Origin of the sequence: Sulfitobacter sp. R18_1, assembly GCF_017743915.1 — a bacterium.
In the GTDB taxonomy this organism is placed as follows: Bacteria; Pseudomonadota; Alphaproteobacteria; order Rhodobacterales; family Rhodobacteraceae; genus Sulfitobacter; species Sulfitobacter faviae.
The window spans coordinates 1-57,408 of record NZ_JAGHRG010000014.1 but is presented as its reverse complement, the minus strand read 5'-3'; the positions used below and the strand labels follow the sequence as shown (position 1 = coordinate 57,408).

General features: G+C 57.8%; 51 protein-coding genes (1 of these 51 only partly in view). 23 read left to right on the top strand and 28 right to left on the bottom strand.

The features are described 5' to 3' along the window. Nucleotides 1-29, bottom strand: the 5' end (the start) of a protein-coding gene (locus tag J7392_RS21910; protein WP_209219430.1) for a DctP family TRAP transporter solute-binding subunit. Its footprint begins 976 nt before the window's first position; only the first 29 of its 1,005 coding nucleotides appear in the window; its start codon is at nt 27-29; its stop codon lies off the left edge, out of view. Nucleotides 30-164: 135 nt separating this feature from the next. Between J7392_RS21910 and J7392_RS21905 the strand changes: the two genes are divergently transcribed. The 4 genes from J7392_RS21905 (at nt 165) to J7392_RS21890 (ending at nt 4,525) form a co-directional block, all read left to right on the top strand. Further along, the gene (locus J7392_RS21905) at nt 165-983 is read left to right on the top strand and encodes an IclR family transcriptional regulator (RefSeq protein ID WP_168613277.1); all 819 of its coding nucleotides are present in this window, start codon (nt 165-167) and stop codon (nt 981-983) included. Beyond that, nucleotides 983-2,152 (top strand): acetyl-CoA acetyltransferase, encoded by a 1,170-nt coding sequence (locus J7392_RS21900; protein WP_168613280.1) that lies wholly within the window; start codon nt 983-985, stop codon nt 2,150-2,152. The genes J7392_RS21905 and J7392_RS21900 overlap by 1 nt, the downstream gene beginning before the upstream one ends. 23 nt (nt 2,153-2,175) lie before the next feature. Continuing rightward, nucleotides 2,176-3,717 carry an acyl-CoA synthetase gene (locus tag J7392_RS21895; protein ID WP_247744717.1) on the top strand — a complete coding sequence of 514 codons (1,542 nt, stop codon included), beginning with the start codon at nt 2,176-2,178 and terminating at the stop codon, nt 3,715-3,717. A 106-nt stretch (nt 3,718-3,823) separates the two neighbouring features. Continuing rightward, entirely contained in the window at nt 3,824-4,525 is a 702-nt protein-coding gene (locus tag J7392_RS21890) for a hypothetical protein (protein ID WP_168613279.1), read from the top strand. A 144-nt stretch (nt 4,526-4,669) separates the two neighbouring features. Here the strand turns inward: J7392_RS21890 and J7392_RS21885 are convergent, their stop codons facing one another. The 3 genes from J7392_RS21885 to J7392_RS21875 all read right to left on the bottom strand — a co-directional run bounded on the left by J7392_RS21885 (nt 4,670) and on the right by J7392_RS21875 (nt 6,917). Continuing rightward, nucleotides 4,670-5,287 carry a hypothetical protein gene (locus J7392_RS21885; RefSeq protein WP_209219429.1) on the bottom strand — a complete coding sequence of 206 codons (618 nt, stop codon included), beginning with the start codon at nt 5,285-5,287 and terminating at the stop codon, nt 4,670-4,672. Nucleotides 5,288-5,435: 148 nt separating this feature from the next. After that, a complete protein-coding gene (locus tag J7392_RS21880) occupies nt 5,436-5,759 on the bottom strand; it encodes a hypothetical protein (RefSeq protein ID WP_209219428.1) in 324 nt (107 codons plus the stop codon). A 471-nt stretch (nt 5,760-6,230) separates the two neighbouring features. Next, nucleotides 6,231-6,917, bottom strand: a complete 687-nt coding sequence (locus J7392_RS21875) for a winged helix-turn-helix transcriptional regulator (RefSeq protein WP_209219471.1) — start codon at nt 6,915-6,917, stop codon at nt 6,231-6,233. A gap of 155 nt (nt 6,918-7,072) precedes the next feature. On the opposite strand from J7392_RS21875, the gene J7392_RS21870 reads away from it, so the two are divergent. Continuing rightward, nucleotides 7,073-7,426 carry a DUF1428 domain-containing protein gene (locus tag J7392_RS21870; RefSeq protein ID WP_209219427.1) on the top strand — a complete coding sequence of 118 codons (354 nt, stop codon included), beginning with the start codon at nt 7,073-7,075 and terminating at the stop codon, nt 7,424-7,426. 366 nt (nt 7,427-7,792) lie between these two features. Here the strand turns inward: J7392_RS21870 and J7392_RS21865 are convergent, their stop codons facing one another. Then, entirely contained in the window at nt 7,793-8,191 is a 399-nt protein-coding gene (locus J7392_RS21865) for an H-NS family nucleoid-associated regulatory protein (RefSeq protein WP_247744711.1), read from the bottom strand. A 248-nt stretch (nt 8,192-8,439) separates the two neighbouring features. Then, entirely contained in the window at nt 8,440-9,168 is a 729-nt protein-coding gene (locus J7392_RS21860; protein ID WP_209219426.1) for a sulfotransferase family 2 domain-containing protein, read from the bottom strand. A gap of 290 nt (nt 9,169-9,458) precedes the next feature. Between J7392_RS21860 and J7392_RS21855 the strand changes: the two genes are divergently transcribed. From J7392_RS21855 to J7392_RS21825, 7 genes are all read left to right on the top strand, one after another. Next, nucleotides 9,459-9,935: a hypothetical protein gene (locus J7392_RS21855; protein ID WP_209219425.1), complete on the top strand. Its 477-nt coding sequence runs from the start codon at nt 9,459-9,461 to the stop codon at nt 9,933-9,935. 882 nt (nt 9,936-10,817) lie between these two features. Beyond that, entirely contained in the window at nt 10,818-13,280 is a 2,463-nt protein-coding gene (locus J7392_RS21850) for a hypothetical protein (RefSeq protein ID WP_209219424.1), read from the top strand. Between the two features lie 334 nt (nt 13,281-13,614). Next, complete coding sequence (locus J7392_RS21845) at nt 13,615-14,331, top strand: hypothetical protein (protein WP_209219423.1); 717 nt, start codon at nt 13,615-13,617, stop codon at nt 14,329-14,331. Then, nucleotides 14,328-15,608 (top strand): TolC family protein, encoded by a 1,281-nt coding sequence (locus J7392_RS21840; RefSeq protein WP_209219422.1) that lies wholly within the window; start codon nt 14,328-14,330, stop codon nt 15,606-15,608. Before J7392_RS21845 ends, J7392_RS21840 begins: the two co-directional genes overlap by 4 nt. 73 nt (nt 15,609-15,681) lie before the next feature. Next, nucleotides 15,682-17,787, top strand: a complete 2,106-nt coding sequence (locus tag J7392_RS21835; RefSeq protein WP_247744710.1) for a type I secretion system permease/ATPase — start codon at nt 15,682-15,684, stop codon at nt 17,785-17,787. After that, on the top strand, nt 17,784-18,956 hold the full coding sequence (locus J7392_RS21830) for an HlyD family efflux transporter periplasmic adaptor subunit (protein WP_168613087.1): 1,173 nt from the start codon (nt 17,784-17,786) through the stop codon (nt 18,954-18,956). The genes J7392_RS21835 and J7392_RS21830 overlap by 4 nt, the downstream gene beginning before the upstream one ends. A 144-nt stretch (nt 18,957-19,100) precedes the next feature. After that, nucleotides 19,101-20,366, top strand: coding sequence for a BamA/TamA family outer membrane protein (locus J7392_RS21825; protein WP_209219421.1), 1,266 nt, complete (start codon nt 19,101-19,103; stop codon nt 20,364-20,366). Between the two features lie 304 nt (nt 20,367-20,670). Here the strand turns inward: J7392_RS21825 and J7392_RS21820 are convergent, their stop codons facing one another. From J7392_RS21820 to J7392_RS21770, 11 genes are all read right to left on the bottom strand, one after another. After that, nucleotides 20,671-22,212: an acetolactate synthase large subunit gene (locus tag J7392_RS21820; protein WP_209219420.1), complete on the bottom strand. Its 1,542-nt coding sequence runs from the start codon at nt 22,210-22,212 to the stop codon at nt 20,671-20,673. Next, complete coding sequence (locus J7392_RS21815) at nt 22,213-23,304, bottom strand: dipeptide ABC transporter ATP-binding protein (protein ID WP_209219419.1); 1,092 nt, start codon at nt 23,302-23,304, stop codon at nt 22,213-22,215. Continuing rightward, nucleotides 23,301-24,290, bottom strand: coding sequence for an ABC transporter ATP-binding protein (locus J7392_RS21810; protein ID WP_209219418.1), 990 nt, complete (start codon nt 24,288-24,290; stop codon nt 23,301-23,303). Before J7392_RS21810 ends, J7392_RS21815 begins: the two co-directional genes overlap by 4 nt. Further along, on the bottom strand, nt 24,287-25,732 hold the full coding sequence (locus J7392_RS21805) for an amidohydrolase family protein (protein ID WP_209219417.1): 1,446 nt from the start codon (nt 25,730-25,732) through the stop codon (nt 24,287-24,289). The genes J7392_RS21810 and J7392_RS21805 overlap by 4 nt, the downstream gene beginning before the upstream one ends. 88 nt (nt 25,733-25,820) lie before the next feature. Beyond that, a complete protein-coding gene (locus J7392_RS21800; protein WP_209219416.1) occupies nt 25,821-27,398 on the bottom strand; it encodes an ABC transporter substrate-binding protein in 1,578 nt (525 codons plus the stop codon). Between the two features lie 51 nt (nt 27,399-27,449). Further along, complete coding sequence (locus J7392_RS21795) at nt 27,450-28,337, bottom strand: ABC transporter permease (protein ID WP_209219415.1); 888 nt, start codon at nt 28,335-28,337, stop codon at nt 27,450-27,452. Then, nucleotides 28,334-29,275 (bottom strand): ABC transporter permease, encoded by a 942-nt coding sequence (locus J7392_RS21790; RefSeq protein ID WP_209219414.1) that lies wholly within the window; start codon nt 29,273-29,275, stop codon nt 28,334-28,336. Before J7392_RS21790 ends, J7392_RS21795 begins: the two co-directional genes overlap by 4 nt. A gap of 3 nt (nt 29,276-29,278) precedes the next feature. After that, nucleotides 29,279-30,910, bottom strand: coding sequence for an amidohydrolase (locus tag J7392_RS21785; RefSeq protein WP_209219413.1), 1,632 nt, complete (start codon nt 30,908-30,910; stop codon nt 29,279-29,281). Nucleotides 30,911-31,095: 185 nt separating this feature from the next. After that, complete coding sequence (locus J7392_RS21780; RefSeq protein WP_209219412.1) at nt 31,096-32,013, bottom strand: LysR family transcriptional regulator; 918 nt, start codon at nt 32,011-32,013, stop codon at nt 31,096-31,098. 495 nt (nt 32,014-32,508) lie between these two features. Beyond that, entirely contained in the window at nt 32,509-33,150 is a 642-nt protein-coding gene (locus J7392_RS21775; RefSeq protein WP_280634621.1) for a response regulator transcription factor, read from the bottom strand. A gap of 152 nt (nt 33,151-33,302) precedes the next feature. Next, on the bottom strand, nt 33,303-35,291 hold the full coding sequence (locus J7392_RS21770) for a response regulator (RefSeq protein ID WP_209219410.1): 1,989 nt from the start codon (nt 35,289-35,291) through the stop codon (nt 33,303-33,305). Between the two features lie 284 nt (nt 35,292-35,575). Here J7392_RS21770 and J7392_RS21765 point away from each other — a divergent pair, with 284 nt between their 5' ends. Both J7392_RS21765 and J7392_RS21760 read left to right on the top strand, forming a co-directional pair. Beyond that, nucleotides 35,576-36,916, top strand: a complete 1,341-nt coding sequence (locus J7392_RS21765) for a BapA prefix-like domain-containing protein (protein ID WP_209219409.1) — start codon at nt 35,576-35,578, stop codon at nt 36,914-36,916. A gap of 237 nt (nt 36,917-37,153) precedes the next feature. Then, a complete protein-coding gene (locus J7392_RS21760) occupies nt 37,154-38,392 on the top strand; it encodes a BapA prefix-like domain-containing protein (RefSeq protein ID WP_209219408.1) in 1,239 nt (412 codons plus the stop codon). 564 nt (nt 38,393-38,956) lie between these two features. Here J7392_RS21760 and J7392_RS21755 read toward each other — a convergent pair. Further along, nucleotides 38,957-39,934, bottom strand: coding sequence for a response regulator (locus J7392_RS21755; protein ID WP_209219407.1), 978 nt, complete (start codon nt 39,932-39,934; stop codon nt 38,957-38,959). 726 nt (nt 39,935-40,660) lie between these two features. Here J7392_RS21755 and J7392_RS21750 point away from each other — a divergent pair. From J7392_RS21750 to J7392_RS21740, 3 genes are all read left to right on the top strand, one after another. After that, a complete protein-coding gene (locus J7392_RS21750; RefSeq protein ID WP_209219406.1) occupies nt 40,661-42,109 on the top strand; it encodes an ATP-binding protein in 1,449 nt (482 codons plus the stop codon). A 585-nt stretch (nt 42,110-42,694) separates the two neighbouring features. Continuing rightward, nucleotides 42,695-43,510: a sugar phosphate isomerase/epimerase family protein gene (locus J7392_RS21745; protein ID WP_209219405.1), complete on the top strand. Its 816-nt coding sequence runs from the start codon at nt 42,695-42,697 to the stop codon at nt 43,508-43,510. Next, nucleotides 43,507-44,292: a phosphodiesterase gene (locus J7392_RS21740; protein ID WP_209219404.1), complete on the top strand. Its 786-nt coding sequence runs from the start codon at nt 43,507-43,509 to the stop codon at nt 44,290-44,292. The genes J7392_RS21745 and J7392_RS21740 overlap by 4 nt, the downstream gene beginning before the upstream one ends. A 73-nt stretch (nt 44,293-44,365) precedes the next feature. Here J7392_RS21740 and J7392_RS21735 read toward each other — a convergent pair whose 3' ends face one another. From J7392_RS21735 to J7392_RS21715, 5 genes are all read right to left on the bottom strand, one after another. Further along, entirely contained in the window at nt 44,366-45,220 is an 855-nt protein-coding gene (locus J7392_RS21735; RefSeq protein WP_209219403.1) for an ABC transporter permease, read from the bottom strand. Between the two features lie 9 nt (nt 45,221-45,229). Beyond that, nucleotides 45,230-46,159: an ABC transporter permease gene (locus J7392_RS21730; protein WP_209219402.1), complete on the bottom strand. Its 930-nt coding sequence runs from the start codon at nt 46,157-46,159 to the stop codon at nt 45,230-45,232. 13 nt (nt 46,160-46,172) lie between these two features. Further along, a complete protein-coding gene (locus J7392_RS21725) occupies nt 46,173-47,156 on the bottom strand; it encodes an oligopeptide/dipeptide ABC transporter ATP-binding protein (protein WP_209219401.1) in 984 nt (327 codons plus the stop codon). Next, a complete protein-coding gene (locus J7392_RS21720; protein WP_209219400.1) occupies nt 47,153-48,142 on the bottom strand; it encodes an ABC transporter ATP-binding protein in 990 nt (329 codons plus the stop codon). The genes J7392_RS21725 and J7392_RS21720 overlap by 4 nt, the downstream gene beginning before the upstream one ends. 64 nt (nt 48,143-48,206) lie before the next feature. Continuing rightward, nucleotides 48,207-49,844, bottom strand: a complete 1,638-nt coding sequence (locus tag J7392_RS21715) for an ABC transporter substrate-binding protein (protein ID WP_209219399.1) — start codon at nt 49,842-49,844, stop codon at nt 48,207-48,209. Between the two features lie 888 nt (nt 49,845-50,732). Between J7392_RS21715 and J7392_RS21710 the strand changes: the two genes are divergently transcribed. The 4 genes from J7392_RS21710 (at nt 50,733) to J7392_RS21695 (ending at nt 52,903) form a co-directional block, all read left to right on the top strand. Beyond that, nucleotides 50,733-51,080 (top strand): metalloregulator ArsR/SmtB family transcription factor, encoded by a 348-nt coding sequence (locus J7392_RS21710; protein WP_209219398.1) that lies wholly within the window; start codon nt 50,733-50,735, stop codon nt 51,078-51,080. Further along, entirely contained in the window at nt 51,070-51,537 is a 468-nt protein-coding gene (locus J7392_RS21705; protein ID WP_209219397.1) for an SRPBCC family protein, read from the top strand. Before J7392_RS21710 ends, J7392_RS21705 begins: the two co-directional genes overlap by 11 nt. 278 nt (nt 51,538-51,815) lie before the next feature. Further along, on the top strand, nt 51,816-52,205 hold the full coding sequence (locus J7392_RS21700; protein ID WP_209219469.1) for an antitoxin Xre-like helix-turn-helix domain-containing protein: 390 nt from the start codon (nt 51,816-51,818) through the stop codon (nt 52,203-52,205). Continuing rightward, a complete protein-coding gene (locus J7392_RS21695) occupies nt 52,202-52,903 on the top strand; it encodes an RES family NAD+ phosphorylase (RefSeq protein ID WP_209219396.1) in 702 nt (233 codons plus the stop codon). Before J7392_RS21700 ends, J7392_RS21695 begins: the two co-directional genes overlap by 4 nt. A gap of 276 nt (nt 52,904-53,179) precedes the next feature. Here the strand turns inward: J7392_RS21695 and J7392_RS21690 are convergent, their stop codons facing one another. The 5 genes from J7392_RS21690 to J7392_RS21670 form a co-directional block, all read right to left on the bottom strand. Next, nucleotides 53,180-53,845, bottom strand: coding sequence for a 5-formyltetrahydrofolate cyclo-ligase (locus J7392_RS21690; protein ID WP_209219395.1), 666 nt, complete (start codon nt 53,843-53,845; stop codon nt 53,180-53,182). A gap of 102 nt (nt 53,846-53,947) precedes the next feature. Beyond that, on the bottom strand, nt 53,948-54,940 hold the full coding sequence (locus J7392_RS21685; RefSeq protein ID WP_209219394.1) for a LysR family transcriptional regulator: 993 nt from the start codon (nt 54,938-54,940) through the stop codon (nt 53,948-53,950). 150 nt (nt 54,941-55,090) lie between these two features. After that, nucleotides 55,091-55,510, bottom strand: a complete 420-nt coding sequence (locus J7392_RS21680) for a hypothetical protein (protein WP_209219393.1) — start codon at nt 55,508-55,510, stop codon at nt 55,091-55,093. Then, complete coding sequence (locus J7392_RS21675) at nt 55,507-55,974, bottom strand: cupin domain-containing protein (RefSeq protein ID WP_209219392.1); 468 nt, start codon at nt 55,972-55,974, stop codon at nt 55,507-55,509. Before J7392_RS21675 ends, J7392_RS21680 begins: the two co-directional genes overlap by 4 nt. 45 nt (nt 55,975-56,019) lie before the next feature. Beyond that, nucleotides 56,020-56,331, bottom strand: coding sequence for a hypothetical protein (locus J7392_RS21670; protein WP_209219391.1), 312 nt, complete (start codon nt 56,329-56,331; stop codon nt 56,020-56,022). 90 nt (nt 56,332-56,421) lie between these two features. Between J7392_RS21670 and J7392_RS21665 the strand changes: the two genes are divergently transcribed. Both J7392_RS21665 and J7392_RS21660 read left to right on the top strand, forming a co-directional pair. Then, the gene (locus J7392_RS21665; RefSeq protein ID WP_209219390.1) at nt 56,422-56,868 is read left to right on the top strand and encodes a helix-turn-helix domain-containing protein; all 447 of its coding nucleotides are present in this window, start codon (nt 56,422-56,424) and stop codon (nt 56,866-56,868) included. Nucleotides 56,869-56,871: 3 nt separating this feature from the next. Continuing rightward, nucleotides 56,872-57,408, top strand: a 537-nt coding sequence (locus J7392_RS21660) for a PIN domain-containing protein (RefSeq protein ID WP_209219389.1), incomplete at its 3' end; no start/stop codon positions are given.

The window sequence follows — 57,408 nt, the reverse complement described above, 5'->3', positions numbered from 1 at the left end:
GCCAAACCCGCCTTTGAGATCATCTTCATAATAGTTCCTCCCTCATTGAGCCATAATGTGGAACAGAGTTCGTCGGCTCGGGCAAGATATTTCTTGCATTCAATGAGAGAATGCGCAGTTCTTTGTGTCTAAACCCCGGAATCCCGACGCAAGAGGTCCATATTATGAACGGCGGAGATCAGGCGACCCCCGCCAGCGGCAGTCAAGCGGTGGACCGTGCGCTGGCGCTTTTGCAGATTACCGGGCGCGGGGCCGGGCGAGGTGTGTCTTTGTCGGAGTTGATCGAGGCGTCCGGTCTGGGCAAACCCACGGTGCGGCGACTGATGCTTGCGCTCATTCGGCGCGGTCTTGTGGAACAGGACAGCGCCACGCGGCTCTATTTTTTGGGGGAGGAAAGCTATGTCCTTGGCACGCTCGCGACCCCGCGCCATGGGCTGTTGGAGATTGCAGCGGACGCGGCTGTGCGGCTTGCTCAGGTAAGTGGCGACACAGCCTTCGTCAACATGCGGCGCGGCTCGGCCGCGGTTTGCTTGCATCGCGAAGATGGGGCTTTCCCGATCCGGACCCATGCGCTTGAGACCGGCGCGCAGCACCCTTTGGGCATCGGGGCAGGGTCCCTCGCGATGCTGAGCGCGCTGCCGGATGCGGAGGTCGAATTAGTGCTCAGAGATAATGCTGAGCGGATGGCCAGCGACTACCCGGATTATGACGCCGACCTTTTGCGCAGTGATGTGGCGCGGACACGGGAGCGAGGTTTTGCCTTGAACCCCGGGCGGATCGTGCCCGGCAGTTGGGGCATTGGCGTGGCCCTTTCTCGCCCCGACGGGTCCGTGGCGGGCGCCATGTCGATTGCCGCGATCGAAAGTCGAATGCTGCCGCCGCGCGATGGTGAATTGGCCGAATTGTTGAAGCGCGAAGCGCGAGAAATTGAAATCCGGTTGGCGCGCAGGATGCCGCAGCCGGTACTGGAGGAGGATAAATGATGACGGACCCCTATATCGTGGGCTGGGCCCATAGCGCCTTTGGAAAAAGCGAGGCACCCGATACCGAGGCACTGATGGCCGAAGTGACAGGCCCGGCTTTGGCCCATGCGGGCGTCGAGGCCGAAGACGTAGATGGCATCTTTGTCGGTGTCTTCAATAACGGTTTCTCGGATCAGGATTTTCAGGGCGCGCTCGTTGGCATGGGGAATGAGGCCTTGGCCCGCGTTCCAGCCACACGTTACGAGAATGCCTGCGCGACCGGCTCCGCCGCCTTGCACGGGGCGATGGATTTCATCGCCAGCGGCCGGGGCAAGATCGCCTTGGTCGTCGGGGCTGAGAAGATGACCGCCACACCCGGCGCGGAGGTGGGGGATATCCTGCTCGGCGCGTCTTACCGGGTTGAGGAAGCGGGTGTTGGCGGTGGTTTTGCCGGGCTTTTTGGGCAGATCGCGGGCAGCTATTTCCAGCGCTATGGGGATCAGTCTGAGGCGCTGGCGATGATCGCCGCGAAGAACCATCACAACGGAATGCAAAACCCCCTTGCCCATATGCAGCGAGATTTCGATGTGGCCTTTTGCAATACCGTGTCCGAGAAGAACCCGCTCGTGGCTGGCCCCCTGCGGCGCACGGATTGCTCGCTGGTCTCTGACGGGGCGGCGGCGATGGTCGTGGCAGCACCCGAGATGGCGGCCCAGTTGCGGCGCGCCATTCGTTTCCGCGCCCGCAGCCATACCAATGAACCGCTGGCGCTATCGCGGCGGGACATCACCCGTTTTGACGGCGCGCGGCGGGCGTGGGTGCAGGCCTTCGCGGCAAGCGGGCTGACGCTGGACGACCTGAGCCTCGTGGAAACCCACGACTGTTTCACCGTGGCGGAGCTGCTGGAATACGAGGCGATGGGTTTGACCGAGCCGGGCCAAGGCAGCCGCGCCATTCGCGAGGGTTGGACCGCCAAGGACGGGCGGCTGCCGGTGAACCCCTCGGGCGGGTTGAAGTCGAAGGGTCATCCGATTGGGGCCACGGGCGTGTCGATGCATGTCATGGCGGCAATGCAGTTGATGGGCGAGGCGGGCGGCATGCAGATCCCCGGTGCCGAGCTTGCCGGGGTGTTTAACATGGGCGGGGCGGCGGTGGCCTCCTATGCCTCGATCCTTGAGCGGGTGGCGTGATGCAGCCCGTCTCTACTCGCGTCATGAATCTCTCGCAGTTTTTGACTGAATCAGCTCGGCGTCATCCTGAGGAGATTGGGCTGGTCTGGGGCGAAGACATTTGGGCTTGGTCCGAGTTGGAAGCTCGCGCCACGGCCTTCGCCGCTGCCCTGCGTGACCGCTATGGCATGCGCAAAGGTGACCGCTTGCTGGTGCAATCTGCCAATTGCAATCAGATGTTCGAAGCGGCTTTTGCCTGTTGGAAGCTCGGTTGCGTTTGGGTGCCCGCCAATTTCCGCCAAACGCCTGAGGAGGTCGCATGGCTTGCCATGTCTTCGGGGGCCAAAGGGCTGTTGGCGGGGGCCGAGTTCGACGGTCATATCGCGGCTTGCAGGGATGTTGACTTCACCGTCACGATCGGTGGTGAGGGGGAGGGTGATTACGACGCGCTTGTGGCCGAGTTCGCTGCGGTGCCGGTCACCGTGGCCGAGGTGGATCGCGACGATCCGGCCTGGTTCTTCTTTACCTCCGGCACGACAGGCAAGCCGAAGGCGGCGGTGTTGACCCATGGCCAATTGGCGTTTGTGATCACCAACCATTTGTGCGACCTGATGCCGGGCACCGGGCCGGACGATGCCTCTATCGTGGTCGCTCCCCTGTCTCACGGGGCGGGTATCCACCAGTTGACGCAGGTGGCCCATGGGGTGAAAACCATTCTCCCTAGTGGGAAGAAGTTCGACCCCGATGAGGTTTGGCGCTTGGTCGCCAAGTGGCGTGTGACGAATGCCTTTACCGTGCCGACGATCGTTAAGATGCTGGTCGAGCATCCTTCGGTTCATGAGCATGACCATTCCAGCCTGCGCTATATGATCTATGCCGGGGCGCCAATGTACCGGGCCGACCAAATCCGCGCGATCGAGGTTTTGGGTCCCGTTCTGGTCCAGTATTTCGGCTTGGGCGAGGTCACCGGCAATATCACCGTCTTGCCCCCGGCACAGCACTCCGCCGATGATGCCATGATGCGGATCGGCACCTGCGGCTTTGCGCGCACGGGGATGCAGGTTCAGGTGCAGGATGCTGCGGGCAAAGAGGTCGCTCCAGGCGAGACTGGTGAAGTGGCCGTGATCGGACCGGCGGTTTTTGCAGGCTACTACAACAACCCCGAGGCCAATGCCAAAGCGTTCCGCGACGGATGGTTCCTGACCGGCGACCTAGGGCATATGGATGCCGAAGGTTTTCTCTACCTTACCGATCGAGCGTCGGACATGTATATCTCGGGCGGGTCCAACATCTACCCGCGCGAGATCGAGGAGAAGATCCTGCAACATCCGGCCATCAGCGAATGCGCCGTGTTGGGAATGCCGGATCCGACATGGGGCGAGGTCGGGATCGCCGTCTGCGTCGCCCAAGGGGCCGCGCCTGAGGCCGATGCGTTGCTCAGTTGGCTGCGGGACAAGGTGCCGCGCTACAAAATGCCGAAAACCGTTGTCTTTTGGGATGAGATGCCAAAGTCGGGCTACGGTAAGATCACTAAGAAGATAATCAGGGCCGAGCTGACTAAGCGCGGGGAGCTTGCGGGTGCCTGAGGCAAGACGGGTACAGCATCCTGGACGGCCAACGCCTGCGCGTGTCAGCGCCGTACCGTGTCGTGCAACACGCCGTCGGGTGAAGTTATCCGCGGGATTGACCCTTATGCAGGCCATGATCGACGCTGCTGATGGTACAGGCGCTTGGTTCGACTTGACTGACGTATCGACCGAGGTACTCACCTTCGTTTGTCCCGCACCGGCTTCTGATGACAGCCATGTAGCGTGGTACAGTGATGAGAAGGTTTTGCGCAACGCGATAATTCGCCAAGCCGGTGCGCATTTAGGGCGTCGGGAAGGGGAAGCGTTTGCGCATGTTCATGGCCTTTGGGCTGACGCAAACGGACACTGTCATGCGGGTCATCTTTTATCGGAGAAAACTGTTCTGGCAGTTGATCACATGGTGGATGTTTGGGCCCTGGAAGGGGCGATGTTCGAAAGTACACCGGACCATGAAACAGGGTTCATCTTGTTCCACCCAAACGGTACTGGCCAGGTGGACAACCCTAATGCAGTCCTGGGAACAATTCGACCAAACGAATTGCTTAACGAGGGAATCGCAAAATGTGCGGCGACCGCAGGACTGTCCGGAAGTACCGTAAAAGGTCTGGGCAGTTTGGTCGGCACCAGACTGAAAGGCCAGTCAGCCCTGAACGATATTGCCACTGAAGTCCTGCTGGTTGGTTCTACAGCCCAAAACGTAATTGCAGTCGGCTTTGATGGCGCACCTATCTGCGGAGAGTTGTCACCGCTCTTGAACCGAGTCTGCGTAACTTTTGAGGTTCTTTTGGTGTCGCAATCGGATTGATATGAACAAGGATGCGTGTTGCATAGGCAGACCCTAGGCTGCCTTACTTCAAAATCGTTTCGGCGCGGTTTCTTACGAAGAGACTTGGAGAGGAGCCCGGGCCAAGCCTTTGCTTAATTTTGCGCCTTAGCCTGGTTACGCTTATCACCCAATAAGGGTAACTTTCGGCATGGCTGCAAGGGTCGTAAGGTCGAGTTCATATTGCACATCCATACGGGTTTGAAGGTCTTCATCGAGCTGGATAATCTTGCTCAGCAGCTTTGCATTCTTGAGCTGCTGGCATGCATGTTGCGTGGTTGCGGTTCGTGTTTTGCGATCAAGATGATCGCCATCTATGCCCAAAAGAGCTGATAAGAACGGCAGCACAACTTTGTCTGGTTGTTCAAAATTCCAAACTGTGACCTGTGCTCTGGGGCAAGCCGCTGTGATGCGAGAAACGAGATTGGCCCATGAATGCACTGGGGCCGAATTATCAGAGCGGGGCGGCGAAAAATCGTCATCGGCAAGCAGCGCCGCCCAGCATTCAGCTTGGGGTGCTATGGCCAGATGCAAATTGAGCCTGCGATCCGAAAAAGCGCGATCGATGTTCTGAACCCGGCGCTTGGCTTTGGGGAACATGGTCCTTTTGGTAAGCATCTCGCTCACAGGCCCCAAAAGTGCGTGCTCGCTAATGACAATATGCTCAAACCCATCAAGGGCCGTTCTGCTCAACACGGGCTCTACTGCATCGTTCAGTAGGCCTAAGTTGTCGGTGGCGATCATCGATGATCGAAGGTGTTTAACGTATTCGTTGCGCGATACTGGCTTGATGGAAGTGCTTTGTAGGACTTTCCTCAAATGGCCCGATATGTTCTCCGTGAGAGCCATGGCAACTCGGTTTGCCCCGAAATGGACGGAAGCTGATTTGGGGCTAGACATCATCAAGCTCTAGGAACCCATGCTCGGCAATCGTTTCGCGGCCTTCAGCAATTGCTTTAGCTGCCATAGCTTGTTGAGTGGCTTGGTAAATAAGAAGTTTGTATTTCAGCTCTAGTGCAGCCAAGCCCGGTTGCAGTCGCGTTAGCTCATCGTCGGTAAGGTTTTTTGCCGCCGCGTCGGAAGCGATGATCGCGCGAAAGAGGTCTGCAACCTCTGTCAATCTGGTCGCAACAAGGTCTCGATCTTCTGCTACGACATTATCTACCTTGATAGAGAACGCGTTTGCTTCTGTGTCGATGCTTAGCTTGAAGCTCATGGCCATTTCCGTAAGTTGCGCTGCCCGTGGCATATTTTCTAACATGGGGTGGATGGCCTACGCCATGGGTTTCTCGCGGGGGATAAGAAGAGATAGCAGGCTAAGCGGGCGGTTAGAAGTTGCTCGTGCGAGACTTCTGGGTGTGATGCAAAGCAGGAAAAAGGCTTCAGCTGAGGTGCGGCGTGAAGAGTGGCTGTGAGGAGACTTCGACATTTTCTAGTTCTATCGGTTTGGCCCAAATGTGATGGGCCCCTGTCGCGCGGTGTGTTTAGCGACGGAAGCGCCCGAAGCCCTTGAAACGGCTGCCAACGCCTTACCCAAAGCTTTTCCTCAGACAATTGTTGATATTGTGAGTAGGGCGGTCATGGACCGGCTTGATGGCCTGAAATTGCGTAGCACGGCCTGAGGCAAGAGAACTTACGCAAACAGCAGGTGCAATGGGGAGAAGAGGGTGGGGTCTGAAGGGCTACGCTAACTGGTCCATTGCGTGGGGAGTTCAAACAGGTCGATAAACCTGCGGCACAACTCCGTGTTGCCGGTGATTTCGGTGTCGACCGTATCCGGAACCTCGTCGCCGTAAAACACTACCGCAAGGAGCGGGGCAGCGGGGGCGGTAAAATGCAGGTCGGGGGTGTCAATTTCTCCGCGTGTCACAGGCATCGTACCATTTTGTAGGTGGGCGGCGAAGTTGGCCGTACCGATGGAGAACTGAACCACAGCTGTCATGCCCTCTGCGGCCTCGACATTAAGCATTGTTCTCAGCGATAGCATGAAAGAGGCCGGCGACAGGGGCAGCGTAGGGTCGTGCATTGGCGAGGCTGCGGCCCAACGGCCCAACTCGTTTATGATCGGTTCAGCGGCATATCCCCACTCCGTCAGCCCATAGAGTTTTGTTGGCACGGGTTCTGGCGCCGTTGACCGGATGATCACGCCATGCGCCTCAAGTCCATTGAGTCGTTCGGTCAGTACTTTGGCGCTTAATCCAGGAAGGTTGGCGCGAATATCGCTAAAACGACGTGGTCCGAACATCAACTCCCGGACGATTAGCAAAGACCAACGTTCGCCCAGCAGTTCCAATCCAAAAGCGGTGCCGCATGCGTCCCTATACCATCGCCCATGAGGGGATCTTGCAGGTTTGGTTTCTTTTCGTAATGACATAGTTGATTTATGTAACCTGCGCATCTTAACCTGTCCATATCGGACCTGCGAATCGTGGAGGTTGCATCAAAAAACCCTCCCGGTGCCAGTGTTCACAGACAGTGTCGTTCATGCTGCATGATGGCGCAGTCCATAACCTAAAAGGGAGATAAACCATGACCTATATCGCCGGGATCTTGACCCCCGTCCCAAATGAAAACAAAGAGGCCTATGTCGCAAGCGTTCGCAAGGCTTGGCCGCTGTTCAAGGATTACGGTGCCTTAGAGATGGTGGAAGCCTGGGGCGACTACATCCCAGAAGGCGAATATACGGACTTCAAAAGCGCCGTGGCACTAAAGGAAGAGGAGACTGTTTGTTTCTCTTGGATCATCTGGCCTGACAAGGAAACGCACGACAAATGCGGCGCCAGTATGCAAAGTGATCCGCGCTGGCAGAATATGGATATGCCCTTTGACGGCAAGCGCATGATGTGGGGTGGGTTTACCCCAATCGTTGCAGAAAAGGCCTAAGTTGTCGCGCTTGACCATCGGGTATAGCCAGCACCAATAATAGTAAATGGTTCTAGGTACACTAGGCAACAATTGCCCAAAATAAACGTTGCTTGGTGAAGCCTACACAAGCCACCAATGGCATTGGCTGTCAAGTCTCGGGTGGGGACTTTAACGAGTGGCATATTCAGCGCTCTCACCCTCGGGGTGACGAGGGCCTTGCCAACGGAGGTCGACAAGGCACTCTTTACCGATCAGAAACTTGCTTAAGGCTCACGACCAGTAAGTCATTATACGCGCAAACAGGTAAGCTCCGCTAGCCGAACAATAGTGCATGATAGCATTCGCGGTTTCGGTCTCCCCATTGAAAGGGGGATGAGAGTTCCTTTAGTTGGCAATGCGCATTGCATCAGGTGGGGTGCCATTGGCTACTTGGGCGCGGAACCAATTTGGCTGGCGACCTTTTCCCGTCCAGGTTTGGGTGGTATTTTCTGGATTGGCATAGACGGGTTTTGACGGCTTTCGCGTTGCTTTGGCTTTGGCTTTTTTTGGTTTTGCGGTCTCAGTGTCTGAAATTTCTCCCAGAGAGAAGCCGAATTCGGCGGCGGCTTTCGCTGCGGCCTTCTTCGCGTCCCGATGGTCTCGGGCACGCGCTGCTTGGAGGGCCTTTTTAACATCGCCCAGATGTTTCTCGAGTTCTTTGCGAGACATGGACTTCAGTACAGACTTTTCAATCATATTGTTCTTTCGTTCGCGCGGTTTGGTAAGGTTTTGCTTCCACTTCATATGCTTGCGATGCAGTTCATATCAAGTCGGAATTGTTTTCTAATGAAATCGACTCAGGATAGTTTTGTTTTGGATGGCCGAATGGCAGCTATTGAACGTTCCTGACTGGATCGTTTGCTCCTTTCAGTTTGTATTCCCTAATTCAGCCTTTAACGAATCGTGGGGTGATGGAGCATTTGTATTGCGCAGTAGTGCTAAACCGCTGAAGTGTAGCTATCTTCCTATTTTTTGTGGGTGTCTTTAGGCGCCTATGTATTTGTTTTTATTGAAGATGTACGTCTTTGTAGTGCGTATTGGTAGAGCTGCGCATCGCGGTGATGATATGCAAGAAAGCGCTCCCGCAAGTGGTCGTAGGTATGGGCGGCCTTGGGGCGGGGTCCTGTGTTTTGCACGAAGGGTTTTAGGGGGCGTTTGATCAGCTGCGAGAGGGTTGCGAGGTCTCGCGTGAATGTTTCAGTTACGCCGATAAAGTCTATTCTCTGCCAGGGCAGGCCTTTTAAGAACATGGACTGATAGTTGCGCAAGGCAGGGTGGAACAGGTAGGTTTCTAGGTCCCAATTTTCTGACAGGACGGTTCTGACCAGTGGGTCTGGCATGGTGTCTGGATCGAAGGTTTGCCAATAGAAGTAGTTCGAGACGGCCCTTGCGAAGGGTTCGCGCACCCAGGTGATGTAGAATGGCTTCCGCCAAGTGAGCGCGCGATGGTATTTTTGGGCTGGAAAGTGGCCATGTACCAGCTGGACCGATTTTGGGAGTTGGGTGAGGTCTTTTCTGTAGCGCCAAGCCAGCTGAGGCAGGTTGAGCGAAAGCCATTTTTGATGCGTTCCGAGGGGCTCTACGCCTTGCGCTGCAAGGAGGGCGTGATCTCGTTCGTGCTGATAGTCAAATTGGATCTCATTTGGGGAGAATGCGTGTTTTAGGGAGCTAGCAAAGCTTGTGCCCGCAGTTTTTGGTATATGAACTGATACGTAGAGCATGTGGGAGTAGCCATTGTGTTGCGAGGCGTTCGTCATAGCCTAGGTTGTGCGCTTCAGAAAGACCGCGGCCTGCTGTCGGTAGGGGGGTGAGGATTGGCGCTTTATGCATGGGCGTCACTCAATCATTCAGGCCCTTAAATTGTGCCCAAAGTTGGGCTGGCCGGGCGCGATGTAGTCGTGCATAGATAAAGCCTGTGGGACCTGCGCTTTGTTTGTGGGCGAGAATGGGATGGGTTCTGGGCGTCTTTTATCGGCAACGTAGGAGGCCCGCCCTGGGGAAGGATACTTCTGTGCGACGTTTGCGAGCGACATGTTTTTCAGCAGCCTTCTTAGCCTTTCTGGGGCTTGCGGGCTGCGGCTTTACCCCGGTTTACGGAACCGGGTCGCCGATTGGCCAAGTGCTGGCTGATATTCAGGTCGCGGCGCCGAGCAGCCGCGAAGATTATATGTTCGTCCGCAGTATGGAGGAGCGATTGACGCGTAATACTCAAGGCCGAAAGACCCTGCGATACGACCTGTCTCTTTCAGAAGTCGGTCTGGATATTATAGATGTGAGCCGCAGCCAGGTTCTTGGGAAGGTAACCTACGAGCTCATCGATGAGGCCAACGGAGAAGTGGTGGTCTCTGGTTCGGTGGAGTCGTTCACGTCTTTTTCGACGGTAGATGATTTTCCGACGCTGATGCGCAACGACGCTCAAGAGCGCTTAATCAATATTCTCGCTGACCGGGTCATGTCGGACCTGGCGGCGAAGCTCGCCATGACTTGATGGTTTGCCGGCGTCGCAAGGCGCCAACTTGTATCATGTTCGCCTATAAGCAAGCGGCTTAGACCGCGCGGACACGGCTAGGTGCTTTCCCGGTTTGCATCCTGCTGCTCGAAAGCGAGGAGAGGGTGCTAGAGCGTGCCATTTTGGCAGAGCGCCAACAATCAAGCGGGATTGTTTCCGTTAGGTAAACCTTGATTTTCTTGCCAGATGAGCTTTGTGGACATACTATAGTAAGTCACTAATCCTTTGGTATGTTTTTTCTGGACAAAGGTTGTGCCGAGCTATGTACGATAAAAAGTATGGACGCCCTTGTCTGGTTGCCGTCTGGGGAGATGGTGCTTTGGGGTTGGTGATGCGCGTTATTTGACGTGACGTTGCGCAGAGTGATGGAGCTGCCAGTTGGGCAAGTTTGAGAGCAGCAAGAGCGCGCAGGGGCGCGATCAAGTAGCCGATCAAGTCGGGTATAGCTCGATTCCGATAGGTTTGTTGCGGTCTTCAAACGATACGGGCCCACGCAGCACTGGTATCTCGGTCACCGCTGGTGCGATTGGCATGGGGCTGGCCGCGCAAAGCGCGTCTCAAGACGGATTGATGGCATTCGCAGCCACTTTGCCTGGAGCTGACGTTCTGGTCTCTCTTGCGAAGGGGGACACCCAAAGTCCTGCACAATCCGCGGATGTTGCGGGGGGTGAAGGTCTTGGTGGGGCTTCCCACTCTCAGGGAGCCGCAATCGAGGCTGAGGTTGACGTTGATCCTCTTCAAAAGACGGCTTTTGAATCCGCTGATGCCGAGTTGTCTGTCGCGCCGGGCATAGAAGAGGGCCAATTCACATCGCAGATTGGGGTCGATGCGAGCACTATTGGCAGCGTCTCAGGGCAGGGTGTGGCAAGCCTCCCGGCCAATCTCTCTGCAGACGCGCAACTCAATGTTGAGGCAGGGGCTGGTACAAACACCCCTGCCATTACGATTGTGCCTGGGGATCGTGTTCTTCCTGACGCTGACGATATTGTAGGAGATGAAGGCCCAGCCGGGGCGATCATAGGATCGGTCATCGGCGATGACGGTCTCGTGGGCGGTGTGCTCGACGGCGTCGTTGGAGACGGAGGTCTGCTTGATGTCGTGGTGGGCGAGGACGGCCTCGTGTCGGGCCTTCTTGGCGACGGCGGCGTTATCGATTCAGTTCTAGGCGACGGTGGCCTCGTTGATGGCCTTGTCGACGGCGTACTTGGCGAAGACGGCGTTGTCGATGCTCTGCTCGGCGATGACGGTCTCGTTGGCGGCGTGCTGGGTGACAACGGTGTTGTCGATATGGTGCTGGGCGACGACGGATTGGTCGGCGGTATTGTTGATGACTTGCTCGGCGATGACGGTCTCGTCGGTGGCGTGCTGGGTGACAACGGTGTTGTCGATATGGTGCTGGGCGACGATGGATTGGTCGGCGGTCTTGTTGGCGACGGCGGTGTTGTTGATGACTTGCTCGGCGATGACGGTCTCGTTGGCGGCGTGCTGGGTGACAACGGTGTTGTCGATATGGTGCTGGGCGGCGATGGATTGGTCGGCGGCCTTGTCGGCGACGGCGGTGTTGTTGATGACTTGCTCGGCGATGATGGCCTTGTCGGTGGCGTGCTGGGTGACAACGGTGTTGTTGATGTGGTGCTGGGCGACGAAGGATTGGTCGGCGGCCTTGTCGGAGACGGCGGCGTTGTTGATGACCTGCTTGGCGATGATGGCTTCGTCGGCGGCGTGCTGGGTGACAACGGTGTTGTCGATGTGGTGCTGGGCGACGATGGATTGGTCGGCGGCCTTGTCGGCGACGATGGCGTTGTGGGTGGCCTGCTCGGCGATGACGGTCTGCTTGGTGGATTGTTGGGCGGCGGTGGCTCTGAGCCCACTGAGATCGTTTCTGCGGATTTGGTTGATGCGGCGATCCCCGATGTTCCAGATGTTCTGGAGGCGGGGGCTGGGACTGTAGCCCAAGTTGCGGACGGCGTGCTTGGCGATGGTGGGTGGGTCGACAGTATTGCTGGCGATGATGGCCTTGTCGGCGGGGTTTTGAGCGACGACGGCGTCGTCGATATGGTGCTGGGCGATGATGCTCTGGCCGGCGGTCTTTTGGCTGAAGGTGGCGTGGTCGATGAGCTTGTCGGGGATGATGGCCTTGTCGGTGGGGTTTTGGGCGACGACGGTGTCGTCGATATGGTGCTGGGCAACGACGGTCTTCTTGGCAGCGTGCTGGGCGGTGGCAGCCCTGAGGTCGAAGACGCCGCCCCGACAGAGCTGCCGGATGCAACGCTCGTTGAGGTTTCAGAGGTTCTGGACGCAGGCACGGAGACTGTAACGCAAGTTGTTGGCGATGCGCTTAGTGAGACGGGGCCGATTGGCGGTATTGTTGGCAATGATGGCGTTGTTGATGACCTTCTTGCGAATGACGGGTTGGTCGGCGGGTTGCTGGGCGGCGAGGCTGCTGAAGCCGAAGATGACGTTCCGGCGGCGGTTGAGACGACACTCACCGAGGTTTCTGATGCTTGGGAGGAGGGGGCTGCAACTGCTGGAAGCGTGGTGGATGACGTGGCTGTTGTTGGTGGTATCCTTGGTGGTCTGCTGGGCGGACAGGCTGCGGCGTCTGAGGCTTCGCCTCTTACCGAGGAGCCGGTCGCGGATGCCTCGGGTGAGACAACATCTGAACCTGATGATGCTCAAGCATCGTTGGGCCAAGACGAGATCGATCCTGTCACTTCTATAGAAACACCTCAGAGCTCACCTGCCACCGACGTCTCTGACGCTGCTTTGCTTGATGATGTGTCGCCCTCAGAAGATGCAGGTGATGATGGGTTCCTCGATACATTGGTCGCGGGGGCTACAGAAGACCTATTGGGGTCTGCTGAAACACTTCTGGACCCCAGTGACCCACTTCTTGACGGGCTGCTGGGGGAGGATGATGTCTTCGGTCTCAACGTGGTTGAAGGTGATGAGGGGGATGATTTGTTTGCCGGGCTGGCAGGTGAGCAGGGGCTTACCGGCAGTTTGGTTGAGCAAGATGTCCTTGGCCTGTCCAATTCGGGTGGCGAGGATGCGCCTGATGCTGAGGTCGATAATCTGTTGAACGACATCCTTGCGGGTGGTGTGAGTGACATCACCGGCGAGGATGGGGCGTTCGATGCCCTGTTGAACAACGATGCGGCGGCCGAAGAAGAAGGCGAACTGCTCGCTGCCGACGATGCGGCCGTTGCCGAAGCGGGTGCTGTCGAGGGCGCACTCGACATTCTCTTCGATCAGAGTGCAGACTCAGGACACTCTCTCTTAGGTGGATTGCTCCAGGAGACTTCCGACCTCGACAACGGCTGATAGGCGTTGTCTGAACACTTAGGATCGGCGGCTATACGGGGCTCCGTTTTCGCCGCCTTTAGTGTGTTTATTGCGGTCTAAGCTATCCTTAAGGCTGTATTTTAAAATTCTGTCACAAAATCGGCTCAATTGGGCTGCATCCTTTTGGGCGAGGGGGGTTTCCGCTTGTAACGAAAGGCGCGAAAAGCTCTAATTAAACTACTTTAGGTTGGCCGGTTATTAGGCTGCAGCATCACTTGGTTGTGGTGCATATTATTGACAGAAAGGGCGTGTTTTGTCCGTTGGCGTAACGCTTAAGCAAAGAGGGGCCTCTGAGAGCGAGGACGTGCAAGCTGTGTCCAACATGTCTTTGGGCGCTCCGGCAGATATTGCACTTGCGCAGGGAACGCCTGCCATTGTCGGCTCCGAGAAGCTTGGCCCTGATTTGGCCCTGAGTTTTGCGGATGGCAAAACGCTGGTGGTGCGGGACTTTTTTGTGGTTGGTGAAGAGGGCGACTTCAGCCGCCTGCTGCTTCCTGATGGCGAGGCTTTTGTCACAGGTCTCATGGGCCCGGAGCCAATCTATAGCGCTCAAGAGGATGCCGCAAAGCCGGAAGTGCATGGGTCCGAGACGGACGCGGCACCCCAAGCCGACATTCCTGAGGTTGAGGGGGGCGCTGGAGAGAGCATGGATTGGTCTGGCCCGCTGCTTCTTGCGGGCACCGGCCTTACGCTGGGAGCAGGTGTCAGCTTTCTGTCGGAAAGCGATGAGGAAGAGACAGCTGATGGGGCGCCAAGTGAGGCGGAGGAGCTTTCACTTGCCGTCGACGAAATGATGGGGGCTGAGACCGACACGGTGGCACCCGAAGAATACGACTCCGAGGCGTCGACCGCCGATCCGGAGGCCGCCCACAGGCCCGAGGGCGCAGCTATGGAAGAGACCAATCCGACGGAGGATGCCGTGGAAAGCGCATTTGTCGGGGGGGCAAACATGACGGGAGCAGAGCTGCCGATGGCCGCGGAGTTCCCGCATGATTTACCACCAGAATTGATGACGGAGTTTGTTGGATGAGAGTTGCAAAGCGCAATTGGAATGTTTTCAGAGGCGCTGCGGGTTGGTTCTATTCCACGGCTGCCTTCGCGCTTGTTGTTGCTTTGGCCACACCGGTTAGCGCCCAAGTGTCGTTGCGCACGGCCGTATTACAAGCCACCGAACGAGACGGTGAGGTTGCTGCTCTGCGCCAAAAGGTGGCGAGCCGGTCCATCGACATTCAATCGGCCCGCGATGAATATTACCCCAGCATCAGCGTTTCGGGCGACACCTCGACGACAGATTCCGACGGTCCTGGGATTACTCTGACGGTCTCACAGGTCCTGTTCGACTGGGGGCTGATCCGCAGTAAGATTAACGCGGCATCTCATGTCCGTGTGCAGGCAGTCTCGGATCTGAAAATGGCTGTAGAGGGGCTGACCCTCCAGGTGGCCGAATATTTTATCGATATTGAGATGATCGATCGCAAGATTGAGCGGACCCGTGATTATACGGCGTTCGCTCAGCGGATTGCCGACCAGGCACAAGCCCGTGCTCAAGCGGGGATCGGTGACAATGGAGAGGTTGCGCGTGCCCGGCTTGAGATTGCACGTGCAGAAGACCAGTTGTCGCAGCTTGTGTCGAACCGTCGTATCGCATTGTCTCAAATCGAATTCCTAGTCGGCCGCCAGGTGGGCGCCATCGTGGTGCCGCCTGATCTTGGCTATGCCCGTCGCTATGCGGAAGCGGCCAAAATCCGATCCGCGGTGCGCATTTCTCCCGATTATGTCGCGGCCCGTGCCGGCGCGGATGAAGCCGCGGCGGGGGTAGAGACGGCCAAGGCCTCACGCCTGCCCACGATCAAATTGCAGGCCCAGGGTCGCGCGGCGCTGAATGGCGGCAAAAGCAGCGCCGCTATTGGTCTTTCCACGGGGGTGGACCTCAGTTCCAGTGGTCTTGGGCGCCGTAAGATTCAGTCAGCGGAGCTGAACCTACAGGCGGCAAAATCCACATTGGTGTTCACAGAAAGAGAGCTGACGAATACGGCCACCAGTGCTTTGCAGCAGATTAGCATTCTTCGCCGAACAGAGAACGCCCGGGCGCAGCAGCTGCTGGAATCTCAGCGGGTGCTGGACAACTACGAACAGCAGTTCATTGGCGGTCAGCGCGAACTTTTGGACCTGCTGACCACCGGCCGTGATCTTTACGATTCCGAGATTGAGAAAATTGACACCTACGAGGAGCGCAAGCGCACGGAATACCAAGCCGCGCATGATCTGGGTGTTCTAGGCACACTGATCATCAATGCGGCGTCCTAGATTTGGGGACGGTTGGTAAAGCACTATGACGCATGAAGGAGCAAAGATGAAAGACCATGACTGCGCGGGCTCCTTGATCGCTGGCCTTGTTGAACTTTGCCGGGTCCAAGGTGTCACGACGTCGCCCGAACAGCTCACTGACGGTCTGCCAAAATCAGGTGGTGCGGCACAGGGTGAGCAGATGGCGTCTCTTGCGCTGCGTCGGGTCAACATGAGCTGTCGGATGAGCCGGGAATCTCTGGACACTTTGCCTGCGCATTGCCTGCCTGCCTTGGTCTTTCTCAAAGACGGCCGCACCGTGGTTTTGGAGGGGCTGCCTGAGGCTCACGCACGGGTTATCTTGCCTGAATCGGGTGGCGGGCGCGCTTTATGGCCGCGCAGTAAGCTTGATGAGATGCATGACGGGCGGGTCTTGATATCGAAACCGATCGATATCGTGAGCAGCCGGCTAGATAATTCCAAGGATGGCCGACACTGGATTCTGGGCCCGGTTCTGAGCAACTGGGCCGTCTACCGAGATGTTGTTTGGGCATCTTTTGCGGCCAACTTGCTTGCGGTTGCGACAGCCCTGTTCTCAATGCAGGTTTATGATCGGGTGGTCCCGAGCAACGCTTTTGATACCCTATGGATCCTTGCCAGCGGTGTGGGTATTGCCATCGTTCTGGAGCTGGTGCTGCGCATTATGCGCGCGACGCTTGTGGATGTTTCTGGGCGTGATCTTGACCTGAAACTATCGGCGCAACTCTTTGATAAGGTTGCGAACATGCGGTTGAAGCATCAGCCGCCCTCCACCGGGGTTTTTGCCAATCAAGTGCGCGATTTTGCCACTGTGCGGGACTTCTTCACATCCAGTACCGTGACCGCCATCTGCGACTTGCCGTTTGTGCTGATCTTTGTCGGTGTGATCTGGTTTATCGGGGGGCCTGTGGCGCTGGTGGTGCTGGCGGGCGTGGTTCTGTCGGTTTTGCCCGGGCTGGTGATGCAAAAGAAGCTTGGGCGCGCCTCAAGAGAAAACACGCGTGAGGCTGCCGCGCTAAACGGACTTTTGCTGGAAACGATTTCGAATTTGGAGACTGTGAAAGCCTCGCGTGCTGAGGGCCGCCTACAACGTGCGCATGCCCAGCTGTCGGCCACGATGGCGACGACGGCGATTAAGACCCGCAGCATTACCAACTTTATGACCCAGCTTGTCAGCTCAGTGCAAAAGCTGGCCTATGCAGGCGTGATCATCACCGGTGTTTATTTGATCAGTGCGGGTGAGCTGACCGTGGGGAGCCTGATTGCTTGTACCTTGCTCTCGGGCCGTACGATGGCCCCGATGGGGCAGGTGGCTGGCCTCTTGGCGCGGTGGCAACATGTGCGGGCGGCGATGGAAGGGCTGGATCAGATCATGGATTTGTCCGTCGAACGTCCCGATGATCGCCACTTTGTACGCGCGCCTGCGCTGTCAGGTGCTTTTGTGCTGGACGACGTGGTGTTCCGTCATGATCCTCAAGCGCCGCCGGTCCTTTCTATCCCTGACCTTTCGATCAAAGCCGGTGAGCGTATTGCGCTGCTTGGGGGCAACGGGGCTGGGAAGTCGACGCTTTTGCGCATGATGGCGGGATTGACGGATCCGCAGTCGGGCAGCGTGTTGGTCGACAATCTGTCTTTAAGTCAGATCGACCCGATCGATCGGCGCCGTCAGATTGGCTATCTGCCGCAGAGTGTTGCGCTGTTCCAAGGCACTTTGCGGGACAATCTCCTTTTGGACCACGGCCTGCATTCTGACGAGGAGTTGCTTGAGGCTCTCGACGCGGTGGGTTTGGGGACGTTCGTGCGACGTCATGTGCGTGGACTTGACCTTCAGTTGCAGGGCAACGCGAATGTTTCTGGTGGGCAGCGCCAGTCAATTGGCCTCGCACGGGTATTGTTGCAAGACCCGCGGATTGTCTTGCTCGATGAGCCGACGGCGGCTTTCGACCACCTCACTGAAAGCAAGGTTATCGCCCATATGAAGGAATGGCTGCAGGGCCGGACGACGATTATTTCGACGCATAAGCGGGAGCTGTTGGGGCTCACGGAACGCGCCATCGTGCTGAAGGAAGGCCGGGTGGCACGGGACGGTGACCTGCTGAGCATCCTGAACACGGCCCGGGCCAATGCGGTTCAGAACAAACCGGTGAAGGCTGTAACATGACCACCGTCGATGAGATGCCAATCAGCCATTTGGATGGCAGCCACCGGCGTCAGACACTGAAGGTCGCGCGCTGGACGATACGGACGGTGGTCATCACTTTGATCATTGCTGTCGGATGGGCATCTGTCGCTCAGATCAATGAGATCACACGGGGCGACGGGCGTGTTATTCCTCTGCGCCGGATGCAGACGATCCAAAGTCTGGAAGGCGGGATTCTTGCGGAATTGGCGGTGCAAGAAGGGGATATTGTGAAAGAAGGTCAGACCTTGGCGCGCCTTGACCCAACCCGGTCTGAATCCGCCTTTCTCTCAGCAGAATCCGAGATCACCGCTTTGGTTGCAGAGGTCGCACGGTTGGAAGCAGAAGTGCTTGAGCGCCCTGTGTTGGACTTTGGCGAAGCGCCAAACAGTTCAGAGCTGACCGAACTAAAGCTGTTCAAGGCCAGGCGGACCAAGCTTGAGGCGTCCCTTGAGGCCCTTGAAGCCGAACGTACGGCTATTCAAGAACAAATAGATATCACGCGGCCCTTGGCGGCCAATGGTTCTGTCAGCCGTATCAACTTGCTTCAGTTGGAGCAAAAGAAGGCTGAGCTGGACGGTAAGATCAGCGAAACCCGCAATGTCTATGTGCAAGACGCCTATAAGGACTTGGCTCAGCGGCGAGCCAAGTTGGTGATGATGCAGCAAGAGCTGGTCCAAAAGCAGGACGAGTTTCGGCGAACGGAAATCCGGTCTCCAGTGTCAGGTCGGGTTAACAATATCGAAATCACGACACTCGGGGGCGTGGTTCAGCCAGGCGAGCCAATCATGCAGATTACGCCCACGGATGACCAGTTGATTATCGAGACAAAGGTCAAGCCGCGAGACGTTGCGCTGATTGCCCCGGGCATGCCCGCGAGTGTTAAGATTACGGCGTATGATTTTGCCACATATGGCGATCTGCGCGGTGTGGTGACGCAGATCTCCGAAGACACGGTCGAAGAGGATACGCCCCAAGGTCCCGCCGATTTTTACCGCGTTATGGTGCGCACAGAACGGAGCTATTTGGAGCGGTTCGGGGAGCAGTATGCAATCCGCCCTGGGATGATTGCCCAAGTTGATATTGAGAGCGGGGATCGATCCATTTTAAGCTATCTGACGCGCCCTATTCTTAAAGCGCGCCTTCATTAAACCTCGGTGGCGGGGCCGCTGCTGGCTCTATCCACTAAAAATACGACATAGAGAGTGCTGCCCTTGTCTTGTCTGCTGCCACCCTTAAGCGCGTTCTGCGCTCTGCCTTCCCTTGTGTTTCGATCTGCACCACTGGCGGTCGCAATGACAGTGTTGCTGCCATGGGCCGCAGCAGCCGAGGCACAGAATGTGCGCAGCGTGGAGGTTCGCGGTGCACAGTTTATCCCCGAGGACGATATCCGTAAGACTTGCGGGGCCGAAGCCGGGATCGCCTATTCTCAATGGGAGCTGATGGCGATCGAGGAATGCCTGATGTCGACCGGCGTGTTTGAAGCGGTGACCCTATCGCTGGAAGGTGATTTGCTGGTTATCGACGTTCAGGAGTTGGACACGCGGCCCGGCCGGATTGATGCAAGCCTTGCCTATGTCTCACAGGATGGGCTGACAGCCAGTTTGTCGTTCGAGCGCTATAACCTGTTTGACCGCACTTACGGTGCGGTGAGCCTTGAATACGGCGAGGAAGTACAGCGCTATAGTGCGAACCTCTATCGGACAGAAGCCTTCGAGACGTCGCTGGACTTGGGGTTTGAAGTCGTAGCAGGACGTGAAACCTTTGATGACCGCAGCTTTAGCTATGAGACGGTAAGAGCCGAAGCCTATCTTGCTTGGACGCAGGTGCCCGCCATACGGTTTGAAGGGGGCATAGGATACCGAGATCATCGGCTTTACGATCTTGATCCGAGCGCCAGTGCCTTGTTGGTGCGCGAACAGACCGACGGTATTGCAGCACCCTATGTTCGGTTTGGGCTGGCCCATAACAACTGGCCTGAGCCAGACGAAGGTGAAGCCCGGTGGCAGAACTTCGGCTACAGTGTAAAGTTGGATCAGTATTTTTGGAACGTCGGTACATCTGATCTGCTCTCCGATACACGCTTTGAAGCACGCATGCAGTTCCCGGTGGCAGACAAAACCCGTTTGCTATTTGGCTTCGATGCGGGCGCGGTCTCTGGCCTCGATGGCAACGCCTCCCGGGCCATCGATAGGTTCTACCCAGGCGCAGATAGTTTCCGCGGGTTCGCGCCGCGGGGCATTGGGCCTCGCGACGGGGAAGACGCCTTAGGCGGCAACAAATTCGTGCGCGCGTCGATCGAGTTGCAGCGCGATTTTGGGGAGCTGCTACAGACACCGGTTCTCGGAGGTATTTTTATAGATACCGGTGGAAGCTGGGGCTTAGAAGATACGCTCGACGGGGCTATTGATGATGGTTGGCATCGCAGAAGCAGCATTGGTGTCTCGCTCACCCTCGACATTGGGGCAACCCCGGTTGCGCTCTATGTCGCCACCCCAGTAGAGCGCGAACCTGGCGACGCACGGCAGACATTCGGTCTGGGGCTCAGTACACGTTTTTGAAGAAGAGCGAAGCTTGGGGGCAAATTAGGTGATTAGTTCGCGGTTAGCTTTGATAAGCATTACGGCGATAAATTCGTTTTCAAACGAAACCTAAACTGTTGAGACTCTCAACCTGGCCTGATTGTGATCCATGCTGTGAGGATGAACTAGGTCAGCACCTTTATAATGTCGCGGTTGCGGCGAGTTCTCTTACAAGTGAAAGGCATGGTTGATCTAGATAGAACACAATGGGATGCGCAAAACGTTTGGGTTACTTGCAGTTGGGCTTTGCTAGGCTTGATTTTTCCAATACTCTTTGTCAGCGTCAGAGCATCACCTCGATAAGGAACGGCCCCGGCTCCGCGCTGACATTCCTGATTGTCTCGTAGAGAGCTCGCGGGTCGGAGACGCGTCTGCCGGGGACGCCCATGCCGCGGGCAAGCTCGACGAAGTTCAACTCCGGACGGTTCAATTCCAGCATGTTCAGCGCCTCCGGCCCGGGGTTCGCGCCGACCTTGAAAAGCTCGTGCTTCAGGATCTGGTAGCCGTGGTTGGCGAAGATGATCGTGGTCACGTTCAATTCCTCGCGCGCTTGAGTCCAGAGCGCTTGCAGCGTGTACATGGCCGAACCGTCCGCTTGCAGGCTGATCACCGGGCGGTCGCGGCAGGCGACGGCGGCGCCGGTAGCCAGCGGGATACCGATGCCAATCGCCCCGCCAGTGATCGCCAGCCACGACATCGGCGGCGCCCCCGTGGAGCGCGCGGCCACGGAATTGGCGCTGGTCAGGCTCTCGTCCACCACGATGGCGCCCTCGGGCAGGGCCGCGGCTATGGCGGTCGAAAGTGCCGCGTCGTCCATCGGTCCCGAGGCTGGCGGCTCGCAGGGCGCGGTAGCGGGGAGTGGTCGGGGCTTGGCGCCGATCTCCTCGGCGAGGGCGGCGACGGCAGCGGGGCCATCCTGATCGAAATCCGCCAGCGGCAGCACGTCGCAGTCTCCGGGCAACAGCAGACTGGGCCGGTCGGGATAGGCGAAAAAGGCCACGGGGGGCAGCGCCTCGATCAGCACGGCGCGGCGGAACCGTGACAGCACCTTCAGCGCATCGTCGATCGGGTAGGGAATGCGGTGCAGCTCGAAATGACCCGCGCCGCGTTCAGCCCGGCGCAGCGGCCCCGAGGCCATGACCTCGGCCCCGGTCGCGGCGCCGATGTCCGACAACCGTTTCAGGGCTTCGGGCGATTCCAGCACGCCGCCGCCACAGAGGATAACCGCATCCGGCCCCAGCGAGGCCGCAGCACGGCGCAGCATTTCCGCGTCGAGCGCGCGCGGCTGCGTCGCTGCCGCCCGTTCTGCGGGCTCCATATTGCCGCCTTCGTCCCAGCCGATATCGGCGGGAATAATCAAGGTAGAGATCTGGCCCGGGTGGCCCCAAGCGGCCGCGAGCGCGTCCATCGCGTCACCGGCGATGGTTTCGGTCGAGCGGACGGTGCGGACCCAGTCGGAAAACACCGCCGCGGTGCCCGGCACATCGGCGGTCAGCGGCGCCTCGTAGCGCAAATGCCGCCGCGCGTGGTCGCCGACGAGGTTCAGGATCGGTGTGCGCGCCTTGCGGGCGTTGTGCAGATTGGCCCCGGCATTGGCGAGGCCGGGCGCGAGGTGCAGCAGCGTCACCGCAGGCTTGCGGGCCATACGCGCATAGCCATCCGCTGCGCCAGTCACCACCCCTTCGAAGAGGCCGAGGATACAATGCATCAGGCGAGTGCGGTCGAGCGCATCGACAAATTGCATTTCCGAAGTGCCGGGATTGGCAAAACACACGTCTACGCCTGCGCCGTGCAGGCTCCTGAGCAAGTTCTCTGCGCCGTTCATCTACTGTCCTATCTTCTGGCCTGCGGTGACAGACTCTCGTTGTTCCTTGGCGGCACGCAGCACGGCCAATCGCCGGGTCAGCTTGCCGCTGTCGAGCCTCGGCGCCGGCGTTTGCCGGGCAGCGGCGGCTTCGGCATGATGACAGGCCACCTCGGTCTCCCCGATCTTGCGCTTCTCCGGGCGCGCCTGGCGGCAAAGCTCCGTGGCCATCGGGCATCGCGGGTGGAATGCGCAACCGGGGGGCACCGCGAGGGCCGACGGCATGTCGCCTCGCAATTCCGCCGGATGGCGGGGCGCGCTCGGGTCGGGCAGGGGAACCGCCTTTATCAGGGATTGTGTATAGGGATGCAGTGGCGCCGTGAAAAGCGTTTTGGCCGGTGCCTCCTCCACGAAGCGGCCCAAATACATCACCGCGATACGGTCGGCGATGTGGCGCACCACGCTGAGGTCGTGGCTGATGAAGACATAGGCGAGCCCAAACTCGCGTTGCAGATCCTGAAGCAGGTTGACGATCTGCGCCTGCAAGGAGACGTCAAGCGCTGAGACCGGCTCGTCGCAAACGATCACCTCGGGGCGGGTCGCCAGCGCCCGCGCGATTCCGACGCGTTGGCGCTGGCCGCCGGAAAACTCATGGGGGTAGCGTTCGGCGTGAAAACGCGACAGGCCCGAGAGCGAGAGGACCTCGTCGACCTTGGCATCCAGCGTCCCGGCATCGGCAAGCTCATGCAGTAGAAGCGGCTCGGTCAGGGTTTCGCGCACCGTCATCCTTGGGTTAAGCGACCCGTAGGGGTCTTGAAAGATGATCTGCATCCGGCGTCGCGCGGCGCGGAGCTCTGCGGTGGACATTGCGGTGACCTCGTCGGAGCCAAGCTTGACGGTGCCAGCGGAAGGCTCGATCAGACGCAAGAGCGAGCGGCCGAGCGTAGACTTGCCGCAGCCCGACTCGCCTACGATCGCAAGGGTTTCGCCGCGTGCAAGGTCGAAGCTGACATCGCTGACCGCGCGCACCACCAGCTTGCCGCGGCGGAACATGCCGCGCGAGAGGGTGAAGTCCTTCGACAGGTTCGCGACGCTCAGTACGGGGTCGGTCATGGCGCGGGGCTCCTTTCGTCGATGGGGGCGTACCAGCAAGCGACCTCGTGCCCCGGCCCGATTTCGCGCATTGGTGGCGGCGTGCTACGACATTTGTCCGAGGCCAGCGGACAGCGCGGCGCAAAGCGGCAGCCGGGGATCTGCGCCCATGGCGGGGGCAGGGTGCCGTCGATGGTCTCGAGCCGGTCGGCCTTGTCGCTGATCCGCGGCACGGCAGCCATCAGCCCGATGGTATAGGGGTGCTGGGGATCGGCGTAGAGCCGGTCGGTCGGGGCGCGTTCCACCACCAGCCCGGCATACATGACCACCACGTCGTCGCAGGTCTCGGCCACAACGCCGAGGTCATGGGTCACCAGCATAATCGCCATGCCGGTGCGGTTTTGCAGGTCCTTCATCAATTGCAGGATCTGGGCCTGGATGGTGACGTCAAGCGCGGTTGTCGGCTCGTCGGCGATCAGCAGGTCGGGGTCATTGGCCAGCGCGATGGCGATCATCACCCGCTGGCGCTGGCCGCCCGAAAGCTGGTGCGGATAATCGTCAACCCTTTTGGCGGGCGAGGGCAGGCCAACAAGATCCAAGAGTTCGATCGCCCGCTTGCGAGCCGCGTCGGGCCGAGTGGTACCATGGGCGCGCATGGTCTCCGCAATCTGCTCGCCACAGGTATATACGGGGTTCAGGCTCGTCATTGGTTCTTGAAAGATCATCCCGATCCGGCCGCCACGCAGGGCGCGCATCTCACGCGGCGACAGCGCCAGCAGGTTCTGCCCATCAAAGGTGATTTTGCCGCCGCGGATCACCCCGGGGGGCTGCGGGACCAGTCCCATCACCGCGAGGGAGGTCACCGATTTGCCGCAGCCGGATTCACCCACGACGCCGAGCGTTCGTCCCCGGTCGACCGACAGGCTGACCCCGTCGACCGCGCGCATGACGCGGCCGCGGTCCTGAAAGCCGACCTGAAGGTCTGTCACGGTCAGAAGTGGACTCATCCGGCGACCTCGTAGGTCAGTGGTGAGACGTCGCGCGGGTGTCGACCGGCGAAGTCGAGCCCGGTAAAGCGCCCCTCGGCTCGGCGCTGCGCTTCTTCCAAGCGAGCAGTGGCGTCGGCGAGGTCGAAGGCCGCAACCTTGCCGTCGCTGACCACCTGACGTCCGTCGACAAAGACGTCTCGCACCGCGCGTTCGGCCGCAACGTAGATCAGCGAGCGCAGCGGGTCGCGTAGGGGCCGCATTGCAGGATGGGTCACGTCGGCCATGAAGAGGTCCGCCTTCATGCCCGGCGCCAGACGGCCGATGTCGTCCCGCCCGAGGATCGCCGCGCCGCCGACGGTGGCGGCGTCGAAGATATCATGGGTGCGTAGATCGAATGGGTTGCCGGACATCAGCCGCGAGTTGATCAGTGCGTGGCGCATCTCTTCGAGCATGTTGTGCGGGTAAGTATCGGTACCGATCCCAACCGGAATACCGCCACGGAGGTAGCGCCCGACCGATTGCATCGAGATGCCGCGGCGTTGGAATACTGTGGGGCAATGCGCGACTGCAGCACCGCTGTCGCACAGCAGAGTGAAATCGTCGGCCTCGGGCCAATGCAGTGAGGAATGGCTGTTGAGAAAGATGCCATGACCGATGATCGCGCCATGTTTCAGCACGCCGAGATCATGCAGCCACTCCAGCGGTGTGCGGCCATGACGGCGGGTGATCTCGTGGAACTCGACAACCGATTGGGCGGCGTGGATCTGGAACGGCACGCCGCGCGACTGCGCCTCGTCAAAGCTGTCGCGGATCAAGTCAGCGGTGCAGGTGTCGATTTGCGAAGGTGAGACCATGCCCGACAGCCGCCCCGAGGGATGTGCGTTGGCCTTGTCTATGACCTGCATCGCTTCGGCCATGGCATCGCGCCCGGCCTGTGCGTCCCACTCATATTCGACGACATGGCCGTTCTTGGTGAACCAGCGCGCCGAGCGGTACATCGGCGCCAAGACCGCGCGCAGGCCGGAACGGTCCAGAAGGTCGATCCAGTTATCATAGGGGACCGAAAGGTCGGTGAGAGTGGTCACACCCGAGAGCAACAGTTCCGACAGCGCCACTTCGGTGCAGGCCGTGGTGCCGTCCGCGTCGGGTCGGAACAGGGGCATGAACTCATAGAGCGAGCTCATGTAAAGCGCGGGACTGCCCAATTCGTCTAGGAAACCCTTGTTCATCGGCTCGGACAGCGGATGCGAATGGATGTTTACCAACCCGGGCGAGACCAGCCGCCCGCGGCCATCGATCTCGCGGTCGAAATGGCCATTGAAATGGCCACCCACCTGCAGAATGCGGTCGTCGCGGAACACAACGTCCTCGCCTTGCAGGTATTCGTGGCGGCCAATATCGTTGTTCCATGCAACGATCCACTCGGCGTTGCGGATGACGGTGGTTGCTGTGGCGCTCATGTCGGGGGTCCTTCGTGCGAATTGGGGCGCGGATAAAGAATTAATGAAATTGGGGTGAGTGGGGGCCGGTGTCCGGCCCGCCTTGGGGTCATTCCTTGTATTTGAGGTCGAGACCCTTGTAGAAACCAGCGCCGTAGTTGTTATGCGGCTGGATGGGCTCGAGCTTGTCGGATTGCGCGATGAACATTGGCTCGTGATATAGCGGCAGCCAGACGGCGGCGTTATGCACCTTTTCCAAAACCTTACCGTAGGCCGCGGCGCGGTCCGTGTCCGACAGGGCGGTCTTGCCGGTCTGCAGCAGTTCGTCGGTCTCTGGGTCGTTCCAATTCATCCGGTTCGGCGTCGGCATATTCTGGGAGCGGAAGTAGAGATTGAGTGCATCGCCGGAAGAGACGTAAGGATAGCTCATTCCGAAGACATCGAACTCCTGCGTCGCAAGCTTGCCCCAGGCGACGGTCGCATCGAAGGCCTGGATTTCCATTCCGACGCCGATCTTGAGCAGTTCGGCTTGAACGAATTCCGAGATCTTCTGCCAGCCCGAGCCGGCGAAGACATAGGCCGTTGGCCGCAGCTCCACCCCGTCCTTGGCGCGCACACCATCGGGACCGGGCGTCCAGCCGGCTGAGTCGAGCAGCGTCTTGGCCTTTTCGGGGTCATGGCGCAGCAACTTGTCGTCAAGTTTACTGTTCCAGTCGAGCGCGGCCTGCGAAACATAACTATAGGCCGGCTCCACTTCGCCGAACATCAGGTCCTCGGCTAGGGCTTCCTGGCTGACGGCAAGGTTCATGGCCTGCCGCACGGCCGGGTCCGAGACGGTTTCCTTGTCGATCTTGAACCCCATAAAATAGGTCCAGAAAGCGTTGTCTGACTGCTGTACCGACACCCCCGGCGTATCGCGGAGCTGTTGCAGGGCGATGGCGGGCACGTATTGCGTGGCCTCGGATTGGCCGGTGACCAGCGCCACGGTGCGGGTGTTCTCTTCAGGCACGATCTGCCAGGTGATCTTGGCCAAATGGGCGGCGCCGTCGTTCTCGTAGAACGCCGGGCCCCAGTTGTAGCCCTCGTGGCGGGTCATCACCATCTTGTCGCGCGGGGTCCAACTTTCCCAGCAGAATGGGCCGGTGCCGACGAAACCGTTGATGCCGAAATCCTCGCCCAGTTCTTCGACGCTTTCCTTGGCGATCACCGTCGCGAAGCTCTGGGTGAGCTGATAGAGCAGTTCGGAAAACGGCTGTTCAAGACGGTATTCCACCGTGCGATCGTCCAGTGCCACCACGTCGGCGACGTCACCGGCGCGCCATGAGACTGGCGAATTGGTCTCGGGATCGATCCAGCGCTTCATCGAATAGACCACGTCCTCGGCAGTCATCTCCCGGCCGTTGCAGAACTGCACTCCTTCCTTAATGTGGAAGGTATAGACGAGCCCGTCATCCGAAACTTCCCAGCGTTCGGCCAACCCGTCGGTCACGGTCTGCATGTCGGGTTCGAGCGAGACTAGCGTGTCGCCGAGCATAAATAGGGCCTCGGCGGCGGCCCGGGCGGTGGTCTTGTGCGGATCGTAATTGTTGCTGTCGACCTCGCGCACGATGGTCAGCTCCTGCGCCGCGAGTGGGGCGGCGAGGGCCGTGAGGGCGGTTGCGGTAAGCAGTCTTTTCAGTGGCGTCATCTTCGGTCTTCTCCTCTGTTGGCGCCCCGATTGCCGGGGTCGGTTCTTGGGTTATGAGCGTAGACGCGGGTCCAGAACGTCGCGGATCGCATCGCCGGTGATATTGGCGGCCAGCACGATCACGAAGATCGCCAGCGAAGGGATGATTGCGATATGCGGGGCAAAGAGCATGAAGTCGCGCCCCTGCGAAGCCATCATCCCCAGTTCCGCCGCCGGTGGGCGTGCCCCGAGGCCGAGGAAGCTGAGCGCGGCCCCGATCAGGATGATCTGGCCAAAGCGCAGGCTAACGAAAATCATGATCGCTGAGATGCTGTTGCGCAGAAGGTAGCGGGTGAAGAGCGCGCGGTCCGACAGGCCAATGGCGCGCCCTGCCTCGATATACTCCTGCTCCATCACGCCGATGGCGATGGAGCGGGCGATACGGGCGCTGTCGGGCACGGTGGCAATGGACAGGGCGATGATCACCGGCAGAGCTCCGGGACCAAAAATCGCCACCAGCGCCAGCCCCAGAAGGATTGCCGGGAAGGACAGCATGATGTCCGCAAACCGCATCACGTAGGGATCGATGCGCCGGTAAAAGGCGGAGAGAAGTCCCAGAAGGGAACCGACAGTGCCACCGAGACCCACGGAAAGCAGGCCGATAAGAAGGGTTAGTCGGGTGCCGTAGAGCAGGCGGCTCAGGATGTCGCGCCCCTGACCGTCGGTGCCGAGTAGATGGGTCGCATTGCCACGCTCGGCCCAGACCGGTGGCTGCATTACCGCGCGGGTGCCCTCGTAGGGATCATGCGGGGCGAGGAAAGGGGCGAAAAGCGCCGCAAGGGTGATCCCGACCAGCACGATGAGCGCCAGTGCCGCGGCCCGGTCGCGCAGCAGGGCTTTCCACCAAACCTGCCGGCGCGGGGCGGTATCGTCGAGCGGAGCGGTCGTGCTTACATTCATCGTTTCTGCACCCTTGGATCGAGAATGGCGTAGAGAATGTCGACGATCATGTTGATTATGATGAAGGCCAGCGCGAGCACGAGGATGCAGCCCTGCGCCAGCGGGTAGTCCGACGACAGGATCGCGCCGACCGACAGCCGGCCGATACCCGGATAGGAAAAGATCGTCTCGGTCACCACCGCGCCGCCCAGGAGATAGCCCGCCTGCAGGCCCACGAGGGTGACCACCGGGATGAGCGCGTTGCGCAGCCCGTGCCGTAGGATCACCTGCCGCTCGGTCAGCCCCTTCGAACGGGCGGTGCGCACGTGATCGAGACGGAGCACCTCGAGCACCGAAGACCGGGTCATTCGCGCTACCGGCCCGATGAAGATCAGCCCGAGCGACAGCGCCGGCAAGGCGATGTGGCGCAGCCCATCGACGGTCCAGAGCGGTCCGCCACGTCCGATGAAGGGGAACAGCTGCCATTTCACGCCGAACCATTGGATCAGCAGCAGGCAGATGAAGAAGATCGGCAGGGAAACCCCGGCCACCGAAAAAGCCATCACCGCCCTGTCCAGAAGTGACCCGCGCCAGACACCGGCGAGGGTGCCCATGGCGATCCCGAGAGGGATCGACCAGATCAGGCAGGCCAGCATCAGCTCGACGGTCGGCACGATCGCGGCCGCAAGCTCGCTCATCACCGTCTTGTTGGAGATGAAGGAGCGACCCAGATCACCCTGCAAGACCCGCTCGACATAGCCCCAGAACTGCGCCCAGAGCGGGCGATCGAGCCCCATCTTTTCGCGGATCTGCTCGACCACCTCGGGCGGGGCCATCGCCCCAGCAAAGACCCGCGCCGGGTCGCCGGGCGAAAGCTGTACCAGCAGGAAACCCAGCACGAGCACCCCGATGAGCACCGGGATCGATTGCAGCAGACGTTTGGTCAGCGTGTCCAGCATTGCCTATGCTCGCTCGAAGACGACATCGCCGCCAAGCACGGCCAGATCACAACGCGTGTCGAGGATGTCCTCGACGTCGATCTCGAAGAGGTCCCGGTCAAAGACTGCGACATCGCCCAGCTGCCCGGGGACCAGTTGACCCTTTACAGTCTCCTCGCGGGCGGCATAGGCCGAGGCCCAAGTGTAGGCGTGCAACGCCTCTTCCATGCTCAGGGTCTGGTCCGGGCCGAGCAGGGTGCCTTGCCGGGTCTTGCGCGTGACCATGTTGTAGATCACCGGCATCGGTGCGATTTCGGTCACCGGGCAGTCGGTCGAGGCCGAGGGGTGCAGACCTGCGTCGATCCAGCGCCGCATCGGATGCGAGGCGGTGACCCGGGCTTTGTCCAGCACGGTGAGGTAGAGGTCCCCGAACCAATAGAGGAACGACGGCTGCGGCACCGGCAAGACATGCATGTCGACCATGCGCTGCATCTGGTCCCCCGACAGCCAACCGCAATGTTCGATCCGGTGGCGGCGATCGGGGTCGGGACTGTCCGCCAAAGCGGCCTCATAGGCGTTCAGAACCTCCTCGATCGCCGCGTCGCCGATTGCATGGATCGCCATCTGGTAGCCCTTGCGGTGGGCATCGAGGACCATCGCGTTCAGCTCTTCCTGATCGGGAATACAAAGCAGGCCCTTGTCGTCCGGATCGCCGCCCAAATAGGGCTCTTTCATCGCCGCGGTGCGGCCCCCGGCGCTGCCGTCGGTAAAGATCTTCACTGGCCCGATACGGAACATCTCGTCGCCGGTGCCGGTCACCAGCCCCTCGTCATGAGCCTGCGACAGGATTGAACGGGTCTTGTCGCCCATCAGCACACCGTAGGTGCGCACCGGCAGGCGGCCCTCGCGGTGGGCGCGCTGATAAGCCTCCATCTCGGTCCAGCCGTCGCGAATGCCGATCGCGGCCTCCATGCAAGAGGTGATGCCGTAGGACAGAAGATCGTGGCCGCCGCGTTCGATCGAGCCGACGAGGTCCTCGACCGACTTGCGTGGCATCACTGCCATCAGCGGCTCGCGCCCGGTTTCGGCCACGAGCCCGGTCAATACGCCGTTTTGCTTCTCGATCAAGCCGCCTTCGGGAGAGGGTGTGTCGTTGTCAATCCCGGCGGCCTGCATCGCCAATGTGTTGGCGACGGCGAGATGGCCATCGGTGCGCACGATGTAGACCGGATGATCGGGGCAGGCCGCGTCAAGCTCGTGCAGCATCGGATGGCGTTTTTCGTCGAAGGCGAAATGATCGTAACCCCGTCCCACGACCCAATCGCCCTTGGGGGTCTGCGCCGCCCGCTCGCGTAGCGCGTCGAGCAGGCTTTGGAGCGTTGGCGCCGCCGAGGGCCGCAGGTCGACCTCGGCCATGGCGGTGCCGTAGGGCAAGAGATGCATGTGGGCGTCGTTGAGCCCGGGCGTCGCGAGGCGTCCGTCCAACTCGATGACCTTAGTCCCGGGGCCGCGCAGCGCTTCGATCTCCGCGTCCGTCCCGGTGGCCATGACCCGCCCGCCACCGATGGCGATGCTCTGGGCAAAGCCGAGGTTCTGACCCCGCCAGATCTTTCCTCCCCTGAGGATGGTGTCGGCGCTTCCGCGTGGCTCGGGCATCGAGAGGATCCTTTCGGAATGGATTGGTTAACCACATGTTAATCAATCCCCCCCGATGTCGGTCAATCTGGGACAAACGAGGCCGATCGGGGATGCACGTAGCGCGAGAAGCGATATTAATGCATTGTTAATAATGTAAAAAATATACCTCTTTGTTCACTCTGAGGTATATAGAAAAATTTATTCTATCGCTGTGATCGGTTATATATGTCGGCGCGATGCTGGTGGGTCATGATTGGAGAATGGTGAATCTCCTGCCCGATAATCTCGAGGAATCGATCCGCGATCCGGCGTCTGGGGCCGTGGATTCCCGGGCCTACCAAAGCCACGGCGGCGATCTGGGTGGCAGGGTAGAAGCGCCGGATGGAATAGAGGTTCGAGGCAAAAAGCTCGGCTACATAGGGGTCGACCACCGCAACTCCCAGCCCCTTCTGCACCATCGCGCAAGCAGTCTGGGCAAAGCGCGTTTCGATCTTGGGCCGGTAACGAATGCCCTGTCGGTTGAACGCGGCCTCGACCAGGGGTGTGATGACCTCGCCGGCGCTGATGATCCGGTCATTCTGCAGGTCCGCCGGTCCGATGGTCGCTCGCTTGGTTAGGGCATGGTCGCGCGGCACGATGACCACCAGATGGGCCCGCGCTAGAAGATGCCAGGCGCCCTCATTGATATTACCGAATGTGAGTCCGAGGTCGGCCTGTCCCATATCGACCGCTTCGCGCACTTGGGCATCGTCCCGAACAGTGACCACCACGTCAAGCTCGGGGAACTCGTCCATCAGCGCATCCAACGCCACTAGTGCGACGCCATGCCCGACCGACGGTGACGCGTAAATGCGCAGCGGCGACAAGCCGACCGTGCCGACGCGTGCCACCTCGTTCCTGAGGTTCGAAACGGCGTTAAAGACCGGAGCGGTGCTCTGCGCTAGACGGATGGCAGCATCGGTGGGCCGCAACTGACGGCCGTCACGTTCAAAGAGGTTGACCCCGAGGTCTTCTTCTAGTTTCCGGATCGCCGCAGAGACTGCAGGTTGGGAGATCTCTAGCAGTTCAGCGGCATCGGTGATGCGTTCAACCTTCATAACCGCGTCGAAAATCTCGAGCATGCGGATTTTAAGGGGGCCTCGCTGCACTTCGCGATCCTTAATTTAGCTGCCATCACTGCGAAGATTAAATCTTAACCCTTTGGCAAAAGTAAATACTTAGCAGTACTACTGGGCTCGGCCAAATATCGTCGGAGGAGGGAATATAAGTATTGCCAGTGACCTGCTGCCTGATGAATCAGTTAGTTTAAGTTGGCTCTATTCAGGTTTGTGCCCTTTTCTGGCCGGCTAGCATATTCTGCTGGCGTCGGGCCAGTGAAGCTTATGTGGGCGATGGGCGAACCATCTTCTTCAGGAGTTCCTTGCTTCAATTTGTGCCACAGAATTTGACGGAATCCGATGATAGATGTTCTACGATGTATCAGTTTTGCGGCGCAGTAGAGTGGCAAGCACGCATTAAGTCTGGGTAGTGGGCGAGACCCCTCCCTTTGCGTAGCCGATCGAGAAACATTTCAATGCATCAGTAAGGCGCATTGCCCTGAAGGGGTGTTGGTTTTCTTAGAACATGTTCAGGTCGCGTGCGACGATGACGGCTTGGGTGCGGTTGCTTGCTCCCAGCTTAGCACAGATAGACTTTACATGCATTTTGACGGTTGCCTCGGCCAGGCCAAGTTCGGATCCGATTTCTCGGTTAGGTTTCCCTTGAGCGAGAAGGGCGAGAACGGACAGTTCGCGCTCAGATAAAGGGGTGTCATTGGAGGCGTCGCGCTTTTTGGGGCGGGGGCGATCGATGAGTTCGACGGGCACGTATCGGCCGCCATTGGCCATGAACCGTATTTCGTTGGTCAGGCTTTTGAGCGATTCTGTTTTGAGGATGATCCCTGCACCGCCCAATGCCAGCGCTTCTGTCACGACATGCGCGGTGGGGTTGCTGGTGAGGATGCCAACGGGTTTCCCGCCGTTTTGGTCGAGTGCTTTTGAGAGGCCTGTGATGCCGTTCATGCCTGGCATGTCGAGGTCTACCAGCACCAGATCGAAGGGTCCGTCTGTTTCGATCTTGTCGAGTGCCGTTTCAAGGTCTGGCGCAGTTTGCGCTTCGAATTCAGGGAGGTTCGAGAGAAACTGCTCAAACATCTCCAAGACCATAGCATGGTCATCTGCGATTAGGATCCGGGTCGGTTTGTCTTGAGGGGACGCCATATTACTCATCTTTGTTTTACGAAACCCCTGGGTGAAGTCCCCTAGTCAAACGTTATCGCCGGGCGATATTTAATCGACAAAGGCCTAACAAAAAAGGACCTTTTATCGGTCCGGGCGCTAGATTTACCACGAAACTGCAGCGAAGCAAGCGGTCATCTACTGTCGACCGAACTGGAGGCGAGCTCGCGCATCGCTTTTTGGGTCATGGCCAATGCTTCTTTCGCTCCTTCAAGCGCAACTTGCTGGGTTGTTTCCGAGGTCTCCAGAGAAAGCTCCACCTGGCGCAGGTTCTGTTCTAGTAGTTTGAGGCCCGTAAGCCCAGAAGACCCTGTTGCGGCATGGAGCAAGCGCTTGGTTTCGGTGCTCTGCTTGCCGGGTTTGATTTGGTCAAGGATCGCCTGTGCCTCGGCATGAGCGCGCTTCATGAACCCCAATGCAGCTTCATGTCCAAGTTGCTTGGTCAGATCTTTGACGACTTTCTTGGAGAGTGGTTCAGCGGGCGTGGCGCGTGTTTTTTTGCTTGGCTTGGGGCTGTCGCTTGTCGAAGAGGTTGTGCGGTCTTCCTTGCGATGTGCCGCACAGTAGACCGCTTGGCAGAGCGCAGCGTTGCGGATGGGTTTTTCCAACAGCCGGACCATGCCAAGGCTTAGGCATGCTTCGCGTAGCTTGTCGTTTACATGCGCTGTCAGCCCAAGGACCAGCCCGTTCCATGCCAGTCTGCCCTTGGCTTGTTCATCTCGGATGCTGCGCAGCAATTCGACGCCATTTATATGCGGAAGCGTCATATCCGTCAGCAGGAGGTTGATGGTCTGGGCGGCGTCAGGCCGTTGCAGAATGCGCAATGCCCGGAAGCCGTTCTCGACCCCTTCGACCTGTGCGCCCGCTTGGCTGAGGCTATGAACCAGCCAATCTCGACTTGAGGGGCTATCTTCGACGACCAGTATGCCAAGGCCTTTTAGGAGCCCGTCGCCGCTTGGGAGGGCTTCTAGGGGTTCGGTTGCCGTGCCTGCAACCGCGCGGGGAAGTGAGAATGTTGCGCGCATGATTGTTCCGGCCACAGATTGGGTCGTATCTGTAAGCGGTTCGCCGTCATGGGCGCGGTCAAGCAGTTCAATATGGCCCCCAAGGTGACTGATGGCATGGGCCAAGACGCTCATTCCAGCGCTGGTCCGGTTGGTTTTTGCGCCTGCGCTGTGATCTATGTGCTTTCCGTTTCCGTCAACATTGGTTCCCAGCAAACGCGCCTTTTGCGCCTGGGGTATGCCGCCACCCTGATCTGCGACCTCAATCGTGATGATGCTTTCGTCCTGACTGTTGGTGTTTTCCTGTTTTGGATCGCGCGCGCAGGTAATTTGTATGTCGATAGCATCCCCGCCGTGCTTGCCTGAATTGTCGAACATGTTCTGAAGCAGGGCGCGCACCAAATGCACAGGCCCGTGGAAACGGAGTTGGTCTTGTGGCTGCATATCCAAACTCACTCTGGCCCCACGGCTGTGCACGATGGGTTTGATCATATCGATAATGGTTTGCGCCTCTTCTCCCAGGTCGAAGTCTTCGTCGGCCTGCAGCTCTGCGCTGGTCAGTTCGCCTCGGATGACGCGGATCACCTTTTCTATGTGGGCGAGAGCCAATTGCGCCGACTTTTGCACATCCTCAGTACGCGGATTGGGTATTGCAGCTGCATCTTTCTCTTGTTGAAAGAGTGTTTCGGCGGAGGCCAAGACGGATTGGATTGGTGTCCTTAGGTCGTGTGCGACGCGAAGTAGTGTCGCTGCACGTGCGCGGTTCTGTAGTTGCACGGCCTCTTGATCCGTTTCGACCAAGCGCAGCAGGAAAGCTTCGGCGTTGCCCAGAGAGAGATGGACCAGCTCGCCTTCAAGCTGCGTGGTTTTATGCGTTGTGGATACCGTGATGCTGCCGCTGCGCTGCGCGCGCGCGCAAAGTGTAGGCCAGCTGAAGGTTGTTTTGAGGACTGATGCGTCCAGCCCCAATTGGTTGGCTGGGGGGTTCGAAAGCAGGATTTCGGCTTTGGCTGTTGCGAGTATCGCAATGCGCCGATCGGTTGATATCAAGCGTGCGATGGCCTGCAAGACAGGTCTGACTTTTGCTGCGTTCAAAGCCGAATCTTTTTCGTCGGGCATTCGCTTCTCCAGCATGCATCGTTCTTCTGGCGGTCAGAGGGTAACATACCGATCCAATTGGCCGTTTGGATGCTGCGTTTCTGAGCATCTATCGTCAACCACGCGGTTCTCTTTGATGGGATTTGGCTGAATATCGGGGTGTATGGGCAACGTATGGCTGAGCTGGCTAAAGTATGTATACCGTCCATTGACCGCAACTTTAGTATGTGATCTCCTTGACGGGAAACTGGGTGGACCAATAGCCATGCCCCCAAGGGGGTGTTGGATGGATAGAGGATAAGAAAATGGCGATGACTGAGCTTCAGGCCGGCGGTGTGGCCAATGTGCAGATCGATGCCGCTAAAGGTGACATTTCGCGGTATGTAAAGTCAGGGGACAACCTCATTGTAGAGTTGCGCGATGGCGGTAAGATCGTCGTGTCGGACTTCTACGAGGCTGCGGCCGGCGGTGTACCGCACAAGCTGATGTTGGCTGATGGGTCGTTCAGCGGCGTTGAGGGAACCTTGGAGGACATAGAAGAAGTGGCCGGGCTTGGTGCCAACATGGAGCAAATCGGTGCTGGGCTGGGCGCGCTGACGACAGCCTCTCTTGCCTTTGCTGATGACAGCGAGGATGAGGCCGATCCCACCGACCCTACGGATACCACTGATCCTACAGACGCAACTGATCCGACGGAACCGACGGATGCAACAGATCCTACAGATCCAACGGATGCCACCGACCCGACAGACACAACTGATCCCACCGATCCGACGGAGCCTACTGAGCCTACGGATGGGACGGACATTGGATTGCTTGATCCCGTGCTTGGGGATGAGGGGACGTTGGGCGGGCTCACCGGGAACGATGGGCTTCTGGGAGATGTGACCGGATCGGATGGTTTGCTCGGTGATTTGGTTGGCAACGACGGGCTTTTGAGCCCGGTTGCCGGAGAGGATGGTCTAATCGGCTCTGTAACAGGTAGCGGTTTGCTCGGCGACAGTGACGGGTCTGGCAGTTTGACTGGTGGGCTTGTGTCTGATGACAGTCTAGTGGGCGGCGTGCTTGGCGAGACCGGGCTGACCGATGGTTTGCTGGGCGAAGGCGGTGCCGTGGATGGCGTCGTTGAAACAGTGGAAGGCATTCTTGACGGCGTTATCGGTGACGAGGGTGTCGTCGGCGGTTTGCTCGGCGGTGAGGGCGGTGTGCTAGACGGTGTCCTGGGTGATGAGGGTCTCGTAGGCGGCTTGCTCGGCGGCGAAGGGGGCGTTCTTGGCGGGGATGGCGGGCCAGCTGATGCTGTCTCTGGTACTGTTGAGGAATTGCTGGCCACCGTGGGGGCTGAGGATGGTTTGCTTGATTCGGTGATCGCGGACGGCGGCCTGCTCGGCGACCTGACGGGGAATGAAGGCCTGCTGGGTGATGTGACCGGGTCCGAGGGTTTGGCCGGTGATCTCGTTGGAGATATGGGTCTGCTCGCTGATGTAACCGGCGAGGATGGATTGCTGGGTGATCTGACTGGTGTGGGCCTATTGGGCGCGGGTAGTGATGGTGGCCTGCTTGGTCATCTAGGAGGCGACCTGCTTGATGGTCTCGGTAGCGACGGGGCGCTCTTAAGCGCCTCAGTCTCAGTGGATGGCGCATAAACAGATTGTTTCCGCTGTGACTCTCTCCCTAAAAGCTCCGCCGAAAGGTGGGGCTTTTTCTTTAGCCGCAGGACTTTACCTAGTTTTATATAGGGGTCGGTTCCTGAGGTTGGGGGGTAAAGGCGGCCCCATACAGGATTGACAAGCAGGCGGGCGCCTGCTTCTCCTATACTTAAGTTATTTATACATACTTTAGAGGTAGTCCTCTCCCGAGGGTAGTCCTATGAGGAGTTTGCAATGGCAAATCGAACCATCCAAGCCGGTTCTGAAATTGGCATCAATATTGACGTAAACCGTTCCGATATCGCGCGCTACGCCAGACAGGGGGATGACTTGTTCATTACCCTTACGAATGGTGATGTGATCACAGTCACTGATTTCTACATTCCGGCGGCGGATGGATCTCTGCATAGTCTGATTTTGGCCGATGGGACCGAAAGCGGGGTCGAAGGGGATCCCCTTGTCGGTGGTGCCGGCGAGATGTCCAATGAGGACTTGATCGCTGCGGCGGTTGGGGGCTTAGGGCTCATTGGTGCTGCGGCCAGCAGTAGCGGTGGGGGAAGTGACGAACCCACGGACCCGACCGATCCAACTGATCCTACGGACCCGAGCGATCCGACTGATCCCACGGACCCGACCGATCCGACTGATCCCACGGACCCGACCGATCCGACTGAACCCACGGACCCGACCGATCCAACTGATCCCACGGACCCAACCGATCCGACTGATCCCACGGACCCGACCGATCCAACTGATCCCACGGACCCAACCGATCCGACTGATCCCACGGACCCGACCGATCCGACTGAACCCACGGACCCGACCGATCCGACTGATCCCACGGACCCAACCGATCCAACTGATCCCACGGACCCGAATGAGCAAGGCTTCCTTGACCCGGTGATCTCAGACGATGGGCTTCTCGGTGATCTGACGGGCAATTCTGGGGTTCTTGGGGACATCACCGGTTCTGAAGGGCTCCTCGGTGACCTGATCGGTGAGGACTCCCCACTCGGTACCGTGGGGGATGGGCTTCTCGGCCAGCCTTTGCTGGGAGATGGCGTCTCTGATGACAGTGTCGGCATTCTCGACGGGGTCGTCGCGGATGGTGGCTTGCTGGGAGATCTGACTGGCAATTCTGGAGCTTTGGGCGAGGTGACAGGGTCTGAGGGTCTGCTCGGCGACCTTATCGGTAATGAGGGCGTTTTGTCGGATGTCACGGGCTCCGGTGGGATCGTTGGCAATCTGACCAGTACGGGTGCTCTCGGTGAAGGTACCGAAAGTGACGGAGGTGCCAACGATCCTTTGAGTGGCCTTTTGGGTGACGTACTCGGTGGTCTGACAGGAGAAGGGGACGGTTCTGGCGATCTCGTGGGCGGATTGCTCGGTGGCGATAACCCACTCGGCGAGACGCTTAGCGAAGCGACTGATCTCTTGGGAGGGCTCACCGACGATGGCTTAGGCGGTCTCTGACCCTACGGGTGCTCAAAAAAATATAGGCCCCTCCGAACTCGTCGCGATCTGAGGGGCCCATATGAACTGATAAACCGGAGCTGTGGCCAAGCAGCCTGCCTGATTTCTCTTTCTTTCGCTGAACCGAGATGGACGGTAGCGTGACATTTTTAGCCTGCATAGTCAGTGGTGAAGACCTTATTTGCGCCTATGGCGGCAAGGGTCTCTGAGAATGAGGTTCGCGGGAAAGAAGAGGCCAGCCGAAGGATTGGGTTGCAAATTTTCCGCTTTCGGCACGCGGTTTGCTCCGAGCAAAAGTGTTCTGATGATTGGCTTGCTTTATGCGTGCATCACGGCTTGTGTGGTGCACCTATTGGGAGGGGGCCTCGGGTCAGTACTTTTCGGGTTCATGCTTGGAGGCGCCTGTGCTGCAAAGATTGCGGCTTTGGTGCGTGCCGATATCCTGCAAGGCCTCCACACCTTTGATATATCGTCAAAGCCTCACTCTGGAAGAAACGGCCCGGCCCTACCGTATGAACCAGAGCGGGCCGAACTGCCTGAGATGTTTGCTTCGCGGTCCGGGGGTCAGCGCGCCGATGATACTGCTGATGTATGAGGGGTCCAAAAGTTGTTCTTGGAGTTCTGCCGCCCGGTCGCTCGATCAATCGCTCGGTTGAACGTGGTGCGAACCCGTTGGGTGCGATTGGCATTCGGGCGTACGGGCCGTCCAATCGAAAGAGTGATCGGCTCATAGGTCGCGTCCTCTCCCCAAGGGCCCGTGATCTGCAGATCGGCCAGGACCAACTCTTCGATCTGCGGCCAGCCTGGTAGACTGTCGCCTGTGACGATACATAAAATCGTGCCGCCACCAAAATGTGCCATGAGAAGTTGCGGGCAGTCTACGACCCTGCTGATGGCGCCCGCTACATTGGCGATGGCCATAGCGTATTCGCGGCTATTGGCGCGAGAATATAGGGAGGCAACGTCTTCGATCTGCGCGCAAAAGACCTGGCAGATGTTCAAGTGCTTGCTGGACAGCTGTGACAGGTAGTTGCCAAGTGAAAAGGGCGGCACCAACTGAGGGGTGCCAAGGACGTGGACAGGATCTTCTAAGGCAAAGTCATGTGACCCTTGAGGGCCACCTCGAAGCATTAATTTTGGGTCAAGCCGCAGGGCCACTTCCGAGCTATCGAGCAGACGTTGGATGACGCGCAGGCGGCGCTCGACCTCTCGAACTTCGAACGGTTTGACGATATAGTCATTGGCCCCGGCGGCGAAGGCCTGCTCGATCGATATCGCGTCAGATTTGAGGGTCAGCATGATAATCGGTGTCGTGCGATAGCTCGAGAGCGCCCGAATTTTGCGACATAGCGTTATGCCGTCCATGAAGGGCATGACGATGTCCAGCAGCAGGCAGTCGAAGGGCTGCGCGGTGTTTGCGATAATCTCGAGCGCTTCCTTCCCCGAAGCCGCAACGGTCACATCTGCAAAATCCGTCCCCTCTAAGATCGCGGGAAGGAACTCGCGGACGAAGGAGTTGTCATCAACGGCTAGGATTTTCATGTGCTTTGTCCTTTGAACTTGGTACGGCATGCTTAAAACAGACTTCGTGACGTTGACCGCATTCGACAGGTCCTTGAGACTCCAAGAGCGGAACGCTGAACAAGGCTGTTCCGCCGGTATCTGAAGGCCAATCACCCTTGCGACATATTCTTTGGTATGCTTCCATACTAAAGACTGTACCTGATATTGTGGCGATTTGATGGCGCCCACAGAAAAGCGGTTGAAAGTCCGCTTTAAATTGACCTGAGCTGCCAGATCTGTTGGGTTTGCCGGGCCGCCGGACGTGATCGATGTGGCATCATGAAGGGAAAGGTAGAACCTCTAGGGCTATCTTCGACGGCACCCCGTTGGAAGGAACTGAGAACTGATATGAGCAGACCCGATTCTAGTTGCTCGGCTTGCCGTTCATTGCACGAATTCTGCTCAACTGGCCTAAGGGGGGGGAAATAAGTAAGCGGTCTATTGCTGCTGTGTTTCAGGGTAACTTTTCTCAATATAGGTGTCATCAAGGGGGTGCCATTTTGTTGCCACATTTACTCCTTCGTGTTGACATGTATAAATAGACAATGCCGGATTTTGTAATTTATTGTTTTTATGCAATGCGATAGGGGTTGCCTGAAGGGGTCGGTTCTGCAATTTCTGGGCGTCATCTAGGCTTTAGGTATTGATTGTCTCTACGGCTTTCCTTTTTCCTGACCCGGTAAGTCAGCGTATAGGGTGATTACCTTGAATTATGGTGTTTCCGCAGATTTCAGTACACCTGAACCTATAGAGCCGGAGGCATCTTTGTCAGAGCGTGATGCGCGCTTTGATAAGCTCACAAACATCGCATCTCTTATGATGAAGGCGCCTATATCCCTTCTCACGATTATTGATGATGCCGGCGATCAACAGCTTTTTAAATCAGCCATTGGCTTGACCGGAGAGCTTTTCCAAACGCGTTCGACGCCGTTGAGCCACTCTTTTTGCAAGCACGTCCGCGACAGTGGTAAGCCGCTTTTGGTTCGCGACTCTCGAACACACCCTGAACTAAAGTATAGTCCAGCGGTCGCAGACTTCGGCATCATTGGGTATCTTGGGGTCCCGTTCCGCAGTAAGCAAGGGAACATCATTGGTGCACTATGCTGTATCGACCACTGTCCGCGGGACTGGGATACGAACGATATTGAGATCCTTACACGATTGGCCTCCATCGCCACCGATCAGATGCATCTGAACTCTGCCGAGGCCGGGAGAGTAAAAGCAAAGCGGTTGGCGGAACAAGCGGCGGCAACGCGCGCAAGCTTTCTGTCGCATGCCAACCACGAGGTGCGCACCCCCCTTAGTTCCATTGGAGGGGCAACCCGTCTCTTGAGCATGATTGTTACCGATGAGAAAGCACGCAACCTCGTCGGGGTGATTGAACGGAATGTCTCCCGATTGAGTGCAGTGGCAGATGACCTGGTGCGCATTGCGGATTTGGACGATGCGACGGCTTCGATCGCGGCAGAATCCTTCAATCTGGCTGAGGTGGTTGGCGACGTCGTGGATAAACACCATGACGCTGCAAATGCCAAAGGGATAGAGCTTAGTTTTACCTCCAGTCTCGAAGGCAACCCGCTTTTCCTGTTTGATGCAGAAAACCTCTCCCAAGCGGTCGAACGCCTTCTGTCCAACGCTGTTAAGTTTACTTCCGTTGGCGAAGTGCGGGTGGCGATCGCGCCCGACCAGTGCCGGGATGGTGTGGTCATCCGCATAAGCGACACAGGCTGCGGCATGGGGCCCGAGCAGCTCAATAGGCTTTTTGAGGAGTTCGAAGCACACAATCCAAGAACGGCACGCCAAGGAGGGGGCACGGGACTAGGTATGAGTATCGTGCGGCGTGAAATTGAGCGGATGGGTGGTGAGATTTCGGTGTCCAGCCGACCGGGGGAGGGGACAGACGTCATCATATTCCTCTCTAGCAGTCGCAACACATGTGACGATGAGGCTGTCGAGGATGAACAAGAGGAAGACTCTCACCTTCTTACCTGTTTGGAGTGTGGTGAGAAGATGAGCCTCCTGCGGCGTCATCTGAGCCAGGTGCATGGTCTGACACCTGAGGCTTATCGCGCCAAGTGGAAGCTTGCTGGCGATTACGCGCTATCGAGCAAAGCTTATAGAAAGATGCGGCATACGGTCAAAAAGCTGACGTAACGTTGCTTCTACCTTAGGCGTCTTGCCCCGACCTTCCAGAGGCACAAAATCTCAGTGCGAGTGGGGACCAGTGCTTTGTTGCACACCATTCAGCATATTGCCCCAACTGGGCAGCGGCGGCTGGTTCCCACAGTCTCAGTCAGCAGGGACCTTTGCCCAGCACGATCTTGCGGTCATGCTTCGGGAACAATGACCAATTGATAATGCCAACTTCTAGTTGGCATAGTTTGCAGGAAATCTTGTTCAACATCGTCGGTCGATTGCCGCAGATCAATTCGTAACCCGGGATGCTGGGGCTTGCAGGAAAACCGAACCGTTTTTCACGGTCTCACTGCACGGCAGCAAAAATTCACGACAAGGAAATGGGGTTCATGCCGACGACGTAATGGTGCGGATCGAAAAATCATTCGCAAGAACAATGATTTAGATTTAGGTGCCTTGCATGTACGGGCGGAAAGGTGCCGTGGCTCCTTTTTAGGTCGAAACTTTAGGTGTGTCGCGTAACGAAACTTTCATCGAACCTTCGTTTGGGCCACATATAATCGTCGCAAGGAAGGGTTCAGATTCTCGACAATAGGATAGAATATGACCCCTCCCGTCATCGGCGCGGCGCTTGGCACTGCAGACCTTGAAACTTACCGCGACTGGATACTTGAAAAACAGCGCGATCTCGAACTTCAATCTTTTCATGCACCTGATGTGCTGGGGGGAGATTGGCAGCCTGAAGCAGACCGGATTAAAGCGCTCTTGGATGGCTATACTGGGCGTTTGGGCATCCATGGACCCTTTTGGGGTTTCACTCTTCATTCAAATGACCCGGAAGTTCGCGCGGTGGTAACCAAGCGGGTTAACCAAGGGCTCGATGTCTGTCAGGCCGTAGGGGCAACGCAGATGGTGCTTCATTCGCCTTATACAGCTTGGGACTACAATAACTTCGACAACCTTGAAAACGCCCGCGAGATGGTGATCCAGAACACCCATGCGACGCTCTCAGCCGCGGTGAAACGTGCTGAAGATCAAGGTGTCACTTTAGTCATTGAGAACATTGAAGACATTGCGCCTTTGGATCGTCGGCTGTTGGTGGAAAGTTTCAATTCTTCCGCGGTGCGTCTGTCGATTGATACGGGCCACGCCCATTATGCTCATGGCACCAATGGCGCACCACCTGTGGACTACTACGTTCGCGCGGCTGCTGGATTGCTAGATCATATTCATTTGCAAGATGCTGATGGCTATGCTGATCGGCATTGGGCGATTGGAGAAGGAACGATCCGCTGGCATGCGGTTTTTCGTGCTCTTGCCAAACTTGAAGAAAAGCCGCGCCTGATCATGGAGCTCCGCGACAAAGCTGGCATTCCAGCATCGATTGGGTATCTGACACGTGAAGGGCTTGGACAATGACGCTCAAGATCGTCGTGCTAAGCGACTTACACATCGTACGGGAAGGGGAGACAACCCACACGCTTGACACCGCAGACCGACTGGCGTGCGGCGTAGCCGCCATCAATGCTCGCCATGCAGATGCGGACTTCTGTGTTCTGGCGGGAGACCTGGCCGACCTAGGTGAGGCTGAAGCTTATGTCCGGCTGAAGTCGATCCTTTCGGAGCTAACCGTCCCTTGCCATATCACCCTAGGCAACCACGATGATCGGCCTGTTTTTCTGGAAGTCTTTGGTAAAGACTATGAAGCAGAAACCGGCTGCATTGATAAGGTGATAGATCACAAGGGTTACCGGACCATCTTGCTCGACTCTTCGGAGCCGGGAATCCATCCGGGCGTGCTCACCGATGCGCAATATGACTGGCTGGAGGAACGGTTGCTGGAGGCAGCGGACAAGCCCGTCATCGTCATCTTGCACCACCACGCAAACCCGCTCTTCACGCGGGTCGACCGCATTATCCTGCGCGACGGCGCACGATTGGCCAATCTGCTCGCAACACACGGCGACGTTCGGCAGGTGATTGCCGGCCATGTTCACTACAATTCTACGGCACTGTGGCGGGGCATTCCCTTCACCACACTTTCGGGCAACCATTACAATGTTAGTGTGAACCTTGATGGCGGTAAATTTGAAGAGCTTGACGGTCCCGCGCAGATAGCGGTGATCCTTGCAGATGCGGATCAGACCTTGGTGCATTTTGACAATTATATCGACAGTAGCGCTGTGATCGTTACGCGTTGACGACAAAGGGCGGCCAGTCGGCCGCCCTTTTGCCATCAAAACCGCGGCACCTCCCAAAAGCTTGGCTCTAAGCTTAAAGCGTTGGGTCCAGACGGTCGCGTAGCCAGTCCCCGGCCAATGAGATCGCTAATGTTGTCAGCACGATTACCACGGCGGGCGACAGCATGATCCAAGGCGCAGTGGTGAGGTACTCCCGCCCAAAGCCTACCATATTTCCAAGGCTTGTATCGGGCGGCTGCACCCCAAGCCCAAGGAACGAAAGGCTGGATTCCATCAGGATAATTTCAGGGAAAGTGAGTGTCATGGAAACGATCAGAGTCGATGCCACATTGGGAAGAATGTGACGTAGATAGACCCGCGATGGCTTTGCTCCAAGCTGAACGACAGCAGCGGCATAGCCTTGAGCGCTTGCAGAAATGGCAAGTCCCCGGGTGATGCGCGCATAGCGTTCCCATCCGTAGAAGCCCATCAAGCACACGAGCAACAACATGGAGGAACCGAAGAAGGCAAGGACCGCCAGCGACATAATCAGGAAGGGGAGTGCGGCTTGAAAATCGGCTAGCATTACGACCACGTGCTCTACAACGCCGCGGAACTTGGCTGCTATGAACCCCAGCAAGGTACCAAAGAGGGCTGAAAGCAAGGTCGCACCAAACGCGATAACCAATGAAGATCGTATAGACTGGATCAGGCGTGATAGGACGTCGCGGCCTAATTCATCTGTGCCCAGCCAATGCCCCGGCGTCCCTGGTGGCGCGAGCCTTGTGCTGAGGTTCATCTGGGTGATCGGATAGGGGCGTAAAAAATCTACAAAAAGCGCACAAACGACCATGGCTAAGAGCCAGAATACTGCCAGCTGCACTATGAAGGGTGACCGGAGCCGGCGGCGCTTAGCAAATTGTGGGGGATTGACGGTAGTGACAGCCATTTCGGTTCCTCAATGTGCGGGGCTTGCCTGGCGCAAGCGGGGGTCAAGCCAGCCGTAAAGGAGATCAACGGTCAGGTTCGACACCACCATAACGGCGGCGACCAGCAGCAGGATGCACTGCACCACCGCCAAATCCCGATTGGTAACCGATACGATCAGCAATCGTCCCATTCCTGGCCAACTAAATATTGTCTCGACGATGATGGCTCCAGCGATCAGCGAGCCAACCATGAAGCCGACGATTGTCACAATGGGCACTGCTGCATTCGGTAAAGCATGATTGCGGACAACATTGCCCCAGCTGACCCCCTTGGCAGAGGCCGTACGGATATAGGGCTGGCCCATGACTTCAATCATCGCGGAACGTGAAAAACGGGCCAGAACGCCGATGCCGCCGATGCTCATGGTAAGCACAGGTAGGATCGCATGTTGCCAACTGGTGGCACCACCGGAAGGCAAAGCCCCTAGGGTGACGGCGAAGATCAGAACCAACAGCAGCCCCATCACGAAGGAAGGAACGGTGAACCCAATGATCGCGGCGACGATCACACTACGATCTGCCAGTGTACCCCGTTTTAGCGCGGCATAGATCCCTGCCGGGATGCCGAAAGCCAGCTGTAAGATCAACGCAGGGATCGTTAGCTGTAGGGTGGCCGGAATGCGTTGCATCACAAGTTCAATGGCAGGTGAGCGGTCGCGCATCGAAAGCCCAAAATCGCCTTGCATCATAGCTTGGAGGTAAGAGAGGTATTGGCGCCAGATCGGATCATCGAGCCCCCAACGATCACGGAAATCCTGCACTACATTTTGTGGGACATCCGGCCCTAGCAGCACCTGTGCCGGGTCGCCTGACATGCGCAGCACCACAAAAGCAAAGGTCATTACAGACAGTACCGTTAGCCCAGCCCTAAAGAGGCGGGAGGTTACGAAACGTATCACTTAAGGCTCCTGTTCAAACCAGTTCCGGCAGCGCAGCAAGGCCGGCAAAATGGCAAGCCGCGCGGCACTCAACACCGGTTCTTCGGGGTTCGGGAACGGTGTGGCGGCAGATGTCCTCAGCCTTGTGGCAGCGCGGATGAAATGCACATCCAGACGGGCGATTGCCGGGGTTTGGCGGTTCCCCTTGGAGAATGATCCGACTGTTAAGCGCACGGCCAGGTTGGGGCACGGACGAGACCAAGGCCTGCGTATAGGGATGCTGCGGGTCGGAAAATATCGTATCAGCAGGACCTTCCTCGACGATGCGGCCCAAATACATCACGGCTACCCGATCGCAGAGGTTACGAACGACTTTCAGGTCATGGCTGATAAAGACCATGCCAAGGCCTCGGTCGCGCTGCAGGTCAGACAGCAGGTTCACGACCTGCGCCTGAATGGAGACATCGAGGGCGGAAACCGGCTCGTCGCAGACCAGTAATTCGGGTTCGGTCATGAGTGCCCGCGCGATAACGACACGCTGCCGCTGACCTCCTGAAAGCTCGTGCGGGAATTTATCGGCGTGATCTAGGCGCAGACCGACCGCTTGCATTACTTCGCGAACGCGCGTCGTGCGGCTTTCAGCATCGCCAATACGGTGAATATCCAATGGTTCGCGCAGTTGTTCTGCCACATTGATCCGCCGATCCAGTGCGGCGAGGGGATCTTGATAGATCATTTGGATGCGCGCGCGCAGAGACCGCCAGCCAGGGGAGCCAAACGCAGGCATGGCTACGCCGTTGATATAGACAGCGCCCCCTTGCGACGCATCAACTCCCAAAAGCATGCGCCCCAGCGAGGACTTCCCCGATCCACTTTCGCCAACTACTCCGAGCGTTTCACCGCGTCTAAGCTGAAGGCTGACGCCATCTACAGCCCGCACCTGCGCGGGCCGTCCCAGCAGACCACGGCGGGTTTCATAGATGCGCACCAGTTCGCGGGCCTCTAGCAAGGGGCTCATTGGTATTCTTTCTCTCGGTGGACAGCGTCCTGTGCTGCGGGCACGGGATAGGCGCATGCCAATTGGCGGCCTTCCGGTTGGGGGAGCAATTCTGGCCGGTGCTGTGTGCAAAACGCGCGTGCGCGCGCACAACGGGGCTCAAACGCACAGCCTGCTGGCAACTGGCGCGGGTCTGGTACGGTGCCAGGGATCGGCACCAACCGCCGCCGGGGGCCCGAAAGGGAAGGGATCGCGTCAAACAGCCCGCGCGTATAGGGATGGCGCGGTGTGTCAAATAGCTGCGCGACAGGGCCTTCTTCGACGATCTTGCCTGCATACATCACACAGACACGTTCGCAGACTTGGGCTACAGCTGCGAGATCGTGACTGATAAAAACGGTAGCCATCGACATCTCGCGACGCAAAGTGATCAATAGATCGAGAATCTGCGCTTGTATTGTGGCATCAAGCGCTGTTGTCGGCTCATCAGCAATTAGTAAGTCGGGCTCGCCCGCAAGGGCCATGGCGATCATCAGTCGTTGTGCCTGTCCGCCAGAAAACTCATGGGTATAGAGGTTGAAGCGGTTGTGCGCGTCGGGAATTCCGACAAGTTCCATCAAGCGCAGAGCTTCGGTTTTGGCTGCAGCCCCCGTAAGACCACGGTGCAACCGCAATGCCTCAAGGATCTGTCGACCTACCCGGATCACGGGGTTAAGTGCGCTTGATGGGTCTTGGAAAATCATAGCAATGCGTTTCCCGCGCACGCGCTCCAGCGTTTGGCGGGGTGCGGCTGCTAAATCCTGTCCCTGTAGTTTGACCGAGCCGCTTACGCTGGCTTTCCCCGGCAACAAGCCAAGTGCAGCAAGCCAAGTCACTGACTTGCCGCAACCACTCTCCCCGACCAGGCCCAAAGCTTCGCCTGGAGCCACATCAAGGTCGATGCCATGCAGCACCGGCACGCCATCGAAGGCAACCTGCAAGTTTCTGATCTCGACCAGATTGTTCATGGATAAGAAGTCCTTCGCATGCGTGTATGGGCGCGTGCCTTGATCGGGCACGCGCCCATACAGGTTAGGATTGGCCGGGCCAGTTTGAAGCGCGGAAATCCATGGCAAAGGCGGGGGCAGCCTTCCAGTTCAGGTTCGACCGCATGCCCGTAAAGACCGCGTTCTGATGCAGGATATTGTAAGCAGGGTCTTCGCGCTCGGCGATTGTCAACATCCGTGCGATAGCTTGTTTGCGCTTGGCGCGGTCTGTCGACGTCTCCATCACTTGGCAAAGATCGTTGAACTCTGCATTTGTCCATTCACGGTTCTGCTGGGCTGAACCATTAGGTCCAAATTGTACCACCATCGGTGAGATCGGATCGTTGATTGTGTTAGAGGCAGACCAGTCGCGCACCCCCCGTGGCGTGTCTTGAGCAAGAATCTGGCCCCAGTTTTCTTTCATCTCAATCTCGACGTTCAGGCCCACCTGGTTCCACATCTCGGTGAGGATCTGCCCGTTTGGCACCTGATTGATGTAATAGTTGTTCAGGAGGCGGAAGGGGATTGGATCGCCTTTGTAGCCAGCCTCTTTAAGCATTTGGCGGGCCAGCTCTGGGTTGTATTCGGGTGCGGCCCAGCCTTCGATGAACATATCCGAGGTCCGGAAGCTGTCGAACTGAAGACCGGCAGGTACTTCTGTCAGATTGGCCCAAAGCGCTTCGACAATCGCCTTGCGATCAATCGCATGGGTCATTGCGCGGCGCACGAGCGGGTTTTGTAGCTGCTCATGCTCTTGGGTGAAGACATTGACGCGGTGGTTCCAGATGGTGGAGTTCTGCACTTCCAAGCCGGGCGCATTCATCACGGTTCCAAGCTGATCGGGCGGCAGATCGCAAGCGAAGTCGTATTCGCCGGACAAAAGACCATTCACGCGGCTTGCAACCTCGGGCACTTCTACGAAGGTGATCGTTTCTAGTGGGGGGCGACCACCCCAGTAGTCGTCATGCGCACGCAAGGTGAGTGAGACATCAGGCTGAAAGTCCTCAACGTAATAGGGGCCAGTTGTGACTGGCTTTTTTGCCCAAGCGTCATAGGATTCCGCTTCATCCCAAGCCCGGCGGTTAGCCACAATGCTACCACCCGCGTAAAGGCGGCCTTCCATTGTTACGTCGGGCGTCGCATTGTGAAAGCGCACGGTATATTTGTCGACGGCTTCGACCCCGGCCAGCGAGGGCCATTTGCGGCGCGCGATACCTGGCAAAGCGGCCGGAATGTCTTTGCCCGTGGAGCGGGTGAAATCCTCTGCATAGATGGTCTTGCCGCCCGCCGGTTGTGTGTCTCCAAACAGCCGTTCGGGGGAGAGCGAAAAGACCACGTCTTCAGCGGTCATCTCATCACCATTGTGGAATTTAACACCTTCCCGCAGCTTCAACTCGACGGTCTTTTCGTCGAGGCGCTTCCACTCTGTCGCCAGACCCGGTACCGGACCCTGGTTGCCCATCCAGTCGCGCAAGAGCAGTCCTTCCCAAAGGTTTGGGTAGAGTGCGCGTTCGCCAACATTCGACTGTTCGTTCCATGGATCCAGCGTGTTATTGATGACGACTTGCTGTACCGCAATTTTAATTGAGGGGCGGTTTTGCTGGGCCCGCAGATGGCTCGGTAGGAAGAGTCCAGAGGCCGTTGCCCCCATCAGGCCCATGACGTGACGTCGGTTCATATTCATCGTGTAGCTCTCCGGTCGGTTCGCGGTTTGCGAGGCAGGTGTGGTCCAGCGGAGAGCGTATCTGCGCCCCGCGGCTCGCTTTCGTAGAGCACCCGACGGCTACAGCTATGTGATGCTCGCATTACAACTCTATGAAACGAGTGCTGAGCGCGCCAATCAACCAGAGCTAGACCGCCAGTGTGCTGATTGGACAGATGTGCGCCCCTCTATCATCGAAGATATGCTATCAAATTACGGCCAGATTTTCTCTGCAAGCTGAATAGCATGTCGAATGCTGTAAAGTTCCGCCGCCGCAAACGTGGTTTGTCTTTCTTGCTGCCAGTTATCGCCTGCGCAGTCTTGTTTATGGCGATAGCGCTAGGACCTGCAGATCAGACTGGCACGCAGCGCGATACCCGTCCGCCGAGCATATTGAACGGGAGGAGTGCATGGAATGGCGGTAACGCGTGGAAGGGAAACCGTAGGGCACATCAAACTCAGACTGTATTGCCTGGTGCGCAGCTTGTTGACACCGTTACGCATATCCGGGACGGCGATACTATTGTTGTCGGTCTGATCCCCGTAAGGCTTGCCAATCTCGATTGTGCTGAACGAGGTAGCACAACTGGTGATCTCGCTACGCGTCACATCACAAAGATAGTTAAAGGTGTTCAGCTTCGGTGCTCCTTGGAAGGGCGGCGAAGTTATGATCGTGAAGTTGGGGTTTGCAGCTTGCCTGATGGACGAGATCTTGGGGAGCTCTTGATTGCTGGGGGCTATTGCCAACGATAGCGTGGTTGAGTTGGCGCTGCTTTCTTTGGCACGGCGTAACCAGTAAAGGATCCCACATTACTTAGGAATTTACCTAATTAGTTTGACCGAAGCAGCTCTTCGTTTTTAGTTAGGGTTATGTCTAAGTTTGATGCCTCTCTAGACCTCTGCTTTTCAGCTCTTGGCGCCCCAACCAGACGGCTGATACTTCAGCGCCTCGCGCGGGGAGAGGCAACAACAAGTGAACTTGCGGAACCGCATGATATGGCTCTGCCGTCATTCATGGAGCACTTGAAGAAGCTGGAAGCGGCTGGATTGATCACCTCCGAAAAGAAAGGTCGTACCCGTATTTTCCGGTTGGCGCCCGATGCCTTTGAGCCTGCGCAAGACTGGCTATCAGAGCAAAGCGCTATCTGGGCCAGGCGGCTTGACCAGCTTGATGACTACGTGAACCATCTTATGGGAAGGGAAAAAAATGACGTTTGATCCAGAAACCGATCTTAGGTTCAACCGAAGGATCAAGGCGCCTCGTTCAGTCTTGTGGGAGTGTTGGACCACGCCTGAGCATATTAAGAATTTCTTTGTCCCCAAGCCTCACGGGATTGAGAAATGCGAGATCCACCTCCGTGTCGGCGGTAGGTTCAACACGACGATGAGCGTGGAAGGTCAGACAATTGAGAGCAAAGGCGTCTATCTTGAAATCGTTGAAGGCGAGCGCTTGGTTTTTACGGATACCTACAGTGAGGGGTGGAAGCCTTCAGCTGATCCGTTCATGACTGCCATCATCGAGTTCGAAGACGATGGGGACGGCGGCACGACATATACTGCCATTGCGCGTCACCGCTCGCCAGAGGCTCGCCAAAAACATGAAGATATGGGCTTTTTTGGCGGTTGGGGGACTGTCGCCACGCAACTTGAGGAATATGCCCAGTCTATCAAATGATCGAAAACCGTCGTTACATGGAGTAGGCTTCTTTGCATCTGGTGTGACCAGTGCCAGCTTCGCGAGCAGCGTAGAGGCGGTTCCAGGTGTCGTGATCTCACCCTTGCTCGGCGAAGACGAAAACCGAAGTCCTGCGCTCAGGGAAAAACTACCTTCGAGTTTTAATCTTCAGGCTGCTGGCGCAGCCTTCTGCCAGATCGGCGCCGCGTTTGGCATTAGGCCATATGGGCTTTAAACTCAGATCATATGGTCTATATTTGGGCCAAAGGAGTTTGATGATGGAAGCTGTCCTCAAGACCCGCGATACCGCACAGATGAATGCGGTCGCCCTGAAAGCCTATGCCCGCATTGCTGATGCCTGGTCGTTGAGCCTCAAAGAAGCATCGGCGCTCGCAGACATGTCCGAGAGCACTTGGAAGCGGGCCAAGAAACCCCACTTCGCCGGAGAACTCACGCGGGATCAGCTTTTGCGTCTTAGTGCGGTGATCGGCATCTATAAGTCGCTGGAGCTCTATTTCTCGGAGCCCATCGCGCGAAGCTGGTTCACGCATCACAACACAGGCCCGCTTTTTGCCGGTCAGCGCCCGATCGACATCGCCATAGAGGAGGGCCTGCCCCAGATTTTGAATATCCGGACCTATCTTGATGCGCTGCGTGGCGGCGCATGAGGCAGACTGAGATCTCGGATCGGGGCTTGGTTCGTCTTTTGCCAGCCACCTACCATCAGCCGCCCGCCCTCCGGGGGCTGACTGACAATGACGAGGAGATGGACGTTCTCGCTGAGATCGAGGGGCTTACAAGCGCCCGGATGACGGCGGAGCGCGGCCGAAGCCTGCATCTCGATCCGCGGGAGCTGGCTTGGCGACGGCGCAGCAATGACCTGCGGATCTATGGCGATACGCATGTTAACGCATCCTTTACCTACACAAGGATCGGCGGGAACCGGTTCAATGATGAGGACCGCGGCGCTTGGTACTGCTCTTGGAATGTAATGGTCTCGTTAAGTGAGGTTGCATTTCACCGAACAAGAGAGCTGGGCTATATTGGCCATTACCACGATAGCGGTCGGTATGTTGAGATGCTCAGCGATTTCATCGGCGTGTTCGACGACATTACGGATGAGCCTGCGCATCCGGCGCTCAACGCCAATCCTGATGTTGGATACCCTGTAGGGCAAAGCCTTGCGGGGCAGTTGCGGCGCGGCGGTTCACGCGGCCTGATCTACCCGTCGGTCCGCGCGCCCGCGCCGGGCGGAAAATGTTTGGTATGTTTTGAGCCGCGCGCAATCCAAAACGTCCGCCCCGGCGCGTCTTGGGAACTGGTTTGGGACGGGACGCCGCATTATTCGGTCACTGCGGTGGCATAGCCGGTCCCCTGAGGTGCCGGGTCGTGTCAATCATGCGGTGACTATTGCTTTCGCTCCGACTGTCTGGCGCCATGAGGCTTTTCTCAGGCGATTACACTGACGAATAGCCTCGGGTTCGATGGGGGCTTTTTCGATCTCGTCGTGCCGTTCATCGCGTTTGGCCTGCTCACCCTCAGCGCGTGAAAATACCTGCGCGAGACAGATAGGGTCGAGCAGAAGTTCCGGCACGATGATTACGTCATACCATGCGCCAAACGGCAGTGGCAGGTTGCTCTATCACCCGATCGTTGCTGTGTGCGCTAGAACCGATCCATCAGAAAGGACGGCGGTGTCCATCGGAATATCCCATGGCATGGGGAAAATTGTGGGCATGCGACAATGAGAAAATCCGACGCCGATTACCTTTGGGGGAGGATCAAGCTGCGCCAAAGTCCGGTCGTAATAGCCACCGCCATTGCCAAGCCGGTAACAAGTTTCGTCTACGCCGAGCAATGGTGAGATCACGATGTCTGGTACCGCTTCTACGCCGCTCATGGGTACTGGGATATTCCAGAGGCCGCGCTCCATCGCGCAACCCGGCTGCCAGGTGCGAAAGCTCAACGGCGCGTCTTTTCTCGTGACGACTGGCAGAAGCACAAGGGCACCGGCCGCATGCGCTTTGGTGATCCAGGCGCGCAGGTCCAGCTCTCCGCGAATTGGCCAATAGACAGCAATCTTCATGTCCGGTTGCGGGGTGATGAGTGTTTCAAGTGTGGCTATCAAATTGGCGGTCATCGCAGCACGCTCTTGAACTGACAATTGCTGCCGAGCTTGTAACAAGCGGGCACGCTCTGCCGTCCGGAACCGAGCCACATCGCGCTTCCGGATCGGATCGACAGGGGAGCCGCCGATCAAAAGATGGGCCATGCACGGGTCCGAGCCGCCAGTGTTGTCATCCTCCATTCCCAGTCCTTCTTTGCTCACACAATACCGATGTCCGATAGAAGCTCTGTTTTCTAACGGCTTTGCGCAAGACGCAGAATTGTAGTGGCTGGATCGGCGTTCCTATTCAGCCGCTTTTACTCTTGCTGCGCGGTTTCCTGTCGCGAGGGGAAGTGGCCGTTCCACATCGTTCAAATGATGCAAAAGGCTGGCAATTTCACCGCGTAACCATCGGTGGGCGGGATTATCAGTCTGCCATCGGTTCCATGCCACCCATAATAGCGCAGGCTCCATGGGGAAGGGCATAGGGTGGATCGTCAAACCAAACCTTTGGCCCACCGCGCGGGCAAGAGTCCCGGGCAATACCGCGAGAAGATCGCTGCCTGCCACCGTCTCATAGAGGTCGCGGAAGCTGCTCACCGAAAGAGCCACACGGCGCGAGCGCCCAACAGTAGACAGCACATGGTCTTCATAACTTGCATGTCGTCCTTCGGAAGAGAAGACGACATGGTCCATGTCGCAGTAGAGATCGATTGGTATATTATCGCCTTCGCCGATTCCGGAGCGCGACAATCTGGAATGTCCAGCTCGTGCCACGACTTGCCATGCCGACCAAAACATAGGCTCTGCGACGATCTTAGAAGGGATACTGTGGGTGCAGGGAAGTGCGATGTCCACGTCCATACGCCCCATCTCGTGTAGATTCCCGGGATGAACCAAATCTACGAAGCTCAATCTCAGATTAGGTGCTCGTTTGCCCAAACGCTGCATGAGTGTGGGCAGCAGCATAACTGAGAAATAATCTGACCCGGAGATCCGGAAAGATGCATCGCAATCAGTAGGATCAAACGGTCCCGCTCCGGCTAGAGTTTGCTCCAAGCCACTCAAATGCGCCCGGATCGGTTCGCGTAGCGCTTTTGCGAACTCTGTTGGGCGCATTCCGGCCCCTTCGCGCACGAAGAGTGGATCATTCAATGCGGTTCTAAGTCGCGCAAGGGCCGCTGATACAGCAGGCTGTGAGAGCCCAACCCGGGAGGCTGCCCGGGTTGTTGATCCTTCTATAAGTAATGCGTCCAGCACTTTCAGCAGATTGAGGTCAAAGGCTGCAAGGTTCATCTTCGTACCCCCCAAAGCCATCTTGGCGTTTATGGCTGGCTTTGTCACCTTGAGCGGCAATTTTGGACCGAGCCTGCAGCAGCGTTTGCCCGCAGGCGTTCTTAGGATTTGCTTCTGAAGCGTTGAAGGGGAGCGTCTCTGCGCTGAGTGCTATTCTGCGGGTTGGTGGCTGATGTTCTCCGGAGCATTGCTTTCAGGCGGATGCCCGACGCCATGGCGAAGCACGACGAAACCAAATAACGCCATAGACAATACTGCCAAGACGGAACCGATCTGGGCGAGGACCTCACCTTGTCCCGTAATCGCCATAATAATGCCCGGCGTCAGGACGATCACTGTCGCCAGAGTCAAACCGAAGTGGAAATTGGCCAGCTGACTTCCAGCGGCCCGCGGCGTCAACGCATAGTAGGCTCCAAAGATCGACATAGCGACAAAGCCAATAAGGTTTAGGTGCCCATGTGCCGGTGAGAGGGTATGGTCATGACTGGCCGACATTTGAATCCCCCAAATCATACCAATCAACGCGAAGACCGAAGCAGCGGCAAAGAACCGTGTTGCTATCTGTTTCATTGCCTTATCTCCCTGGTATCGGCGCTCAGGGGCGGGCCCGTGAACGACAGTTTGTGTCGCGCTGCGCTTTCTTCGATTGCAGGCATGTCTTCTGGAATGCGGAATTGACCAGCTGCCATCTCAGCGAAGAAGCCCTCAAACCCGCCGGGCGTTAGGATCACGAGATGGCGAGAAGGTGCGTCGCCGACCACAAGAAAGCTATGCTCCGTTCCTCGTGGGATGAAGACAGTTTCTCCGGGGCCTCGAACAAAGCGTTTATTCACTAGGCAGAATTCTACATCCCCCGTGAGCATCACAAAGACCTCGTCTGCATCGTGATGGATGTGACGTGGCGGGCCAGAAGCAGGCGGAGAAACCGCGTCGGTGATCGACATCGCTCCATCTGTCTCAGCCGACTTTAATATTGTGCGGTAGTGGGTGCCGAGCCATTCAACGGCCCCAGGGCCTAAACTTATGTCGTTCATCGTTCCCTCCTGACGCGTGCTGGAAACGAAGGCGCCTTCCGTAGCTTAAGGATAGCGCATTAACGCGAATATAGATAATTGATCTTCTGTATGCCCTAAATAAGCTGAACGAATAGCCTGGTGGTGTTTTTGACTAGGGGGTGTCCGCAAATCGCGTTGGTATGCATTGGTCGTATAAGGCTTCGCAGTCACGACATGCGCGCGCCAGTCGTGAACGGCCCAAACGGCCACTTGTGCCAAGTGCAGCTTGCCAATCTTTGAGGAGTTCAATCCGGAAACCTCACATACTGCCTTGGCGTGTGCACGAGTGACAGTTGTTGCGCTTGCTTCGATTATTTCGATTGTTTCGAATGTCACATAGGAACCATACGAGAAGCGCAGACAACGCGTGTACAGCCGTAATCGCACAGCAGCGAAACCCAAATGTGAGCAAGACGGAGGGCCTCCATGCAACAGACACTTGAGAAGAGGTTGCCAACAAAGGAAGAAATTCGGAACGCGGCTTCAGCCGCGACCGCACTTGCAATTGCGATGGAGATGGATGACGGCATCGTCATCAACGGACAGGATGGCAGCCCTGTTACCATCGCGCCCACAATTGGACGTCAGCTCATCGAGCTGCTGGGCCACATCAGCAACGGCGAGATGGTCACCCTTGTGCCCACCGGAGCAATGCTGACGACCCAGCAAGCCGCAGACATGCTGAACGTTTCTCGCCCTTTTCTGATCAAGTTAATCAAGCAGGGCGAAATCGAATGCGAAACTGTCGGCTCACACCGGCGCATCAAAACGACCGAGCTCATGGACTATCGAGAACGACGAAGCCAAGCGCAGCATGATGCCATGGCGCAGCTCGTTCGGATGGGGCAGGAGGCAGAGGCAAAAGGAAGCTAACCATTGCACCATATCGCGAACCCATTCGTCGCAGTCCTCGACGCCTGCGTTTTGTATCCGTACAGGATGCGAGACGTCCTGCTCGAATTTGCCATACAAGGCATCTTCAGGGCGCGGTTCACTGACGAAATTATGGACGAATGGTCGCGGAACGTGATCAAGGACATGCCAGATACCGTGGAGAGCGTTAAGGCTCAGTTGGAGATCATTGGTGAAGAGTTCGAAGAGTGCTTTGTCACTGGCTGCAAGCCATCGATCGCCGGCTTGGAGTTGCCAGACCCAGACGACCGCCACGTTCTGGGGGCAGGCATCAAGTCCTCAACTCAGGTGATCGTCACGAAGAACCACAAGGACTTCCCCGAGGACGTGCTTGAGGAGTTCGACATTATCACCGTGGACCCGGACGAGTTTCTGGCCGATGCGTTCGAGCTGTTCCCGATGGAAGCCACCGGCGCACTGCGAACCCCCAGAACCAGACTGAAAAAACCTCCGATGGATTTCTCAGATTTTCTATTAGACCTTACCCGTGCCGGGATGCCG

Excerpts from the sequence above, each read along its gene's own strand:
- J7392_RS21905 (WP_168613277.1), top strand. The coding sequence starts at position 165 with ATGAACGGCGGAGATCAGGCGACCCCCGCCAGCGGCAGTCAAGCGGTG.
- J7392_RS21900 (WP_168613280.1), top strand. The coding sequence starts at position 983 with ATGACGGACCCCTATATCGTGGGCTGGGCCCATAGCGCCTTTGGAAAA.
- J7392_RS21895 (WP_247744717.1), top strand. The coding sequence starts at position 2,176 with ATGAATCTCTCGCAGTTTTTGACTGAATCAGCTCGGCGTCATCCTGAG.
- J7392_RS21890 (WP_168613279.1), top strand. The coding sequence starts at position 3,824 with ATGCAGGCCATGATCGACGCTGCTGATGGTACAGGCGCTTGGTTCGAC.
- J7392_RS21885 (WP_209219429.1), bottom strand. The coding sequence starts at position 5,287 with ATGATCGCCACCGACAACTTAGGCCTACTGAACGATGCAGTAGAGCCC.
- J7392_RS21880 (WP_209219428.1), bottom strand. The coding sequence starts at position 5,759 with ATGAGCTTCAAGCTAAGCATCGACACAGAAGCAAACGCGTTCTCTATC.
- J7392_RS21875 (WP_209219471.1), bottom strand. The coding sequence starts at position 6,917 with ATGTCATTACGAAAAGAAACCAAACCTGCAAGATCCCCTCATGGGCGA.
- J7392_RS21870 (WP_209219427.1), top strand. The coding sequence starts at position 7,073 with ATGACCTATATCGCCGGGATCTTGACCCCCGTCCCAAATGAAAACAAA.
- J7392_RS21865 (WP_247744711.1), bottom strand. The coding sequence starts at position 8,191 with ATGAAGTGGAAGCAAAACCTTACCAAACCGCGCGAACGAAAGAACAAT.
- J7392_RS21860 (WP_209219426.1), bottom strand. The coding sequence starts at position 9,168 with ATGCTCTACGTATCAGTTCATATACCAAAAACTGCGGGCACAAGCTTT.
- J7392_RS21840 (WP_209219422.1), top strand. The coding sequence starts at position 14,328 with ATGAGAGTTGCAAAGCGCAATTGGAATGTTTTCAGAGGCGCTGCGGGT.
- J7392_RS21830 (WP_168613087.1), top strand. The coding sequence starts at position 17,784 with ATGACCACCGTCGATGAGATGCCAATCAGCCATTTGGATGGCAGCCAC.
- J7392_RS21825 (WP_209219421.1), top strand. The coding sequence starts at position 19,101 with ATGACAGTGTTGCTGCCATGGGCCGCAGCAGCCGAGGCACAGAATGTG.
- J7392_RS21820 (WP_209219420.1), bottom strand. The coding sequence starts at position 22,212 with ATGAACGGCGCAGAGAACTTGCTCAGGAGCCTGCACGGCGCAGGCGTA.
- J7392_RS21815 (WP_209219419.1), bottom strand. The coding sequence starts at position 23,304 with ATGACCGACCCCGTACTGAGCGTCGCGAACCTGTCGAAGGACTTCACC.
- J7392_RS21810 (WP_209219418.1), bottom strand. The coding sequence starts at position 24,290 with ATGAGTCCACTTCTGACCGTGACAGACCTTCAGGTCGGCTTTCAGGAC.
- J7392_RS21805 (WP_209219417.1), bottom strand. The coding sequence starts at position 25,732 with ATGAGCGCCACAGCAACCACCGTCATCCGCAACGCCGAGTGGATCGTT.
- J7392_RS21800 (WP_209219416.1), bottom strand. The coding sequence starts at position 27,398 with ATGACGCCACTGAAAAGACTGCTTACCGCAACCGCCCTCACGGCCCTC.
- J7392_RS21795 (WP_209219415.1), bottom strand. The coding sequence starts at position 28,337 with ATGAATGTAAGCACGACCGCTCCGCTCGACGATACCGCCCCGCGCCGG.
- J7392_RS21790 (WP_209219414.1), bottom strand. The coding sequence starts at position 29,275 with ATGCTGGACACGCTGACCAAACGTCTGCTGCAATCGATCCCGGTGCTC.
- J7392_RS21785 (WP_209219413.1), bottom strand. The coding sequence starts at position 30,910 with ATGCCCGAGCCACGCGGAAGCGCCGACACCATCCTCAGGGGAGGAAAG.
- J7392_RS21780 (WP_209219412.1), bottom strand. The coding sequence starts at position 32,013 with ATGCTCGAGATTTTCGACGCGGTTATGAAGGTTGAACGCATCACCGAT.
- J7392_RS21775 (WP_280634621.1), bottom strand. The coding sequence starts at position 33,150 with ATGGCGTCCCCTCAAGACAAACCGACCCGGATCCTAATCGCAGATGAC.
- J7392_RS21770 (WP_209219410.1), bottom strand. The coding sequence starts at position 35,291 with ATGCCCGACGAAAAAGATTCGGCTTTGAACGCAGCAAAAGTCAGACCT.
- J7392_RS21765 (WP_209219409.1), top strand. The coding sequence starts at position 35,576 with ATGGCGATGACTGAGCTTCAGGCCGGCGGTGTGGCCAATGTGCAGATC.
- J7392_RS21760 (WP_209219408.1), top strand. The coding sequence starts at position 37,154 with ATGGCAAATCGAACCATCCAAGCCGGTTCTGAAATTGGCATCAATATT.
- J7392_RS21755 (WP_209219407.1), bottom strand. The coding sequence starts at position 39,934 with ATGAAAATCCTAGCCGTTGATGACAACTCCTTCGTCCGCGAGTTCCTT.
- J7392_RS21745 (WP_209219405.1), top strand. The coding sequence starts at position 42,695 with ATGACCCCTCCCGTCATCGGCGCGGCGCTTGGCACTGCAGACCTTGAA.
- J7392_RS21740 (WP_209219404.1), top strand. The coding sequence starts at position 43,507 with ATGACGCTCAAGATCGTCGTGCTAAGCGACTTACACATCGTACGGGAA.
- J7392_RS21735 (WP_209219403.1), bottom strand. The coding sequence starts at position 45,220 with ATGGCTGTCACTACCGTCAATCCCCCACAATTTGCTAAGCGCCGCCGG.
- J7392_RS21725 (WP_209219401.1), bottom strand. The coding sequence starts at position 47,156 with ATGAGCCCCTTGCTAGAGGCCCGCGAACTGGTGCGCATCTATGAAACC.
- J7392_RS21720 (WP_209219400.1), bottom strand. The coding sequence starts at position 48,142 with ATGAACAATCTGGTCGAGATCAGAAACTTGCAGGTTGCCTTCGATGGC.
- J7392_RS21715 (WP_209219399.1), bottom strand. The coding sequence starts at position 49,844 with ATGAATATGAACCGACGTCACGTCATGGGCCTGATGGGGGCAACGGCC.
- J7392_RS21710 (WP_209219398.1), top strand. The coding sequence starts at position 50,733 with ATGTCTAAGTTTGATGCCTCTCTAGACCTCTGCTTTTCAGCTCTTGGC.
- J7392_RS21705 (WP_209219397.1), top strand. The coding sequence starts at position 51,070 with ATGACGTTTGATCCAGAAACCGATCTTAGGTTCAACCGAAGGATCAAG.
- J7392_RS21700 (WP_209219469.1), top strand. The coding sequence starts at position 51,816 with ATGGAAGCTGTCCTCAAGACCCGCGATACCGCACAGATGAATGCGGTC.
- J7392_RS21695 (WP_209219396.1), top strand. The coding sequence starts at position 52,202 with ATGAGGCAGACTGAGATCTCGGATCGGGGCTTGGTTCGTCTTTTGCCA.
- J7392_RS21690 (WP_209219395.1), bottom strand. The coding sequence starts at position 53,845 with ATGGAGGATGACAACACTGGCGGCTCGGACCCGTGCATGGCCCATCTT.
- J7392_RS21685 (WP_209219394.1), bottom strand. The coding sequence starts at position 54,940 with ATGAACCTTGCAGCCTTTGACCTCAATCTGCTGAAAGTGCTGGACGCA.
- J7392_RS21680 (WP_209219393.1), bottom strand. The coding sequence starts at position 55,510 with ATGAAACAGATAGCAACACGGTTCTTTGCCGCTGCTTCGGTCTTCGCG.
- J7392_RS21675 (WP_209219392.1), bottom strand. The coding sequence starts at position 55,974 with ATGAACGACATAAGTTTAGGCCCTGGGGCCGTTGAATGGCTCGGCACC.
- J7392_RS21665 (WP_209219390.1), top strand. The coding sequence starts at position 56,422 with ATGCAACAGACACTTGAGAAGAGGTTGCCAACAAAGGAAGAAATTCGG.